Annotated in this window: 40 protein-coding genes, 1 tRNA gene, 1 pseudogene and 1 riboswitch; of the genes and pseudogenes, 16 read left to right on the plus strand and 26 right to left on the minus strand. The window is 48.1% G+C overall.

Annotated features, from left to right (window positions below; genetic code table 11):
* The 10 genes from F452_RS12865 to metK form a co-directional block, all read left to right on the plus strand.
* A partial coding sequence (locus F452_RS12865) for an RHS repeat-associated core domain-containing protein (protein ID WP_018965717.1) occupies positions 1-1067 on the plus strand: 1067 nt, incomplete at its 5' end.
* Positions 1068-1161: 94 nt separating this feature from the next.
* Positions 1162-1527 (plus strand): hypothetical protein, encoded by a 366-nt coding sequence (locus tag F452_RS0108135; protein ID WP_018965718.1) that lies wholly within the window; start codon positions 1162-1164, stop codon positions 1525-1527.
* Positions 1528-1731: 204 nt separating this feature from the next.
* Positions 1732-2211, plus strand: a complete 480-nt coding sequence (locus F452_RS0108140) for a hypothetical protein (protein ID WP_018965719.1) — start codon at positions 1732-1734, stop codon at positions 2209-2211.
* A 63-nt stretch (positions 2212-2274) separates the two neighbouring features.
* On the plus strand, positions 2275-3054 hold the full coding sequence (locus F452_RS0108145) for a hypothetical protein (protein ID WP_018965720.1): 780 nt from the start codon (positions 2275-2277) through the stop codon (positions 3052-3054).
* A gap of 140 nt (positions 3055-3194) precedes the next feature.
* A complete protein-coding gene (locus F452_RS0108150) occupies positions 3195-3644 on the plus strand; it encodes a hypothetical protein (protein WP_018965721.1) in 450 nt (149 codons plus the stop codon).
* A 231-nt stretch (positions 3645-3875) separates the two neighbouring features.
* Positions 3876-4247 (plus strand): hypothetical protein, encoded by a 372-nt coding sequence (locus F452_RS12115; RefSeq protein ID WP_152567034.1) that lies wholly within the window; start codon positions 3876-3878, stop codon positions 4245-4247.
* A 12-nt stretch (positions 4248-4259) separates the two neighbouring features.
* Positions 4260-4676, plus strand: coding sequence for a hypothetical protein (locus F452_RS0108155; protein ID WP_018965722.1), 417 nt, complete (start codon positions 4260-4262; stop codon positions 4674-4676).
* Positions 4677-4713: 37 nt separating this feature from the next.
* Complete coding sequence (locus F452_RS0108160; RefSeq protein WP_018965723.1) at positions 4714-5265, plus strand: hypothetical protein; 552 nt, start codon at positions 4714-4716, stop codon at positions 5263-5265.
* Between the two features lie 17 nt (positions 5266-5282).
* On the plus strand, positions 5283-5639 hold the full coding sequence (locus tag F452_RS0108165; protein WP_039443784.1) for a hypothetical protein: 357 nt from the start codon (positions 5283-5285) through the stop codon (positions 5637-5639).
* 332 nt (positions 5640-5971) lie between these two features.
* A complete protein-coding gene (metK, locus tag F452_RS0108170) occupies positions 5972-7261 on the plus strand; it encodes a methionine adenosyltransferase (RefSeq protein ID WP_018965725.1) in 1290 nt (429 codons plus the stop codon).
* 75 nt (positions 7262-7336) lie between these two features.
* On the opposite strand, the gene F452_RS0108175 is transcribed toward metK, so the two are convergent.
* The 8 genes from F452_RS0108175 to F452_RS12870 all read right to left on the minus strand — a co-directional run bounded on the left by F452_RS0108175 (position 7337) and on the right by F452_RS12870 (position 15927).
* Positions 7337-8014 (minus strand): thiamine diphosphokinase, encoded by a 678-nt coding sequence (locus tag F452_RS0108175; protein ID WP_018965726.1) that lies wholly within the window; start codon positions 8012-8014, stop codon positions 7337-7339.
* Complete coding sequence (gene pnuC / locus F452_RS0108180; RefSeq protein ID WP_018965727.1) at positions 8011-8619, minus strand: nicotinamide riboside transporter PnuC; 609 nt, start codon at positions 8617-8619, stop codon at positions 8011-8013. The genes F452_RS0108175 and pnuC overlap by 4 nt, the downstream gene beginning before the upstream one ends.
* A 4-nt stretch (positions 8620-8623) precedes the next feature.
* Positions 8624-10861 (minus strand): TonB-dependent receptor, encoded by a 2238-nt coding sequence (locus F452_RS0108185; RefSeq protein WP_080637714.1) that lies wholly within the window; start codon positions 10859-10861, stop codon positions 8624-8626.
* 76 nt (positions 10862-10937) lie between these two features.
* A riboswitch (TPP riboswitch) is annotated at positions 10938-11051 on the minus strand.
* A gap of 32 nt (positions 11052-11083) precedes the next feature.
* Positions 11084-12031 (minus strand): ribosome small subunit-dependent GTPase A, encoded by a 948-nt coding sequence (rsgA, locus tag F452_RS0108190; protein ID WP_018965729.1) that lies wholly within the window; start codon positions 12029-12031, stop codon positions 11084-11086.
* Positions 12032-12115: 84 nt separating this feature from the next.
* Entirely contained in the window at positions 12116-12676 is a 561-nt protein-coding gene (frr, locus tag F452_RS0108195; RefSeq protein ID WP_018965730.1) for a ribosome recycling factor, read from the minus strand.
* Between the two features lie 35 nt (positions 12677-12711).
* Positions 12712-13431: a UMP kinase gene (gene pyrH, locus F452_RS0108200; protein WP_018965731.1), complete on the minus strand. Its 720-nt coding sequence runs from the start codon at positions 13429-13431 to the stop codon at positions 12712-12714.
* Positions 13432-13514: 83 nt separating this feature from the next.
* The gene (locus tag F452_RS0108205) at positions 13515-15506 is read right to left on the minus strand and encodes a DUF4954 family protein (RefSeq protein ID WP_018965732.1); all 1992 of its coding nucleotides are present in this window, start codon (positions 15504-15506) and stop codon (positions 13515-13517) included.
* A 334-nt stretch (positions 15507-15840) separates the two neighbouring features.
* Positions 15841-15927 (minus strand): DUF1661 domain-containing protein, encoded by an 87-nt coding sequence (locus F452_RS12870; RefSeq protein WP_235317548.1) that lies wholly within the window; start codon positions 15925-15927, stop codon positions 15841-15843.
* Here F452_RS12870 and F452_RS12875 point away from each other — a divergent pair.
* Both F452_RS12875 and htpG read left to right on the plus strand, forming a co-directional pair.
* Positions 15896-16090, plus strand: a complete 195-nt coding sequence (locus F452_RS12875) for a DUF1661 domain-containing protein (protein WP_235317541.1) — start codon at positions 15896-15898, stop codon at positions 16088-16090. The genes F452_RS12870 and F452_RS12875 overlap by 32 nt on opposite strands.
* Positions 16091-16122: 32 nt before the next feature.
* A complete protein-coding gene (htpG, locus tag F452_RS0108210; RefSeq protein WP_018965733.1) occupies positions 16123-18177 on the plus strand; it encodes a molecular chaperone HtpG in 2055 nt (684 codons plus the stop codon).
* A 182-nt stretch (positions 18178-18359) separates the two neighbouring features.
* Here htpG and F452_RS0108215 read toward each other — a convergent pair whose 3' ends face one another.
* The 4 genes from F452_RS0108215 to F452_RS0108235 all read right to left on the minus strand — a co-directional run bounded on the left by F452_RS0108215 (position 18360) and on the right by F452_RS0108235 (position 22956).
* Positions 18360-19214 (minus strand): phosphatidate cytidylyltransferase, encoded by an 855-nt coding sequence (locus tag F452_RS0108215; protein ID WP_018965734.1) that lies wholly within the window; start codon positions 19212-19214, stop codon positions 18360-18362.
* A gap of 28 nt (positions 19215-19242) precedes the next feature.
* On the minus strand, positions 19243-21264 hold the full coding sequence (gene ftsH, locus F452_RS0108220) for an ATP-dependent zinc metalloprotease FtsH (protein ID WP_018965735.1): 2022 nt from the start codon (positions 21262-21264) through the stop codon (positions 19243-19245).
* A gap of 212 nt (positions 21265-21476) precedes the next feature.
* Entirely contained in the window at positions 21477-22580 is a 1104-nt protein-coding gene (gene ychF, locus F452_RS0108225; RefSeq protein WP_018965736.1) for a redox-regulated ATPase YchF, read from the minus strand.
* Between the two features lie 303 nt (positions 22581-22883).
* Positions 22884-22956 (minus strand) — tRNA-Lys (locus F452_RS0108235).
* 243 nt (positions 22957-23199) lie between these two features.
* Between F452_RS0108235 and F452_RS0108240 the strand changes: the two genes are divergently transcribed.
* A complete protein-coding gene (locus F452_RS0108240; RefSeq protein WP_026292315.1) occupies positions 23200-23811 on the plus strand; it encodes a porin family protein in 612 nt (203 codons plus the stop codon).
* 164 nt (positions 23812-23975) lie between these two features.
* Here F452_RS0108240 and eno read toward each other — a convergent pair whose 3' ends face one another.
* Both eno and F452_RS0108250 read right to left on the minus strand, forming a co-directional pair.
* The gene (gene eno / locus F452_RS0108245) at positions 23976-25253 is read right to left on the minus strand and encodes a phosphopyruvate hydratase (RefSeq protein ID WP_018965738.1); all 1278 of its coding nucleotides are present in this window, start codon (positions 25251-25253) and stop codon (positions 23976-23978) included.
* A 209-nt stretch (positions 25254-25462) separates the two neighbouring features.
* Complete coding sequence (locus tag F452_RS0108250) at positions 25463-25882, minus strand: YkvA family protein (RefSeq protein ID WP_018965739.1); 420 nt, start codon at positions 25880-25882, stop codon at positions 25463-25465.
* Positions 25883-26015: 133 nt separating this feature from the next.
* Between F452_RS0108250 and F452_RS0108255 the strand changes: the two genes are divergently transcribed.
* Positions 26016-26519 (plus strand): RNA polymerase sigma factor, encoded by a 504-nt coding sequence (locus tag F452_RS0108255; RefSeq protein ID WP_018965740.1) that lies wholly within the window; start codon positions 26016-26018, stop codon positions 26517-26519.
* Positions 26520-26743: 224 nt separating this feature from the next.
* Here the strand turns inward: F452_RS0108255 and F452_RS0108260 are convergent, their stop codons facing one another.
* From F452_RS0108260 to F452_RS12885, 10 genes are all read right to left on the minus strand, one after another.
* Positions 26744-26959: a PG1828 family lipoprotein gene (locus tag F452_RS0108260; protein ID WP_018965741.1), complete on the minus strand. Its 216-nt coding sequence runs from the start codon at positions 26957-26959 to the stop codon at positions 26744-26746.
* A 137-nt stretch (positions 26960-27096) separates the two neighbouring features.
* On the minus strand, positions 27097-28767 hold the full coding sequence (locus tag F452_RS0108265; protein ID WP_018965742.1) for an AMP-binding protein: 1671 nt from the start codon (positions 28765-28767) through the stop codon (positions 27097-27099).
* A 613-nt stretch (positions 28768-29380) separates the two neighbouring features.
* Positions 29381-29857 (minus strand): ATP synthase subunit C, encoded by a 477-nt coding sequence (locus tag F452_RS0108275; protein ID WP_004583476.1) that lies wholly within the window; start codon positions 29855-29857, stop codon positions 29381-29383.
* A gap of 53 nt (positions 29858-29910) precedes the next feature.
* Positions 29911-31725 (minus strand): V-type ATP synthase subunit I, encoded by a 1815-nt coding sequence (locus tag F452_RS0108280; RefSeq protein ID WP_026292317.1) that lies wholly within the window; start codon positions 31723-31725, stop codon positions 29911-29913.
* The gene (locus F452_RS0108285) at positions 31722-32336 is read right to left on the minus strand and encodes a V-type ATP synthase subunit D (RefSeq protein ID WP_018965746.1); all 615 of its coding nucleotides are present in this window, start codon (positions 32334-32336) and stop codon (positions 31722-31724) included. Before F452_RS0108285 ends, F452_RS0108280 begins: the two co-directional genes overlap by 4 nt.
* Positions 32337-32351: 15 nt before the next feature.
* A complete protein-coding gene (locus tag F452_RS0108290; RefSeq protein ID WP_018965747.1) occupies positions 32352-33671 on the minus strand; it encodes a V-type ATP synthase subunit B in 1320 nt (439 codons plus the stop codon).
* 11 nt (positions 33672-33682) lie between these two features.
* Complete coding sequence (locus tag F452_RS0108295) at positions 33683-35437, minus strand: V-type ATP synthase subunit A (RefSeq protein ID WP_018965748.1); 1755 nt, start codon at positions 35435-35437, stop codon at positions 33683-33685.
* A 9-nt stretch (positions 35438-35446) separates the two neighbouring features.
* The gene (locus tag F452_RS0108300) at positions 35447-36385 is read right to left on the minus strand and encodes a DUF2764 domain-containing protein (RefSeq protein ID WP_018965749.1); all 939 of its coding nucleotides are present in this window, start codon (positions 36383-36385) and stop codon (positions 35447-35449) included.
* Between the two features lie 3 nt (positions 36386-36388).
* Positions 36389-36979 (minus strand): hypothetical protein, encoded by a 591-nt coding sequence (locus F452_RS0108305; protein WP_018965750.1) that lies wholly within the window; start codon positions 36977-36979, stop codon positions 36389-36391.
* 352 nt (positions 36980-37331) lie between these two features.
* The gene (locus tag F452_RS12885; RefSeq protein ID WP_230587268.1) at positions 37332-37400 is read right to left on the minus strand and encodes a DUF1661 domain-containing protein; all 69 of its coding nucleotides are present in this window, start codon (positions 37398-37400) and stop codon (positions 37332-37334) included.
* On the opposite strand from F452_RS12885, the gene F452_RS12890 reads away from it, so the two are divergent.
* Both F452_RS12890 and F452_RS0108315 read left to right on the plus strand, forming a co-directional pair.
* Positions 37369-37461 (plus strand): DUF1661 domain-containing protein, encoded by a 93-nt coding sequence (locus F452_RS12890; protein WP_230587254.1) that lies wholly within the window; start codon positions 37369-37371, stop codon positions 37459-37461. The two genes, F452_RS12885 and F452_RS12890, sit on opposite strands and share 32 nt — an antisense overlap.
* 291 nt (positions 37462-37752) lie before the next feature.
* The gene (locus tag F452_RS0108315) at positions 37753-38946 is read left to right on the plus strand and encodes a T9SS type A sorting domain-containing protein (RefSeq protein WP_018965752.1); all 1194 of its coding nucleotides are present in this window, start codon (positions 37753-37755) and stop codon (positions 38944-38946) included.
* A gap of 81 nt (positions 38947-39027) precedes the next feature.
* Here the strand turns inward: F452_RS0108315 and F452_RS0108320 are convergent, their stop codons facing one another.
* Positions 39028-41910, minus strand: a complete 2883-nt coding sequence (locus tag F452_RS0108320) for a hybrid sensor histidine kinase/response regulator transcription factor (protein ID WP_026292318.1) — start codon at positions 41908-41910, stop codon at positions 39028-39030.
* A gap of 114 nt (positions 41911-42024) precedes the next feature.
* Positions 42025-42275, minus strand: a pseudogene (locus F452_RS11630) (ISAs1-like element ISPg6 family transposase); the annotation flags it as partial.

Below are 42275 nucleotides of genomic sequence, written 5' to 3' on the forward strand. Positions count from 1 at the left end.
CTTATACCCGAAGCGAAGAGTTGTCCACCGACTATGACCGACTGCTCCTGCTCGGACGGGGCTATACAGGGCACGAGTATCTTCCCTGGTTTGGATTGGTCAATATGAATGCCCGACTGTACGACCCTGCTATCGGACGCTTCCTCTCGCCGGATCCCTATGTACAGATGCCGGACTTCTCTCAAAACTTCAACCGCTACAGCTACTGCCTCAATAATCCCCTCAAGTTTACGGATCCTAGCGGAGAATTTGCTTGGGTTCTACTGGGGGTAGCGGCATTGGGAGGGGGGCTTAATTTCTTTTCTAATAAAGAAAATATTGAAGGTTTTTGGGATGGGATTTCATCTTTTATTGTTGGTTCTGCCGCTGCAGTTGCAACGACAGTTGTGGCGGCGGCAGGTGCCGGAATTTTAACAATAGCAAGCATTGCTGCCGGAATGGGGGCTTTAGTATCCACGAATAATGATATAGTTGCTCAAACCGGAAAAAATTTTAGTGGGATAGAGAACGTTGACTGGACGCAGGTTGGGAAAAATGCCTGCATTGGTGGTGTATCTGGATTTGCAGGAGGAAGTGCCGGTTATTGGGCACCCAATTCATCTCTGCTTGTAAACAACATCAATAGCCCTGTTCTTCGTTCGGCAGTAGTTTCGCCTTTAGCAGCTGGAGCGGGTCATATTGCAGGTGGTACTACGGCTGGTTTGCTTCAAGGGCAAAGTTTGGATGTCGCATTCCCTAATTCATTTAACGGTATAGGACAGAGCATGGCAATAGGAGGAGCCATCGGAGTAGCCTCAACCGTTGGCGTTTCTTATGCGAATGGAATAAGTCCGTGGACAGGAAAATCTTTAAATACCTCTATTTCGTCACAAGTTAAACCTAATGATTTAAATACTTATTCGGATGTATTTACAGTGACTTCTGACGGTATAGTTCTACCAAAAGGTGCTTATATTCCTGATAATTTGATAGAAAATCCATACGGAAGATTTGGAAGTTACGGAAAGATAGTGGATGGAAAATTTATTGAGATTGTACGAATAGATCCTCCAACTCTTCCGATATAAAGGTCCAAACACAAGTCATTTCCATCTAAATGGGAATAAAACACATATTTTCGACATTAACAGATGGCCTTGGTAGCATAAATAAAACAAAAAAATGGATTTTAATGATTTAAATTGGCATGATGCCGTAATCAAAAACATATCCATCGACAGAAGTAACCCTGGGAAAAGGGACATTATCCAATTAGATATAATCTGGACTAATGGGATAAAAAGTACAATAACTTTTAGCAATGTATATTTCGCCAGTTTTGAAATGAATTTTGGCATAGTTGCTTTAGATTCTATTTTCAAAGCGTATTCAGAAGATCGAAACAGTTATTTGGTAAAAGAGCTTTATAAAAAATGGGAAGGATTGATCGATGATGTTGACTTAAATTATTATGAGATTGAAACCAATTCCACAAAAAGCACAATCGTAATCATTGCTCAAGAATTCAAGATAGATGACAATTTATGATTTAAGAGAGTCTAACAACGACTTTCTTAATTAGAAAGTTCAAGGGTAAAGTTTGGATGTCGCATTCTCTAATTCATTTAACGGTATGGGACGGAACATGGCAATGGAGTAGCCTCAACCATTGGTGTTTCGTATGCGAATGGAATTAACCCGTGGTCGGGAAAGGATCTTGCAATGATAGATATGAGGTAGAAGAATAAGAGCATGGCAAAGCGAATAATCACAAGGATAGGGGACGTTTTTGAAGTCCAATTGGATAATTGCAAGAAATACTTTCAGTACATCGCAAATGACATGACACAGCTCAACAGCAGTGTAATACGTGCTTTTGTAGAAGAATATCCCTTAGACTATTCTCCGATCTTAGAAAATATTACCGCGGGCAAGGTTGATTTTTATGCACACACAGTCCTCCGATGGGGTATTCAGTCGGATTTGTGGTATAAAGTTGGTCGGATCGGTTTCGAAGAAGACGTGAATGTCCTTTTTAGGACCTACGATCAAGATGGTTATGTCCCTGTATCCAAACGTTGGTTGGTGTGGAAAATTAACCAACCAATGAAGTTTGTCGGTGAGCTCAGAGGAGAAAATCGGAATGCTGAAATAGGCCTTGTAATAAACCCTGATGAAATCTTTGAGAGGATAAAGAGTGGAGCATACAAAACTCGCTTTCCATGTTTTTAATAAGTAGTATAAATATCATCTATTTTACTCATAAAACGATAATTCATTGACGAAAAAAACAACATGAAAAGGTTATATTTCATTTTAGCGTTGTCCGTTTTATCTCTTGCGAGTTGTTACGGACAGCATACAACAGCAGATTTAAAAAAGACCGAAGTACAAAGAGAGTTGCTCAAAGAGTATTTCCTTTGTGTATGTATTACAGAAGGCTTTAAGGACAAACAAATTGCCGAAGATGATACATCGCAAAGCGTGTACTTCGATATACTCCGATACAGTCCGGAGGCTTTTCAAGAGGTTAAGAACTGCACAAAAAAGTTTGTTGAAACCATAGCTCCCTCTCCGATTGTAGATTTAGGCAATAAACGAGCAGTTATTTTAAGTTGTATAGAAAAATACAAGAGTAAGGAGTTAGGCAACTTTATTAAGTCTATGGATAAGCACCCATCGGCAGACGGTCAATCGCTTCAAACGACGATTATTGACGGCGATGTTTATATTTACGAATATGCCTTGAAGAAGCCTGATCAGGCACATATTGGATTTATCATTATAAACAATGATTTGATTGTTCAAGATATTTATTTTACCGTAAACTTTTCAAAAGAGCAGGTAAAAAATGTATGTAGAAGGGACAAGGCGATAACAAATACTGTTCAATATTCAAAAAGAGAAGATGGCAATATATTGATTGATAGAAATAAGTTTTTGTGCTATGATAGTGAAAATTTTATCAGCAGACAAAAACTAATATCGGATAATATTTATAAAATGATCTACCCTTCTTTTTTGAAAATGACGAATAAGGAACGGTTGAAAATATTAAATGACCTTTCAAAATAAAATCCCTATCTGGTGCAAGTTTGCAATTTGCACCTAAAACATTAGCCGTTTTTAACGGCAACAAATTAAAATCAACAACCATCCAATGGAGTAATGGTATCAGACCTTGGACATTTTCTTATTTCTTAAATCAATAAAGAATGAAACAATTGTTTTTAATATTATGTATATCTTTGATTTTTAATAATTTCTTAATAGGGCAAGAAAAGTTGAAGGAAAATATATCCAAAGACATTTTGGATTGTCTTACAGAAGTGGGAAAGGATGCTGTGTCTACACTGAATGTTTGCGAAAGTAAGTACTTGAATTATCGTTTTAAAAAAGACAAAAACGCATTTGATTTTTATGGTAAAAAAGTAGCATTTCTCAAAGGTAATGCAGGTACAATAAAGAGTGCAAAGAAAGATTTTTTTGATAAAGAAAAATATTTTATAGAAATAAAAGGTTTTCTTCCTACAGGTTCGGTTCAGTTGATAATTTTTAATGACGATGAAGTAAAGCAGGTTGGATATGATGCTGTTATTGTTTCTTCAAGTAAAAGATTACTCACTAAAGAAGAGGTTGTTAAAATATTGAGGAAAAAACATTAAACGTTGCAGTTTCAACGAGTATTAGTATTGCATTATTTAATTTTACTACCGGCTCCTTTGATTATCTCGGCAAAAAAGGTAATGAGTGGTATGAAAACTTGGGGTATGGATTAGGGGTTCTGGCAAATTTATCTGATGGCGTTTCGCTTTTCAGAGGTGGTGGACAAAATATTAAAGTCAATTCTGCAAAAACAAGCAAGGATGATTGGTGGGGTCACAGCTCCATAACTGATGAAAAAAGGAAAATCGTTAGTGTCTGTTGGTCCTCCATTGGATAGCCCTGTTGTAAAATCAAACAGCCTATTAGAAACTTGGCAAAACTCTATAAAAAAAGCAAATTTAGAGTGGGATACATATTTAGGAGCAAAAGGGACTTGGTCTATAGAATTGAACAATGTTAGCACCACAGCTATAAATAAATATGCATCAGGTATAACTCGTTGGGACTTACTTCTTAACAGTTGCATAGGACATACTTCAAGGGCTTTATGGGGTGCGGGAGTTCCGAACATATATTTATTCCACCCGCATTTTTTAAATGCTCAACTACTTCTTAGACAATTAGGGATTTACACAAGCCCGTATCTTTGTCAAATTCCATAAAAAACAAAAACAATGAAAACGTTATTTATAGTAGCATGCTTGGAAATTATAGCATTCGGTTGTTCTCCTATTATCAAAAGCAATTCTAATGATATGGAACAGAAAGCAATTAGTGATAATTTTCTGTTGAGTGAAACTGAGAGTGCATATCTCAATAGCATTTTTGAGGCTACTCGTAAAGATTTTGATTTTACCAATAAACAAGTAGGATTTATTAAAATTAGTGGAGAAAGAGGTAAAAATCATTACTTTGATATGCAAGAAAAACATTCTGCCGATCCAAACTACCCCTGCGATAATGGCACATTGTATATTTTCAATGCTGCCCAAAAAGCCGAGAGCGGTGGTTATGATGCTGCGATTGTGTATTGGTGTAAATTTTCACTCCGGACTGAAGACGTAGTCAAGAGGTTGAGAACGAAGCATTAAGTCAGTTTTTTGCTTAATAAATGACAGATACATATTTATGAATGATACGGAAACCGTGGTAGCAAAGATTATTTTTGGAGTAGATGAAGATGGTTTCGTCTATGGTTCGAAAGACCGGCCGGATGCCTGCCCTGTTTGTGGGAACAGGATCAAAGATGTCTACGATCTACACTATAGGCTGAACAGGAAGTCGACCTTTATGTATACGTATGACGGCTACAATATAGTATCGCAACCCTTCAAGGATTTTTGCGATGCAAATGGCTATCCGGGGCTGTCCTTTACCGAACTAACACATTATCCCGGCTATTACTTCTTTTCTGTAGAGAATGTATTCGAACTGGATCCCGATAAGATGGATTGCAGCGGCCATCATGATTGCTGTGACTCCGCTGATTCTCTTGCGCTACCATTGAAGAAAAAAAAGGAAGATTTTGAAATAGAATCCAATGATTTCATCTGCCGATCGGATGTCAGATTCGGGGATAAGGGCAAAAAGTTTTTTCTTATCATTGTCGGCCTCGAGACAGAAAAGAAGATGAAGCAGTTCGGATTGAAGAAAATACACTACGTCAAAGTAGTAAAATGATTTTATAAGAGAGAACAATGAAAAGCATATTGATTTCACTTTTTGTGATTTTTTCAAACACAAGTGCTGTGGCACAAATATACCATATGACAAACAAGTATAGTGATATTCCACAGGCAGTGCTGAATAATCTTGACAAAATAGGTATTGACGATTCTCCCTTATTGAGCCCACAAGAAGCTGAGTATATTCGTTCTCTTGTGAGAGAAGAAATAGATATGAGTGGGAAAAAGATTGCTTTTTTAACAGGTAACACGGGCAGTATAAGAGGCAATAAAAAAGATTTTTTTGACAACCTCAAAGGAGGGGATTATTCGAGGTTGCGCTATTTGGGGACTTTATATGTTTTTGCTCTGTCTCAAAAAAAGAATTAGGTGGTTATGATGCTGCAGTCGTATGCGGAAGCAAGAAGTTGAATACCATGCAGGAAGTAAAGAGAAAAATTAAAAGCCACACAAGAAACAGAATCGGGGACTAGGGCCGAGGGCACAGGGAATGGTTATTTTTCCGCTTATCGAGGATTTCCTGCGCCAAAAGCTATATCTTTGTGGTGAACCAAACAGCGTGGAAGGATTTGTAATGCTTGCAACCACGAGAAAAAATGCTAAAACATTTCTTCTTAGAAAGCTCATCGACAGCTATTCTCCAATGGAGTGTGCAAGCCCTTCTGTGCGAAGGAAGTTTTACAAATTAAAAACAAAAAGATATGAGCTATCTATTCACATCCGAATCGGTTTCAGAGGGTCATCCTGACAAAGTATCCGACCAAATATCCGACGCCATCCTCGACCAATTTCTGGCTGCAGACCCCGACTCCAAAGTGGCCTGCGAGACGCTTGTAACCACCGGACAGGTGGTCTTGGCCGGCGAAGTCAAAAGCCGTTCGTATGTAGACGTACAGGAGACCGCGCGTGGTGTCATCGAAAGAATCGGCTACACGAAAAGCGAATACGGCTTCGATGCTCGCAGCTGCGGGATCTTCTCCAGTATTCACGAGCAGAGTGCGGACATCAATCGCGGAGTCGATCGCTCGGATCGATCCGAGCAAGGAGCCGGAGACCAAGGTATGATGTTCGGTTATGCCACGAACGAGACGGAGAACTACATGCCCCTGACGCTGGATCTGGCGCACCACCTCCTCTATGAACTGGCAGCTATTCGCAAGGAGCCTTCTTCACCGATGCCTTATTTGCGCCCTGATGCCAAGAGTCAAGTGACGATCGAACATGACGATGAGGGCAGACCCATCCGGATAGACACGATCGTGATTTCCACCCAGCATGACGAATTCGTCCAAGCATCGGACAGCATCTCCGAAGCAAAAGCCGACCGGATGATGCAGGAGCGCATCCACCATGACATTGCTACCATCCTGATCCCCCGAGTGAAAATGCTATACAAACCGGAGATCGCCGCCCTATTCGATGAAAAGGTACGCCTCTTCGTCAATCCTACGGGTAAGTTTGTAATCGGAGGGCCGCATGGAGACACGGGGCTGACGGGACGCAAGATCATAGTAGATACTTACGGAGGCAGGGCCTCTCATGGCGGTGGAGCTTTTTCCGGCAAGGATCCATCCAAGGTAGACCGCTCCGCGGCTTATGCAGCCCGACACATAGCCAAAAATATGGTTGCAGCCGGCGTGGCCGACGAAATGCTTGTACAGGTGGCCTATGCCATCGGAGTGGCAGAGCCGGTAAGCATATACGTTAATACGAAAGGCCGCAATCATGTGGCGCTATCGGATGGACAAATAGCGGAGAAGATCAAGAAGCTCTTCGATATGCGTCCTTACGCCATCGAGCAACGTCTGAAGCTCCGCAATCCGATATACGAAGAGACCGCAGCATACGGCCACTTCGGACGCGAACCCTACGAAGCATACAAAACCTTCGTCGATGAGCAGGGAACGGAACAGATGCGAATCGTGGAGCTGTTCACCTGGGAAAAGTTGGATTACGTAGACAGGATCAAAGCCGAGTTTGGTCTGTCGTAATCTCAGTCTGCCCCTTTTTATCGCAAGATGAGCGGTTCGCCCCTCTCTTAAAGGGGGCAGAGGGGTAGTTTTATTCTACCGGTTTTTCACTTCATCAGCCACAAAGACGACCAACGGGGCAGCAGAGGATAGATAGATCGTATCGCTCACTGCCTCGTTGAGCGTTCCGCACCACAACTCCGGCAGAGTGGTATTGCTAAGTGGCCACTTCAGGCCTTCGGCCGTGACGGCTGATCCGCTGAAGCTGAATATAGAGATTTGTCTCCCTCGCTCCACTTCTATGCGAGCCTCCCCGTTAAAAGCCAAAAAACATCCGTAATCCGTAGGCATCACGATCTTTTCGAAAAAGCGGGTATATCCGGGCAGAAGTGCCAGATTGCCGACAAAATGATCTTCACGACGACCCGATGTCCCCAGCAGACAGACCTCGCGTGGAGAATAGGTCTTGGCCGAGAACATAACAGCCTTCGTCAGGTCATTGGTATCCTGCTCGTCTATGCGATGTAGTTTTTCTGCAGGCAAAATATGTCGTGAGCCTGTAAAAGAATCCAAGTCGCCCACTACTGCATCCGGCTCTGCACCATAGTCCAGCAAGTTCTGTATGGCACCATCACAACAGACAATAGTACCTTCAGGATGCTCCGATGCCCGCCGGAGGATAGCAAGGGGGAGGGTTTTACGAGGAAATTCACCCTTGGCCAGAATAACAAAAAGCGGAGCTGTCTCCGGAGTAAGCGAGGGGAAGAATATCATAGGTCGATACTGATTGCGGCCTGTCGTTGCATCTTGCGCCACCGGAAATATCCCAGAACGGACATAACGGTATTGACGGCAAAGACGACAGTGGTGATATGGTCGCCGGATTTATAGAAAAGGGATAAGCTGATGATATTGGCTACGAACCAGCACACCCAGTGCTGACGGATGCGACGTGCCAGCCAAATCATCCCGACAAAGCTGATTACAGTGGCAAGCGTATCGGCCCACGGCACAAGACTATCCGTATAGTGGGACAATACATAGAACATCGGGAGAAAAGCCACCGTAGCCGCAGCAAGGCTGATCCACAGCACACGCGGGGAGATGGATACGATGGCACCCTCTTCTGTCCCTTCGCGGTGGCGAAGCCACATCACCCAGCCGATAATACTGGTGATCAGGTAGTAGACATTGATGAGCACATTGCCATAGAACTGTGCCTCGACCGAGAGATAAATGTAGAAGAACGGCAGGATGATCCCCACAGGCCACAGCCAGACACTCGCCTTATATTCGAGATAGACCCAAATAAAATTGACGAGTGCTGCTGCCAGCTCGATGGGATGAGCCAGGATGAATTGGGTCACCGCTGTCATCATCGGATTAAAAATCGATCGTCAGACTACCCAGTGCATTGAATCCGGCCTGAGGATAATAGCGCAGGTCGGCATATGCACTTTGTCCTCCGGCCGACTGTACGTAACCGGCATCGTAGACGTAGGCGTTGGATGCATACATGAGGTTGAAGAGGTTGTTGAGCTGTACGCCCAATGCCACTCTCTTAACGAAGTGAACCGGCAGCACATAGCCGAGACGGAGGTCGTTCACCCAATAGGAGGGGAGCATGCGATCGCTGCGCTGCGTATTGTCCAGATATTGCTTGCTGACGAAGCGGCTCGTCCAAGCCATTTCGAAACCGGCATGAGAGAGGGTAAGCATGCTACCGGCAATGACATTGGGCGAGTAGGCTATATCCGTATTCTCGAGGGTCTCCTCCTTGAGTTCGAGCCAGTTGTAGTCGGCATCATATACGGATGTATATTGCACGTAGCGATCGATTTTGTTGCGGCTCACGGTGAAAGAAGCATCCCAACGCAGCAAACGCGGAAGAATCTGCCAACCGAGAGTCAGCTCCAGTCCCATACGGTAGCTGTCGGGGACGTTGCTTGTGAGCATCTGTCCCACATCGCTCAAACGGCCATCCAGCACGAGCTGATCCTTGTATTGCATATAATAGAGACCTACTCCGGCCGACAAGAGAGGCGAAGCATAGCGGTAGCCCAGCTCATAATCGATCAGTCGTTCAGGTGTAGGATACTGTCCTATTCCGGCCTCGGTGTAATTGGTTCTGTTAGGCTCGCGGTGTGCCACCGCTACAGAAGCATAGGCAGTATGAGCATCGTCGAAACTATAGGTAAGACCTGCTTTCGGATTGAGGAAGCGGAAGGTCTTGTCCAAATCGATATGCTGCATACTTCCCTGTACCTCATCGTATTCGTCCGTGATGCCGTTTATCGTGTAACCGATGGTACGATATTGGAGGTCGGCATACATATTCAGATCCGGAGTGATCTGCCAGTTGGCTTTGGCAAAGGCCGCCCCCTCTCTTTTGTCTGCCCTGTTCCGATAATATTCGAAGTCGGGAGCTAAGGGCTGGTTGTACTTTTTGATGTAAGTGATACGGCCGAAGTGGTCTCCTTTATAGATATTGCCCGAGGTCCCGAACTGCAAATCCCATGCACCGGTACGCCAGTTAAGCGAACCGATGAGTCCTCCGAAGTCATTGTCCAGATACTTCTGACGGATGAGATCCGTTTTCTTCACGGTCACGCCGTTTTCCACGTAGGGTTGCAGTGCATATTCCTTTAGTTTACGTCCGGTACGATATTCGTCCGTATAGCCATATCCGGCCGTATAGTGTGCCGTGAGGTTGAGGATAACAGCACGAGAGAAGCTGTGCGTCATGATGGCATGGTAGTGACGCTGCTCGTAATTGTCTGTATTGTGGTAGTAGTGCGGTACTCCTTGCGCATCCACGTACATAAGACCGGCACTGTTGTATCGGCGGCCATATTTGGCTTCATCCTCCTTGGAAAGACCGTTCCATGCGATACCCGTAACTTCTTTTCCTCCGAAAGTGATGAACTTGAGAGCCGTGTTGCCGCCGAAATAGCCCACTTGTGCAAAATAGGATTTCAGGTCCACGCTTCCTCTATCCACGTAGCCGTCCGATCCGATCTTGGACAGGCGAGCATCCACTGCCCAGTGGCGGCCGATGCGTCCGCTACCGAGTTTGACCGAGCGACGGAATGTGCCGAACGAACCTCCGCTCAAATCGACACGACCATAAGGAGCCAGTCCCAGATTCTCCGTACGCATATTGACGCTTGCCCCGAAAGCTCCGGCACCATTGGTGGAAGTACCCACACCTCGCTGCACCTGAAGGTCTTCGATCGAAGAGGCGAAGTCGGGCATATTCACCCAAAAGACGGACTGAGATTCGGAGTCGTTGAGAGGTACTCCGTTGGTCGTTATGTTGATGCGATTGGCATCGGTGCCACGCACGCGAAAGCCGGAATATCCGATCCCCGTACCGGCATCGCTGGTGGCTACCACGGAGGGAGTCAGCATCAGCAGATAGGGGATGTCACGACCATAATTGGATTTGGCAAGTTCGGCCTTGCGCACGTTAGTGTAAGCGACAGGTGTTTTCGCCGTGGCGCGAGTAGTTACGACCTGTACGGTCTGGAGCTGTATATTGCTAAGACTATCTATCTCGCTGTCGGAGACGGGTGCTTGTGCCGTCAGGCAGAAAGGCAAGACGGCTAAGGCGGCAATCATGTGAAGTTTTTTCATAAATCTCTTATCATTGAAGTTGGACAAAGAAGAGAGAGGGGGAATGATTGCTTCGCCGTGAAGATAGTCGGACGGAGAGTTTCCTACGCCGGTATTGTCCGGTTCAGGTGATGAGGGTTTGTTCTCAGCCATCCACGCATTCCGATTGCTACAGGAAGCACCCCTTCTCCCAATTTTATGGGACAAAGATAAGAAAACGTTCGTCCGTCAGTATTCGGGACGATACCGCTCGGCATTTTCGTCTTCGAGAATGCTCAAGTAGCTGATATAGCGACTCTCGGCTATCTCTCCCCTCCGAAGAGCTTCCAGAACGGCACAGCCCGGCTCGTGCGTATGCGTGCAGTTGCCGAACCGACAGCCCTCGCTCGCAGCGAATATCTCCGGGAAATAATGAGAGACTTCATACTCGCCCATTTCCAACGTACCGAAGCCTTTGATCCCGGGTGTATCGATAAGAGCCGACCCGGGAGAGAGATCGGGGAAGTCGATCATTTGTGAGAAGGTGGTCGTATGCATGCCGGTATGATGGGCTTGGGATATGGCCCCTGTACGCAAATCGGCATGAGGGATCAGGGCATTGATCAAGGTGCTTTTGCCTACGCCTGAATGGCCGGCCAGGAGTGTCAGCTTGCCATCGAGCAGGGTCTTGAGTGCCGGGAGACCTTCGCCCGTAGTCGCCGACACGTGGCAGCAGGGGTAGCCTATGGCGGTGTAGACAGCCGACAGCCGGCCCAATTGCAAGCGATCTTCTTGCGTGTAGCAGTCTATTTTGTTGAATACAAGAATAACCGGTACGCGATAGGCTTCTGCCGTAGCGAGGAAACGATCGATAAAGACGGTGGTAGTCACCGGATCGTTGATGGTACAGACCAGCATGGCAGCATCCAAGTTGGCTCCCAGTATATGGGACTCTTTCGAGAGATTGCTGGCTCGCCTGATGATATAATTGCGTCGGGGATGGATTCGTTTGATATAGGCCGGCTGCCCTTGCTGAGAGGTGGGGACGATCTCCACGCGATCGCCTACGGCTACGGGATTGGTGGAGCGGATGCCTTTGAGCCGCAGGTTGCCTTTGGCCATGCAGTATAGCTCCGTGCCATCCGTGCAACGCACCAGATACTGACTACCCGTATTCTTAACTACGACTCCATCCATAAACGGCTTTGCGGTGTAATAAAACAGCGATGAGGCAGAATCAAGAAACTCTGCTTCATCGCTGAGGGGATAGATTTTTCACGCTTACACGGTCATGATTTCCTTTTCCTTTTCGGCAAAGAGTTCGTCGATCTTCTTGATATAACGATCGTGAACCTTCTGCATCTCTGCCTCTGCATCTTTGGCTACATCCTCAGGAGTACCATCGGTCTTGACGCTTTTCTTGATCGCATCGATGGCATCGCGGCGGGCATTGCGTACACTCACCTTGGCGTCCTCGGCATCTCCTTTGGTCTGCTTCACCAACTGGCGGCGGCGTTCCTCTGTCAGAGGAGGAAGGCCCAGACGAATCAGCTCACCGTTGTTCTCGGGAGTAATCCCAAGCGGAGAGTCCATGATAGCCTTCTCGATGTCCTTGATCAGGGAACGCTCCCACGGGGTGACTACGATGGTCTTCGCATCGGGCGTATTGACGGATGCCACCTGTGTCAGAGGAGTGGCACTGCCGTAGTACATGACCATGATACCATCGAGGAGTTTGGGGCTGGCCTTTCCCGCACGCACATGAGACAGCTGCTCGTCCAGATACTCCACTGCCTTCTCCATATTAGCCGTTGCTTTGGCTATCAGTTCTTTTATTTCCATATCTCTATATGTATTTGTTTTGTCTTGCTATTCCTTCAGGCACTCGTATTTGAAACGTATGTGCCGATCTTCTCTCCTCTCAACACCTTGAGGAGGTTCCCCGGCGTATCCATATCGAAGACGACGATGGGCAGGTTATTCTCCATACACATGGCCGTGGCAGTCAGATCCATTACTTTCAGACCTCGGGCATAAATCTCATCGTAGGTGATCCTGTCGAACTTCGTAGCCGAAGGATCCTTCTCCGGATCTGCCGTGTAGATACCATCCACGCGCGTTCCCTTGAGCATGGCATCGGCTTCTATCTCGATGCCGCGAAGCGATGAGCCGGTATCCGTGGTGAAGAAAGGATTGCCTGTGCCGCAAGAGAAAATAGTCACATAACCCTGTTCGAGCAATTCTATGGCATGCCATTTGTTGTAGAACTCCCCTATCGGCTCCATGCGTACGGCCGTAAGCACCTTGGTCTTCACCCCTATCCCCTCAAGAGCAGAGCTGAGAGCCAAGCTGTTGATTACCGTGGCCAGCATGCCCATCTGATCTCCTTTGACACGGTCGAACCCCTTGGCGGCACCGCTCACTCCACGGAAGATATTACCTCCTCCGATGACGATACCGATCTGTACGCCCATGGCACAAGCTTCCTTGATGTCCGAGGCATAATCGGCCAACCGATTCGGGTCGATGCCGTATTGCTGAGCACCCATGAGCGACTCGCCGCTCAGTTTGAGCAGCACTCGTTTATATGCAGTCATTATTCTTTTCTATCAGTTTATTACAAAGAAAAGCATATTTTCCATACCCCCATTCGTCGAAAGACGCGGCCGAATGGCTGTTTTCACTCCAGACGAGAGAGCATCTCTTCGCCGAGAGCACGCTTTTTCCGGATGTGCTCCACCACCTCGACGATGAAGGGATTGCTTTCGAAATCGCCCCGTACCTCATCGAAATCGCGGTGCTTCATCTCCCCCACCAAGTCTATCCCGAAGCCTACCTGACTGTGCATTTGGAATTCCTTCTTGGCATCCTCATAGAGCATCTCGTCCAGGCGGATCACCGAACGCATCCATGTATGCACCAGTTCGGCTACTTTGGATCGGGTGAGATCCTCGGGGTTCAGCTCGTACCATTCGAGCAGAGCATTGTATGCCCAGCACCATTCATAGTCGTAGTATCGGCCATGAATATCCTTCATCCGCTCATTCACCTCCGCAAGGCTCTTGATCCGGCCTTCTTTGATCAAGGAAGTAAGGCGGTGGATCTGTTGTTGCGGAGCGATCATACCACAGATGTCCACCCAGCTGCCATCTCCCTCATTGTGGGTGGGTTTGAGAGCGGCCAATACCTCCTCATCCGTACGGCAAGGACAATCCTCAAGGCGTTTGATGATGGAGTTGCCGAAAAACTTGTTCAGCCCCATCTCATAGAACATCAACCCCTTGTCCAAAGCAGAGGAACGTATGCGCATATCGTGATAGACATAGGTCTGTCCCTCGCTGCCCAGTATCTTGCGTAGCTTCTTCAGCTTCCGACTGCCTCGCATCATCTTACCGGCAGTGAAAGGACTCAAGAGGTTGAAGTTGATATTGTCCAGCAAATCCGGATCTTTACGCTTATCTCTCGCCGGCCACTTCTTGGCGTCACGAATGGTCCCGACACTGCGCAGATTGATACCCGGCACCAAATAGGATTCGTTTCGGTCCTCTATGATATAAGAGAAGGGGAAGGCCGAGCTGTCGATATGGTGTACGTGTCGTCCCATCACCAATGTGAAAGGCCCTATCCTGGAAGGCCAGAGGATGTAAGAGTCGCTCGTGGTCTTCGATCCGCGCTCCACGATGCCCTGATGGATGGGGCCGAGCTTGTAGAGGTGATTGCTCTGGTTGGAGCCGCTACCGGCATTGAGGAAAGAGTATAGACCGGCAATGAGCAGGCTCGACTTGTGCATCGACACCGTGTAAGGCCCGGCAAAGACGGCACAGGCTTCGCCGTTTTCGCCCTGGCAGTTGGCAAAGAAGAGCGAATCATGTGCAGAGAAAAGGTGCCCCAAATGGGTACCCTGCCCCACAAAACAGTGCGAAACGGTGACTCCATCCGTGACGCTGCTGCCCGAACAGAGGATGAAATCGCGGCAGACGACATTATAGCCCACCGACACGGGAGCTTCTTTCTTGCTGTTGATACTGCCGTTGCAGAGGTGCGAGGCACCGGTGATCTCGGTATAATCTCCGATACAAACATTCTCTATCGTATTGCATCCGTGGATAACCACATGAGAGCCTATTGCTCCCATATCCGACCGGCGCGACTCGGCATAAGCTTTGGCCATGGCAGCGAGCGATTCGGTCAGCACCTTGTCATGCCTGTACATGGCCATCAGATAGGCCGTCTGGGCAGTCAGGTTGTCAGTGATCGTAACCTCGCGTCCGCCGGTTTCGTTCAGCACGGTTACCTCCACGCCGTTGCCGAAGGTGGTGGATTCCGTTACGGCTATGGTATCAATGTTTTCGATTCGGGTATAATCGCCTATCCTGTAATTAGCCAAATAGCTATTGACATGGAAGATGACGACTTCATCTCCGATGATGCAGTTGTGCAGGCGTGCGATATTGATACCCGTAGGCACGTGGAGGCCTCCCGGCAACAGGTGACTTCCTCGCGTGGATCCGATCCGGATCTGTCCGCTGAACATGACGTGCAGACAACGATTCGCATCGAAGCCTTCTGCCACCTCCACCATCGTCCAATCGGCGCACTGGCAGTAGTTGCCTTCCAGCACGGATATTTCTTCTTCGGTCAAATGCCTGTATATTTTCCCATTTTCTTTCATAAATCCACTTTTTGCAGTCAGGTCTCTAATCTCCCTCTATCGGATACAGAAAGGTGTAGATCGGACAACTCTCCTTTCCGCGCCTTGTGTTTTCTATAGTCGAGGGGGGGGTATTCTTTTTTGTTGGTCTCAAAAATAAAAAAATCCTATCGTTTCCTCGCATAGAAGGCTGTATTGCAGAGGGAAAAGAGGTGGATTCCACATGAGACACAATCACTTGGATTTGGAAGTAAGGTACGGGAGAGGCCGAATGTGTTTTTGCCAAGATTACTTCCACTACAATGCGAGGGGAAGGATGCCTGCAAGCATACTCCTCACGAATTTGGTTCGAGAATTAGCCGGACTGTGGTTCGTGTTTTCTGAAATTTAGGAGCGACTTTTTTTCCGTTGTGGCGCGAGAATTTTTTACTTCCCGAACCAAAACGAAAAAATTCTCACGCCACGTTTTTCCAAACGTGGAACCGCCATTTTTACGAACCGGAATCATCCGGAAGCGAAAAAAGGCAGTCCGGGCGAAAGAATGCGCCAGATTGTCAGTTCCGAACTCTGTGGCACCGGATTTGTCGTTCCTTTCGTCGGAATAGAAACAAACAAAACATTAACATAATAACACACTATGAGTAAGAAAGGAACTATCGGGGTAACGAGTGACAATATATTCCCCGTCATCAAAAAATTCCTGTACAGCGACCATGAGATATTCCTGCGTGAGATCGTATCCAATGCCGTGGACGCTACGCAGAAGCTGAAAACGCTTGCATCCGTCGGCGAATTCAAAGGCGAGACGGGTGACCTCCGCGTAACGGTCAGCGTGGACGAAGTGGCACGCACGATCACGGTCAGCGACCGCGGCGTGGGGATGACCGAAGAGGAGGTGGAGAAGTACATCAATCAGATTGCTTTCTCCAGCGCAGAAGAGTTTCTCGAAAAGTACAAAGATGACAAGGCTGCCATTATCGGCCACTTCGGACTCGGATTTTACTCGGCTTTCATGGTGTCCGAGCGAGTGGATGTGATCACGCGTTCTTTCCGGGAAGATGCTGCGGCGGTGAAGTGGAGCTGCGACGGATCGCCCGAATACACGCTCGAACCGGCGGACAAAGCTGACCGCGGTACCGACATCGTGATGCACATCGATGAGGAGAATAGCGAGTTCCTCAAAAAAGAAAAGATAGAGGGACTCCTCGGCAAATACTGTAAGTTCCTTACCGTGCCGATCATTTTCGGCAAGAAGCAGGAATGGAAAGACGGCAAGATGCAAGACACGGACGAGGATAATCAGATCAACGACACGCATCCGGCCTGGACCAAAAAGCCTGCCGACCTCAAGGACGAAGACTATAAGGAATTTTACCGTTCGCTCTATCCCACATCCGAGGAGCCTCTCTTCTGGATCCACCTCAACGTGGATTATCCGTTCAATCTGACGGGTATCCTCTATTTCCCGAAGATCAAGAACAACTTGGATCTGCAGCGCAACAAGATTCAGCTCTACTGCAATCAGGTTTACGTCACCGATGAGGTACAGGGTATCGTGCCGGACTTCCTCACCCTCCTGCATGGGGTCATCGATTCGCCGGATATTCCCCTCAACGTATCGCGCTCCTATCTGCAGAGCGATGCCAATGTGAAGAAGATCTCGTCTCATATCACCAAGAAGGTGGCAGACCGTCTGGAGGAAATTTTCAAAAACGACCGCCCCACATTCGAAGAGAAATGGGATAGTCTGAAGCTCTTCGTCGAATACGGTATGCTGACGGACGAGAAGTTCTATGAGCGTGCAGCCAAGTTCTTCCTCTTCACCGATATGGACGGACACAAGTACACGTTCGACGAATACCGTACGCTCGTCGAGGGTGTACAGACGGACAAGGACGGACAGGTGGTGTATCTCTACGCTACGGACAAGCACGGACAGTACAGCCACGTGAAGCGTGCAGCCGACAAGGGCTACAGCGTGATGCTGTTGGACGGTCAGTTGGATCCGCATATCGTGAGCCTGCTGGAGCAAAAGTTGGAGAAGACACACTTTGTCCGCGTCGATAGCGACACGATCAACAATCTGATCCGCAAAGAAGAAAAGGCAGAAGTGAAGCTGTCCGACACGGAGCGCGCCACCCTCGTGAAGCTGTTCGAAGCACGCCTGCCACGGGACGAGAAGAAGCACTTCAACGTAGCTTTCGAATCGCTCGGAGCAGAAGGCGAAGCCATCCTCATCACGCAAGCCGAATTCATGCGGCGTATGCGCGATATGGCACAGCTGCAGCCGGGTATGAGCTTCTACGGCGAACTCCCCGATTCGTACAATCTGGTACTCAATACCGACCATCCGCTCATCGACAGAGTGCTCTCCGGTGAGAAGGAATCGGTAGAGCCTTCGCTCACAGAGCTTAGAGCAAAAATCGCCGAACTGAAAGCGGAAGAGGCCAAACTGCTCGAAGAGGAAAAAGGGAAGAAACCGGAGGAAATCCCTGCTGCCACGAAGGAAGCCAAGGAGAACAATGCCATCGAACAGGCCAAAACCGAAGGCAGCATCAACGAACAACTGACCCAATATGCTCAGGACAACGAGCTGATAGGTCAGCTCATCGACTTGGCTCTGCTCGGAAGCGGTCTGCTGACTGGAGAGGCTTTGGCCGAATTCATTCGCCGCAGCCAGCGTCTGCTCTGAGAAGTGAATAGGGAGTTGTGCTGAGATCCCGATTTTTCCACTCTCCTTGCCATGTCATCGGCAGGGAGAGTGAGGATATAAAACAAGCACCCCCCGAAAGCCGTGGCTTTTGGGGGGGTGCTTGTTTTTAGAGCTTCCTCCGGTCTCTTTTCCTCATCGGAACGGATGGCCGGAAAAGATGCTTACAATCCGAAGATCAGAATGAAAAGATAGACGGCCGGGAATACGAAGAAAGCACTGTCCAGCCGGTCCAGTATGCCTCCATGTCCGGGAATGATATGACCGGAATCCTTCACTCCTGCATTGCGTTTGAGGTTGGACTCATACAGATCCCCCCAAGTGGCCATGGCCGTTACCAGCAGGGCAAAGAGAGCCAGCTCAGCCGGATGCTTGGCTGAACCGGAATAGTGACCGGCCAATAATGCTCCGGCTATGGTGAATAGCAATCCTCCGATGAAGCCCTCCCAGGTCTTCTTGGGTGATATGACCTTGAAGAGTGTATGCTTGCCGAAAAGCGAACCGGCGATGAATGCTCCCGTATCGTTCAGCCATATCAGGACAAAAACGAAGAGGAAGTAGAGAGGAGTGATGTCGGCTGATTGTCCGACAGCCAGCTCCCTCCCGATACTTTCGGGAACGAGCAGGAGACTCCCCAAACCAAGCGTAGCCGCTATATACAGATGTCCCATGAAAGTGCGGCTATTATCCGATCCGGCCTTATGGCGATCCGAATATAGACTACGTACCATGGTGTAGAGGACATAGAAGATATACGGGATAAATATCGTGACATCCATTCGGTCACTGCCATATAGGAAGATGGCCGCAAAGAGGAAGGCACCGAAGAGTCCGTCCATGAATGCCCGAAGGGGACGTGTGCGATTCAGATTGACCAGCGAGGCGAACTCCCGCAGTCCCAACACGATGAAAACGGCAAAAACCGCTATGAACAAAGCCGGTTCCCTTAGTACAACGGGAAGGATGATCAGGGCCATATAGACCAGACCGCTGAGGCTGCGAATCAAAACTGCTTTCATAATGTAAGCTCGATAGTCTCTTTATATTTTATTCGGAATGCTCTTCCGTCTTCTCTTCTCCCTCGACGGGAATGGACGTTTCGGCATCCACTGTTGTCTCTTCTGTGGCGGTAGCCGGTGCATTCAGCCCAAGCAACTCTTCTGTACGCGAAGCCCATGGGCGTTTGCCAAATATCCGCTCTACGTCATCGGCCAGAATCACTTCGCGCTTGAGTAGCAGATCTGCCAGTTCGTGGTGTCCGGCTTCATGCTCGCGAAGAATACTCTTGGCGCGTTCGTATTGTTCGGATATTATTCTGTTTACTTCGGCATCGATAACCTCGGCCGTAGTATCGCTGTACGGCTTTGTCAGATTCCAGCCGTCATTCTGCATTTCGTAGTAGTTGATGTTGGGCAGCTTGTCGCTCATGCCATAATAGGTAACCATAGCATAAGCCAACTTCGTAACGCGCTCCAAGTCATTGGCAGCACCGGTGGATACACGTCCGAGGAAGAGATCTTCGGCAGCACGTCCACCCAAAAGGGCACAAAGCTGATCCTGCAGGGCCTCCGTTGTTGTGATCTGACGTTCCTCCGGCAGGTACCAGGCCGCACCGAGTGCCTTGCCACGCGGTACGATGGTGACCTTGACGAGAGGATTGGCATAGCGTAGCATCCAACTGATGGTAGCGTGTCCCGCTTCGTGAATGGCGATACTGCGACGCTCCTCCTCCGTGGTGATTTTGTTCTTTTTCTCCAATCCGCCTACGATCCGATCCACGGCATTCATGAAGTCTTCCTTGTCGACGAAGTTTTTGTTGCTTCGAGCAGCGATCAATGCCGCTTCGTTACAAACGTTGGCGATGTCTGCTCCGGAGAAGCCGGGCGTTTGGCGCGACAGGAATTCCACGTCCACGCTTTTGTCGGTCTTCAACGGCTTGAGGTGTACAAGGAAGATCTCTTTGCGGTCATTCAGGTCAGGAAGATCCACATAGATCTGGCGGTCGAAGCGTCCGGCACGCAGCAGAGCGCTATCCAGCACATCGGCACGGTTGGTAGCTGCCAGAATGATCACACCGCTATTGGATCCGAAGCCATCCATTTCGGTAAGCAACTGGTTGAGTGTATTCTCACGCTCATCATTGCCGGAGAAGTTGTTGCCCTTGCCACGAGCACGTCCTACGGCGTCGATCTCGTCGATGAAGATGATACACGGGGCTTTTTCCTTGGCTTGTCTGAAGAGGTCGCGAACACGGGAGGCTCCTACACCGACAAACATCTCTACGAAGTCCGAACCGGACAAAGAGAAGAAAGGAACGTGTGCCTCTCCGGCCACAGCCTTGGCCAATAGGGTCTTACCCGTTCCCGGAGGGCCTACGAGCAAAGCTCCTTTAGGGATCTTTCCTCCCAGTTCGGTGTATTTGGACGGATTCTTGAGGAAGTGAACGATCTCTTCCACCTCCTGCTTGGCTTCATGCAGACCTGCTACATCGCTGAATGTGACGTGGATATTGGTCTTATCATAGAGCTTGGCTTTGGATTTGCCTACGTTGAAGACACCGCCTCCACCGCCACTTCCTCCACCGCCACCACTCATTCGGCGCATCATCCAAAACCAGAAAACGAGTAAAAGGATGAGTGGGCCCCATGCAATGAGGATAGAGGTGAAGCTGAACTTGCTGTCTTCATACTTCACCTTGGCCGTAATTTGGTTTTGGTCGTAGAAGTCGGAGAATTTGTCTACCGATGGTATCTGTGTGTTGATATAGTAGTCCGAGATATTTCCTCTGTCCTGAAAGGACGGGATGTCGCCTTTCTTGAATACCGAATCGACCTTGGCTGGATCCACCCTCGCCTTGAGGGTATTCTCTTTCCTATTGACTACGATGTCCGTAAAGGCTTGCTTTTTGGCGATACTCTGAAACTCATTCCAGCTGAGTTCTTTCTGAGATGTAATATCCCGATCGACAAAGAAGAGGGTGGCCAATATCAGAAACACAGGGGCATAGAGCCATATCGGGTTAAAACGCATCGGTTTGCCGGGTTTCTTGTTATTCCCATTGTTCGCCATATTGTTTGCGCAGTTTTATTTTCTACTTAGTAAGGATGCAGGAGCATTTGTTCGATACTCGTTGAAATCCTGAACCATAACTTTGCAAAAGAACAGCCGACCCGCTCTTTTGGTTTATGTTTCTTCCGCCGGATATAAGGTTATTCCGAATACCGCACTGTGTTTTTGTTATAGGGAAAGATAAGGAATGAGCTTGATTCGAAAGAATGGGTTCAGACATTGAAGCGGAAATGCATGATGTCGCCATCCTGCACAACGTATTCTTTCCCTTCGACGCTCATCTTGCCGGCTTCCTTCACAGCTTGCTCGCTGCCAAGGCTGACAAAGTCATTGTACTTGATAACCTCGGCACGGATAAATCCTTTTTCAAAATCGGTGTGGATGATACCGGCACACTGAGGAGCTTTGCTCCCGCGGAGGAATGTCCAAGCCCTGACCTCGTCGCTCCCGGCCGTAAAGTAGGTTTGGAGATTCAGCAAGTGATAAGCGGCTTTGATCAGACGGCTCACGCCGGATTCTTTCAGACCGATCTCTTCAAGGAACATTTGCCGCTCTTCGTATGTCTCCAGCTCGGCGATCTCACTCTCTATCTTGGCAGCTACGACGAGGATTTCTGCATCTTCGTCCTTGACTGCTTCGCGAACGGCTTCCACGTATTTGTTGCCACTAAGAGCAGATGCTTCGTCCACATTGCAAACGTACATGACCGGTTTGGCTGTCAGGAGAAAGAGTTCGCGTGCTATTTGCTGTTCGTCTTTGGTTTCGAAACTGACGCTGCGAGCATTCCTGCCTTCGTCAAGAGCTTCTTTGAATTTCGAAAGCACCTGATAAGCCAACTTGGCTTGTTTGTCGCCTCCGGTCTGTGCCTGTTTCTGTACTTTCTGTATGCGGCTCTCTATCGTTTCAAGGTCTTTCAGTTGTAGCTCGGTGTCGATGATTTCCTTGTCGCGTACAGGATCTACGGATCCGTCCACGTGTGTGATATTGTCATCATCGAAGCAACGAAGTACGTGGAGTATCGCATCCGTTTCTCGGATATTGGCCAGGAATTTATTCCCCAACCCTTCGCCCTTGCTGGCACCTTTGACAAGTCCGGCAATATCCACAATCTCTACCGTGGTCGGGATCAGCCGTTGGGGTTTGCACAGATCGGCCAGGACATTCAGTCGCTCATCAGGCACTGTGATCACGCCGACATTCGGATCAATGGTACAGAAGGGGAAATTGGCAGACTGCGCCTTCGCATTGGACAAGCAATTAAAAAGAGTCGATTTCCCCACATTGGGCAGGCCGACGATACCGCATTGCAAACTCATATTGTCGTTTTTCGTTTTTGATTCAAGGGGAAGTCACGAGAAAAGACTATTCGACCGAGAAATCCCATTATTCTTGTCCGCAAAGATAGCGAATCTTGTCCACCTGAGGCTTGGACAAAAGGACGTGCAATTTCCTCCAAACCTGCACTCACCTACTATCGCCAGCCTGTCCGCGTAAGTTCTATAATATACAATGCTGCCCCCCTTCACCACTTCTGCTCTGAGGCTATCGCTAATAGTCTGTCAAACAAAAAAGAAAAGAGACCGTACCATAATGGCTATGGTGCAGTCTCTTCTCTTTCGTGAATCGCCTGGGGTTCGAACCCAGGACCCCATCCTTAAAAGGGATGTGCTCTACCTGCTGAGCTAGCGATTCAGCCTTAGAAGCATTTCTTCGTTCGAAATGCGGTGCAAATGTATGTAATTATTTTATATCATCCAATATTTTGTCCGTTTTTCTCGTTTTGCAGATTCCACCTAATAAGAGCAAATCTTCCATTTGAATCATAGAAACGTTTCATTGTGTATCTTTGGTGCGTTGGAAGGTATGTATAAAAACATACTTTTGAACGAGAGAGTGTGTTACATTGTAGAACAAAACTCAAAAAAGAACGAAAAAATGAAGAAAATGATTTTGGCAGCTACTGTGCTGCTCGCGACAATCGGTTTTGCAAGTGCTCAGAGTCGTCCTGCACTCAGACTGGATGCTAACTTTGTCGGTAGTAACTTAATGCAAAAAGCCGCAAACACGAGCGTAGACAACAAGATGATGGTAGGCTTACGTGTTGGTGCCGCTGCTGAGTTTGCTCTTAGCAATGATGGATTCTACCTCGCCCCCGGATTGGTCTATACGATGAGAGGTGCTAAGGCGGAACTAAGTGAAACGACAACCCGCTTGCATTATCTGCAAATACCGGTGAATGCCGGTATGAGATTTAGCTTTGCTGACAACATGGCTATTTCATTGGAAGCAGGCCCCTATTTCGCATATGGTGTCGCCGGAAAAGTCAAGGCTAAAGTTGTAGACGTTACAGTTTCTGTAGATGCCTTTGGCGATAATGGGTATAACCGTTTTGACTTGGGCTTGGGGCTGTCTGCAGCCTTGAGCTACGACCGTTATTACGTACAAATTGGATATGAGCATGGATTGCTCAATATGCTGAAGGATGCTCCGGATAAGACCTCGTTGCGTAATCATGACTTCTTTGTAGGTCTTGGTGTCCGCTTCTAAATAAGTCGGCAATATAAATGCCCCCAAAGTTGTGAAGTGCACCCCAAAAGTTTTATGTCTAACTTTTGGGGTGCACTTCACAACTTTGGGGGCATTCTTTTTGGCAGAGGCACAGTCTTTCCTCTATTCGGCCGAAAGATGTGCCCTGCTGTGTACTTTGTCGCTTACACTTTCATGTAGCCGTAAACAGCGCAAGGACCTAACTCCTCTTCGATGCGGAGCAGTTGGTTGTACTTAGCCATACGGTCGGTACGGCTGAGCGAACCGGTCTTGATCTGTCCCGAGTTGGTTGCTACAGCAATGTCTGCGATAGTGGTGTCTTCCGTTTCTCCGGAACGATGCGAGGTAACGCTGGTAAAGCCGTGACGGTGTGCCATCTCGATAGCATTCAACGTCTCAGTGAGCGTACCGATCTGGTTTACCTTGATAAGGATGGAGTTGCCACACTTCTCTGCAATACCACGGCGTAGGAACTCCACATTGGTAACGAAGAGGTCGTCGCCGACGAGCTGAGTCTTATCACCCAAAGCTGCAGTCAGCTTCTTCCAGCCTTCCCAGTCATTTTCGCTCATACCATCTTCGATAGAATCGATGGGATACTTGCCGACCAGTTCGGTCAGATAAGCCACCTGCTCATCGATAGAGCGTTTCTTGCCCTTTTCGCCCTCGAACTTCGTGTAGTCGTAAATGCCATCCTTGAAGAACTCGGAAGAGGCACAGTCCATAGCGATAGTAATATCCTTACCAGGCACGTATCCGGCAGCTTCCACAGCCTTGAGGATCGATTCGATGGCATCTTCCGTACCGTTCAGGGCAGGAGCAAAACCGCCTTCGTCTCCAACAGCAGTACTAAGGCCGCGATCGTGCAATACCTTCTTCAGTGCATGGAAAACTTCGGCGCCCATACGCAAACCCTCACGGAAAGATGATGCACCCACGGGGCGGATCATGAACTCCTGAAATGCGATAGGAGCATCAGAGTGAGAACCTCCGTTGATAATATTCATCATAGGCACAGGCAGCACATAGGTATTCGAACCACCGATATATCGGTAGAGAGGGATATCCAAATAAGCTGCAGCAGCTTTGGCTACGGCCAACGACACCCCCAGCATAGCATTTGCGCCAAGGTTGCTTTTCGTTTTCGTACCATCCAGCTCGATGAGCTTGCGGTCAATAGCTGTTTGCTCCAATACTGACATTCCGCAGAGAGCGGGATCTATCACTTCATTTACGTTCTTAACAGCCTTGAGAACACCTTTGCCACAGTAGCGACCTTTGTCCTGGTCGCGAAGCTCGATAGCTTCGTTTTCACCGGTGGAGGCTCCGCTGGGTACTGCAGCGCGTCCTATTATGCCACAGGCCAGGTGCACATCTACCTCGACTGTCGGATTACCTCTGGAATCGAGGATCTCCCTGCCAATAATCTTTACAATTTCCATTTCTTCTCGTTATTACTAAGGATTAATTATACGTCTTTTTTTTAGCCGTACAAAAATACACCTTTTTCCCACTAAAAGCCTAATAATCTTTTCGTTTGCTGCGATACCGCAAAGAGAACTTTGCAACCGAACAAAAAGGAAAAGAATAAAAAAAGAAAAGCCTGCCAATAATCAGTGGCAGGCCTTAATTCGGGAGAGTTCCTTTTCTATCAATCCTCAAAGATAGCGGCAGCACGCAAGCGAGCCTTTTCGCGAATGGCCGGAGTGATATGGCGACTCAAAATCCTCAGCACAATGGACGTGACAGCAAGGTCGTCCGTAAAACCGATAAATGGCATGGCAAAATCAGGAATGAGGTCGATCGGTAAGAGAAAGTAGCCCAGAGCTCCTGCAAGAAGCAACTTCTCTTTCATTGTCATCTCCCCGGCCTGCAACATATAATAAAGCGTCAGCACTTGTGTGGTGCCAAACCGGCCGATAAGTCGGCAACACTTCAGCACCTTACTCACCAGTGCATTTTCCTGATAGTAAGAGGCGTAGTAAGATATATCGGACAAGGTCGTCGGGAGCTTTTCCACAAAGCCTTTGCGAAAACCTTTCCGCTCTTTCCGTGGATCGTTTCTTTTCATATCATTGATACCATCTATTGTACTTAATACGCTGTTTATTAATGAATCTCACCTATTCGATTATCTTTGTCTCAGTGGCAGGAGGGAACGAATCTTCCAACCATTGGCTTCAACAACAAAGAAACAGCTTATTATGAATAGTGTGCAATTTCGCGAAAAACTTCTGAGTCTGCAAGACAACATGCGCAATTTTGCCTTGACTCTGACTGCCAATCTGGATGACGCAGAAGATTTGCTCCAAGATACAACACTCCGAGTCCTCAACAATGAAGACAAATTCGTTGACAACGTCAACTTCAAAGGGTGGGTGCTCACTGTCATGCGAAATATCTTCATCAACAACTACCACAAGCTGGTTCGTTCGCAAACAGTCATCGATCCGAATAGCGATCCGTACAATGTCCCCATACTCAATGAAGGAGGAGAGGATACGCCTGACGGCACCATGGCCATCAAGGAAATAACCGCTGCTATCGCATCGCTGAACGAAACGCTCAAGCAACCGTTCTCCATGTACGTGAGCGGATATAAATACAATGAAATATCCGAGACGCTTGGAATCCCTCTGGGTACGGTGAAGAGCCGTATATTCCTTGCCAGACAGGAACTACAGCAGCAACTCAAGGACATGAGATAACAGCCTGCCCCGGGAGGGGTACACAGCCTCCATCGACAGACAGTATCAAAAAAGGGTATTCGTTAAAGCCTCTGAAAGGCCGATAACGAATACCCTTTTTTGTTGCAACAGCTCGCTAAGGCGAGAAGTTCATAACTGAAAAAGAGACATAAGTCCGACTCTCTTGAAGTCAGACTTATATCTTACCCCACAAATGATTCGGGGGATGCTAAATAGCCGTTGGATTATTGAGCGGCTTGTTCAGTAGCAGCTTCTTCAGCCTTCATTGCAGCAGAATCGATCTGCATAGCAGCAGTATCAACTACAGGAGCTGCCTCTTCTACCAAAGTGGCAGAATCCATAGCCGTAGAGTCAGCAGCTTCTTCAGTCTTAGCCTGAGAGTTGCAAGAAGCGAATGATACAGCTGCGATTACAGCTGCAAAAGCAACAAATTTCTTCATTTCCTTTTGGGGTTAAAAGTGTAATTAATGTTCTATAACGGCGCAAATATACAGTTTCTTTCGGTACCAGCAAAAAAACGGACAAATGCTGTTTATTTCGTGTTGATTCCTACCTGATGACAGACGGCGCCACGGGATCAGGTATAAAGGAATCGTTTGATACTCCGCTTGGGCGTCTTTTCGAACTCTTCGTCATGACGAATAAAAGCCGTTATCTTCTCATATGCGGCTACTTGGGCATTCAATTCCACCCGGCTCTTTTCGATTTGCGTCCAAGCCTGCTCGAGAGAGAGACCTTTATGTTCTATCGCCTGTCTATCGGGAACGACAAGCGCGACCAGGCGTCCGTCTCGCTCTGTGACGATGCTTTCAAGGACATAGGACAAATTGTTGATCTTCGATTCTATTTCCTCCGGATAGATGTTCTGTCCGTTTGATCCGAGGAGCATGGTCTTGGACCGGCCTTTGATAAAGATATTTCCCAAGCTATCTATGGTACCGAGATCTCCTGTACGCATCCACCCATCGGGAGTAAAAAGCTCGGCTGTCAGTTCGGTATTCTTATAGTAACCGAGACAAACATTCTCTCCGCGTACTTGGATCTCTCCCACATCACTATTGCCACTACCTTCTTGTTGCAAATGACTGATGCGCACCTCCATGATCGAGAGCGATTTGCCACAGCTACCGGGTAGCCACAGGCTGTGATCTTCGTAGCTGATCAGAGGCCCGCATTCCGTCATACCATAGCCCACTGTAAGCGGAAACCCGATCCGATGGAGGAAATGAGCCACTTCATCATTGAGAGCGGCTCCTCCCACAATGACTTGTCGGAAGTTGCCACCGAATGATTCGATCAGTTTGTTCCGAATTGATTTGTGGATCATCTGTTTCAAGAAAGGCAATGTCAGCAAAAACTTGATCAGCGGTTTCTTGATTTTCGGAGCTATCGCCTTGTGATACAGTTTCTCTATAATGAGCGGCACCACGATTATAAATGAAGGGCGCACATCAGCAAAAGCCTTGATAAGAGTAGCAGGCGAAGGAATTTTGCCCAAAATGTACACATGTACTCCGATAGTCAATGGTGTCAGGAAGTTGAACGCGCAGCTATACGTATGCGCCAAGGGAAGAAAACAAAGGATCGTCTCCCCTCGAAACATAATATCGCGATCCATCACATAGGTCACATTGCCGGCCAAATTATTGGCACGCAGCATGACACCTTTACTGAATCCCGTCGTTCCGGAAGTATAATTCAGCAGGATAAGCTCGTCATTCGAGATCTCTGCGTAGCGAATATCCCCTGCCACGAACCCCGAAGGATAGCGTTCGGAAAAGGAGCGATCCAATCCCTCCACCTCTTGAGAGAGGATGCCCCCTTCGGTACGATCCAAAAAGACGGTATAATCACGAATGGATACAACTCCGCTCAATAGGGGAAGCTGAGCCGGATCCATCGTCTCCCATATTTTGTCCGAGACAAAAAGATACTTGGCGTCGGAATGAGTTACAATACTTGCGGCATCAATAGCATTGAAATCCGGCAAGATGGGAACGATGATCGCTCCATACGTGATGACAGACATAAAAACTATGCACCACTCGGCTGAGTCTTTGCCAAGGAGTGCCACCTTGTCCCCCTGCTTGATTCCAATACGCTCAAAGAGCAGATGTCTGCGAGCAATATCGGCAGCCATCTCGCCATATGTATAACTTTCCCCTGTATCGTAGTTGGTTAGTGCCGGAAGTGACCAATGCTCCCGAAAACTACTCTGATAAAGTCTGATGAAATTCTGTTCGACCATATATGCACAAAAACACATATCCTGTGCAAAAATACACAAAAAGCCATAAAACGAGCAAATGACACCCTGACGATAACGGGACGACCGAATCAAAAGGCGAGCTGCGTCTTCAAATAGCTTCTTCGGAAAACGGCCTTATGCGACGATCAGGTTCGGATCCGAATCTCTATTCGATGTATAAGCTAACGACATGAACCATACACCAGTCTTTCATAATGCAGGCTGGATCTAAGTGCAGAGAGGGTCTATGAGGGATTTCAAGATCCTTCCCGGCACCAAAATTTTCCTGTTTGCTACTCCCAGAAATGTGGCGCGTAAACTTTTCGATTGTGGCGCGAGAAGCAAAAAATTTACGCGCCGGAACGAAAAAATTCCGGCTCCACCTTCTTCAGAAGACACAGACCGCAATTACAGAATTTTTGGGACGTATTGCCAAGGTTACGATGGATCGAATTCACCTCTCCATAAAGAAAAAGGGTGTGCAGAAACATTACGTTCCGGCACACCCCTTGGTGTTTGTTCCTTAGGCCAAGGCCTATGAGAAACGATTCTTGCTGTTTTAGGCCTTACTTGCCAACAGGACTGTTCGTATGGACTGAGACCCTCCTTCGGATTAAGCTCCGACCATGCCGGGAACGCTACCGAAGATCAGGATAGACACGAGAAGTGCCAAGATAGCATAAAGCTCCGGGAACACAGCCATCACCATGGTAGCACCGAATACGTTGTGACCACCGCCGATAGCTTGGATACCATTAGCGCATACCTGTGCTTGACGAATAGCAGACATCAGACCTACTACACCCAATGCCAAACCGGCGAAGAAAATAGCCCAACCTGCAAGCAGCGTAAGAGCATTGGCTGCAACCAATTTGGTGATCAATCCGGAAGCCATAAAGAAGCCCACGAAGCCGTAGAGACCCTGTGAACTGGGAAGTGCGCTAAGACCGATGTAGAGACCCAATGAATCGGGGTTCTTCTTCATTGCGCCAACAGTAGTGTTACCGCAGATCGTTACGCCGATGGCACTTCCGATACCGGTCAATGCAACCATCAATGCAATACCGAGATAAGCTAACATTTGTTCCATAATACTTTTGTGTTGTTTAGTTGTTATGATTTTTTGAATTGTTCTTTTATGATTTAGGAGCGTTTGAACGGTGTGTATTGGTTGCCTCCTCCCTCAAATTCGCTGTTCTTATAGAACTCTACGAATGTCAAACGAATGGGGTGAACAAGGGAACTGATCATCGTAAGACCGAAGTTCAGGCCATGACCGATCAGCAAAATGATCAGCATCACGATGATCCGAGGTACAATACTCATCGAAGCAGTCATATCTGTAGCCAACGTATTGAATACGCCACCGAGGATAGAGCCCGTGAGTCCGATCGCAAACAGTCGGATGTATGAGAGCGTATCGCCCAAAAGTCCTGATGCTGTGTTATAAGCCGTCCACAAGCCGCTACCGAAATTGACAAACGGATTCTTGCCCGGTGAGTTGTAGAAGAACGCGACCAAACCTCCGGCAACAGCAATGCCGAACATGACGTTGATCACCGCTTCCGGCACCTTCGGTGCTATCATAGGCAAAGTGAATGCCAATATCACCGCCGTGATAATGACTGCCCACGCGAACGTAGCCAAGCTATACTTCACTCCGCGTTGAATTTTGATCTTGATACCGGCCAAAACCTTGGCATAAATGATTTGTATCAGACCGATGACAACGGACAAAGTCATCAGATTGTCCTGATTCAGGAAGTACTTCTTGATGCTTGCCAACTGCGGTACTTCGGCTAATGCTATACCGAAGAACGAACCGGTGAGCAGACCGATTATCGTCGTAGCCCCTCCCAACCATTGGAAAAGAGTGAGTATCGGCTTCAAATCCTTGCCGGCCTTCCCCTTGAAGAGGGTAGAAGCGAGCAGAATAAGCAAGCCATAGCCTCCGTCGCCGAAGCAAAGCCCGAAGAAGAGCATAAAGAACGGCGCAAGGAATGGTGTGGGATCCAGCTCTCCGTAGTTAGGCAGAGAATACATCTTCGTGATAGGTTCGAAGAGCCGCGCGAAGAAATTGTTCTTCAGCTTGATGGGCACCTTGTCTCCTTCTTCTATCTGCATCTGCTCTACATAGTAGCCTTCTCCGGCCAATGCCTGCTCCATGGTCGAAGCGTCCGACACAGGCACCCAGCCTTCGAGCAGCATCAGCTTGTCGTCTGCTTGCCCTTCGGCTTGTACCATGGCACTGGTAAAGGCGAACTTATCCGACAAAAGTTTGTCATACGCAGTCAGTTCGGCCATTCGATTGTCTGCAAACGCGGTCTTGTCCTTCGCATTCGCCTCCAATTGGGCCTCCAGCTCCTCCTGCTGCTGACGGAGTGTGGCCAGATCATGATCAGGCAGTTTGATTCGCTCGGCATCGGGCTTGGCATCCTGTTTGTGACCAATGGTGATAAAATGAACAGTGGAGCGTACGGTATTGATAGGCACAGCCCCGAACTTTTCCTCCCATTCCGTTTTGTATCCCGAAGAGGAAGAAGAGTAAAAGTTCACCTCGTAGCCCGCCTTCCGTAGTCTTTCGATGGAGGCGAAGTCAAACTGTCCCCAAACCTCCATATGCTCCACTTCCCGCTTCTTAGAGTGGATAGCACTTTTCAGACGTGTCTCTTCTGCGAAAAGAGCTTGAGCGTCCTGCATAGCCGCCTCACCGTCAGCTTGAGATCCAAGGGTCAGGGTTTGTTCGACGGGAGCATTTTCGCTCTTGTACGAAGCGAGCATGCGCTTGGTCTGGGCAATCTCTTTACGTAGATTGAGGAGTTCCTGCAATTCCGCCACATCTTTTGTAGCCTTGGTTTCCCGAATGTGTACCACTCCGATCGTACGCAACTTCTCGAGGAAGGTTTCGTACTCACGGTGATAAATCAGGAAAAGGTATTTGTTCATTGCGGTAATCATGCCATCACCTCCTCTTCTTTATTACGTTTCTCCATATTGGCACGCATAATCTTCTGAGAGGATTTGGACAAACTCTCTTCATCCTCCAGATAGCGTTTGATCTTGCGTATGGCGTCTTTGTAGCCGGGGATCTGCACTTTCTCAAAAAGATTCACCTTCTGTGTAGTCTTCTTGCGTGCATATTCGAGGAACTCCAACTTCAGACCGAGGAACTCAGCCTCGATTCCGGTGTGGGCCAAGTTCTTCAGCAGGTCAATGCCTTCGGCAAACCATGACGGGGCATTGAACAAACTGAATGGCTTGATGGTGTAAGAAATATCGTCCAGTACGGGAACGACCACACCTGCCACCTTCTTCGCCGAGAGCTTGACACCCTCCACGCTGATCAGATCAGGCTTGAATTCGTTCCACAGGCTTACCATGCTTTGGTAGCCTACGATCTCTTCTTCCAGTTGGCGTTCCAATCGCTCCACCTCATCCTTCGTCCGCTTCACCTCCAGACGCAGTGCGCTCTCCTTGCTTTTGATCGTAGGCAAGGTACGCTCTCGCATCTTAAGCTGCTTTTCCTGCTGCTGGAGAGAGGTTTTGTTGTATTGAAACTTAATAGCCATTGTAGCGCAAGGTTATTATTTCTTCCAGTAAGTGTCCACAAGCTGCTGCTTGATATTCACTTCGGCCGGTTTGAAGTGCTTCGAGAATAGCTCCCATGCCGTGTCGAGCATCTCTGTCGTATTCACGTTTACGTCTATAGCCAAGAGCTGACGAGAGTAGTCATTGGCGAATTCGAGCGCACGGTTGTCGTAGTCCGTAAGGTCGAAACCATTCTCCATCTTGGTCTGAGCGTTGGCTGCATCGGAGAATAGACGAACGGCCGCGTTCATCACCTGAGGGTGGTCTTCGCGCGTCTTCTTGCCGATAACGAGCTGCTTCAAACGGGAGAGGCTTCGGAAGGGGTCTACGATGACCTTACCCACGTTGCTGTCGCGACGGAGATAGAGCTGACCCTCCGTGATATAACCGGTGTTGTCCGGCACAGCGTGCGTAATGTCTCCTCCGGAAAGAGTGGTCACGGCGATAATCGTGATAGAACCGCCATCGGGGAACTGTACTGCCTTTTCGTAGATTTTGGCCAAATCCGAATAGAGCGATCCGGGCATAGAGTCCTTAGAGGGGATCTGGTCCATACGGTTCGATACGATGGCCAAAGCATCCGCATAGTTGGTCATGTCCGTCAGCAGCACGAGCACTTTCTCATGCTTCTCAACGGCAAAGTATTCGGCAGCAGCCAAAGCCATGTCCGGCACGAGGATACGCTCCACAGAGGGGTCTTCCGTCGTATTGATAAAGCTCACGATACGATCGAGTGCTCCGGCATTGCTAAATGTATTCTTAAAGAACAAGTAGTCGTCGTTGGTCATACCCATTCCACCGAGGATAATCTTATCACTCTCGGCTCGGAGGGCTACCATGGCCATTACCTGATTGAACGGCTGGTCGGGGTCGGCGAAGAAAGGAATCTTCTGTCCCGTCACCAAAGTATTGTTCAGGTCGATACCGGCGATACCGGTAGCGATCAGCTCTGAAGGCTGCTTACGACGAACGGGATTAACGGACGGGCCACCGATCTCCACTTCTTTTCCTTCCGGTTGGGGGCCTCCGTCGATAGGTTCGCCATAAGCGTTGAAGAAACGGCCGGCCAGCTGATCTCCCACTTTGAGCGTAGGAGCTTTGCCCATGAATATTACTTCGGCATCGGTGGGGATCCCCTCCGTACCGGCAAATACCTGCAGGGTTACATCTTCGCCCTGAATACGCACCACCTGAGCCAATCGGCCATCGATAGTGGCCAACTCTTCATTACCCACACCGGTGGCACGCAAAGAGCAGGTTGCCTTGGTGATATTGGTAATCTTCGTATATATTTTCTGAAAAGCTTGTTTTGACATAACTATCTAATTTATTTGATGCGTTCGGCCAGAATAGCGTCCAACTCTTTATTGTATTTGTCGAATTCGGCACTTTTGAACTGAGAGTAGTTCACCTGCTTGAAGGTATTGATCATTCGCTTGAAATAGTCCGAAACCTCGAGGAAGTCTTCGAAATCGAATTCCGTACGACAGATGTCCGTTATTCTGCTGAGCATCAGCTCCTGACGCTCGAGCGAGCTGTTGCAATCGACATCGTCGAAAGCGTCTTGCTGAAGGATCACAAAGTCGATCAACTCTGCTTTCCAGAAGACTACGTGATAGCTAACGGGTACACCATCATCACCGAGGATATTGATCTGCTCGGCAATTTCTTTACCCTGATGCAAGCGCATCTTCAGCTCATTCACCTTAGTAGTCCAGTCTGCACTGATGTGGTTCGATATATAGCTCTCGAATTCGGGATATTCGATGTACTTCGAGTAACTGTCGATGGGATTTACAGCCGGATAACGTTTGCGGTCGGCACGATTCTGCTCCAAAGCATAGAAGCAGCGAGCCACTTTCTTGGTGTTTTCCGTCACAGGCTCTTTGAGGTTACCACCGGCGGGAGATACCGTACCGATGAACGTTACCGAACCGGCCGAACCGTTGTTCAGGTAAACGTATCCTGCACGAGCATAGAAGTTGGCCACGATAGCCGACAAGTCCATAGGGAAAGCATCCGGTCCGGGGAGCTCTTCCAGACGGTTGGACATCTCACGCAGAGCCTGTGCCCAACGCGAAGTGGAGTCTGCCATCATCAGCACGCGAAGTCCCATGGAGCGATAGTACTCGGCTATCGTCATGGCCGTATATACGGATGCCTCACGCGAAGCCACAGGCATATTCGACGTATTGGCAATAATAATGGTACGCTCCATCAATTTGCGTCCCGTGTGAGGGTCGTTCAGGTGGGGGAATTCCGCAAAGATCTCCACGACCTCGTTTGCACGCTCACCACAGGCTGCAATGATCACGATATCGGCTTCCGCCTGCTTCGAGATAGCGTGCTGGAGCACCGTCTTACCCGTACCGAAAGGACCGGGGATAAATCCCGTACCACCCTCTACGATGGGGTTGAAAGTGTCGATGATACGGATACCCGTTTCGAGCAGCTTGAAAGGACGCGGCTTCTCGCGATAGCAAGTGATGGCACGCTTCACCGGCCACTTCTGTACCATGGTTACATTGTGGTCTTTCCCGTCCTGATCCGTTACCACAGCGATCACGTCGTTCACTTTGTACGAACCGGCTTTGGCCAGACTCTTCACCTTGTAATTGCCTTCGAAAACGAAAGGCACCATGATCTTGTGCGGTTGGAAATTCTCCGTCACCTCTCCGAGCCATGAGCCTGCGATCACATTGTCACCTACATTGGACAGAGGCTTGAATTCCCACAGCTTGTCGTCATCGAGAGCGGGAGTATAGTCGCCTCGTTTGAGGAAGATCCCGTCCATCTTGTCCAAGTCGTGTTGCAAACCGTCGTAGTTCTTCGAGAGCATACCGGGGCCGAGCGTTACCTCAAGCATACTGCCGGTAAACTCTGCCTCATCTCCTACGTGCATACCGCGGGTACTTTCGAAAACCTGCACATAAGCATTCTTGCCGATCACCTTGATCACCTCGCTCATCAGCTTGGTGCCATTGACATCGATGTAGCAAATTTCATTTTGGGAAACCGGCCCATCGACCTCCACGGTCACGAGGTTGGACACAATCCCCTTAACAACTCCTTTTGTAGCCATTATCTTGATTTATTTCTTTTGATTTCTTCTGAACTCGTCCAATGACTCTGCGCTCTCGTGTTTGAGTGTCTTGACGATGCGGCGGAAAGTCTCCTCTCCCGTCTTTTCGTCCAACTTCACCCAACGCTCGATGATCGCCAGCTCCAAATAATAGCAGAGCAAACGCTCTATGGTGAATACACGGTTGAATACCGACTCTTCGAGCCACTCCCAACGAATCACATCGAGCAGACGTTCACGTTTGGTAATGTCCGTCTCCTCACCGACAGAAAAGAGTGTGGACAGATAGGGCAGTTCTTCGCCCAAGTCGAAGTCACGAGCCCGTGACGTACGCAATTTGTCTTCTATTTCGCCGGTACCGACAATATAATTGATCGGATTCCAGCCCAGCTTCCGACACGTGATCGCAGCCAAGATGTTCTTGATATGCAGATTCAGGGCAAACCATTCTTCGAGGAAGTCGTTGCCGCATTTCATGGCATATTCATAATAGTACATGGCCAGACGATCTTCGTCGGAGATTGGCAGGCGCGCCTTTCCCTCTTCGGCTTCAGCATCCGACAAGGACATTTGACCATCGTCTCCCTCTTCTTCCTCGCGGAACATCTCAGTCAGCTTTTCCGACAAAAAAGTGCGGAAATGCTCCGGCAGCGAATCCATACGGGGCACGACACGTTTCTCCCGATAGGCAGCTATGATGCCATCCAGCGTATCATAAGAGAAGAGAGTCGGTCGGGATTCCTCGGCCTTGGCCTTTTCGCTGTCCTCCAGATAGCGAAGAAGGAACCGATTCTCCTGCTCCCAAAGCAGGAGATCGAAGAGCTTGCTATCCGTTCGGCTCAGGACAAGCCTAATCTCCTGCAGAAACTGCAAGGAAGTAAACGGCAATTTCCGATCTTCCACAGTGATGTTGGGCAGACCGGCTACAGTGGCGTAATATTTGGCCATGACTTAGAAAAGCATTTCTACCAGCCTGGGGCGCAAGAAACTCTTGAAGAGATTGATGAACTCTTCCTCGCCGAATTGGATCTTGTAAGAGCCATCCTGAGGTTGGATGGTGTAGGCCACCGGTTGATTGTTCACCTCTTTGACCGTCACCTTATTGTTGAGCAATTCTTTGGCGTTGCTCTCGAAATAGGATTGAAGGGCAGCGGCGTTTTGCGTGGAAATAATGATGTTTTCGCCCGATGCCCAATTCTTGGCCATATCGAGCATCATCTGCTGCATAAATTCGGGGTTGGTCGATGCCGCTTTCACATTGGCCGACACGATCTCGCCGGTAATCTGATCCACAATGGTACTCTTGAGCGACTCCAGCATCTGACCGGCATAAAGCTTCAGCTCGGATTCCGTATTCTGCTGAAATTCAGTTGCCTTCTTCTTTGCATCGCTTACAATGCGCTCGGCCTCAGCCTTGGCATTATTGATCGTCTCTGCGCTTTTGGCCTCAGCCTCAGCGATAATTTTCGCGGCCTGTTCGTTGCCTTTTTCGACACCTTCGCGATAAATTTTGTCAGTTAGTTCCTGGATTTTAGAGTCCATTGTTCTTGATTCTTTATTATGGTAGTATTTGATTCCGAATTAAGCGTCTGCAAAGATAGTACAAATCCGTAAATCACAATCAGTTTCACGCTTTTGCGCTTCTGTGGCATGAGCCTTTTGCAAGGCCTCCCGATATAGCCAAGCAGCAAGGTGCAAGCATCGGTCAAAAGGAGAGGCAATTTGTCGTTTAGCAATTATAAATCCGTATTCGATATAGTACCGAGTTTCGGCCTTTCGGACAGGGGCTATCCTCCGATATGAAGCCATAGAGTTTCGATGTCGGTCCACCGGATCAATATCCGCAAAGCTGTTGCTTTGTGTTTACGAGCCAGAAACGCTCCGATTGTGGTGCCTAAATCCTGAAAAAACGGCGTGAGAATTTTTTCGTTTTGGCGCGAGATTTTTTTACCCCCCGAACCAAAAGCAAAAAATTCTCGCGCCACGTTTTCAGGAGTAACAAACGCAAAAATTTTGGCACGTAAACAGGCCCAACAGAGATGATGTATTCCGGACTTTTTTAATGGCTATTTGTAATAGAGTATTGTATTCCCCATAATCATAGTTCCTGAGTCATTGCCACAAAGAGGGACACTTAAAATCCGGTCGTAAGCTCCATATTCACTCATTATTTGTACGTAAACGTCTTTTTCCAAACTTTAATATTTATATTTATCCCGAAAAATTACCCAATAGAGATCGGGGCGATTGTCGATCCATCTTAAGTCATACAATCCAATAATCATTATTGAAATGAAAAAACGACTATTATTTCTTTGATTGCCTTCGGAGCTTTCTATGCAGCCACGGGCCAAACCAAGGACAATTCTTCTTACAAGCCTTTTTCGAAAGAAGATATTGCCGGAGGTGTTCGCACTCTCCCGACCCCAAAACGTGTACAGAAAGACAACGCCGAGTGGCTTCTTACAGCGACCGTCTCCACAGATCAGTCTGCGGATACCCACTTTATCTTCGATGAGAACAACCGCTATATCGCTCGTGACATAAAAGCCAAAGGGGTAAGAAAATCCACGGACTCCATTTACTACGATGCCAACGGCCGAATATCGCATGTGGATCTTTATATCTCGTTTGGTGGTGGAGAGCCTGCACTCGACACCCGATTCAAGTATACCTATGACGCCGAGGGAAAGATGAGCGTAAGGGAAGTATTCATGCTGGTAATGGATCCGAATACACCTATCTCACGCTTGGAATATCATTATGATGCACAGGGCAGACTGACCCACTGGATTTCTTTTGCTTTCGGGGCAGAGTCCCAAAAGAATACGTATCACTATAATGAAAAAGGTCTGTTGGTCAGCGAAGTGCTGAGCAATGCAATGGGGACAGCCTATTCAGATGCCGGCAAAACGGAATACAGCTATGACGATGCAGATAATATGGTAAAGGCCGAGTACTTCGTCGTCCAACAAGGAAAGGCTTGGCAGGTACTCAAAAGAGAGGAATACACCTATGAGGACAATATCTGCATACAATATTTGGCTATTAACGGTACCGACACGAAGGTGTACAAGCGAGACATCGAGAGCGACAAGTCCATCTCCGCAAATGTCATTGCCATTCCGTCAATGCCGGAACAGACCTGGCCTAATATGTACGGATTCAATGCAATGCGGCTGAAAGAGACTTATTCCTCTTACGAAGGGGATGTGGCCACTCCTGTGTTCGACTATATCTATACGTACAAGGCTCTCACCTCGATGGCAACACCTTCGACAGAAGCTCAGGTGGCAGTCTATCCCAATCCGACAACGGACCGGTTAGTGATCCTGGCCAATGGCATCACGCATCTGAGCATGTACGACTTGCAGGGTAAGCTTGTCCGTGAGTGTGCCGTGAGTGGCGACAAGGTGGAAATGAGTGTCGCATCTTTGACCCAAGGGACATACCTGCTTAAAGTGAATACGGATCAGGGAGCCTTTGTGAGGAAAGTCGTGATTCGATGATGTAGCACCTAATCGAAATTCGCTCAAAGGAGCTGTATGACAAGGATCACCCTTGCGTACAGCTCCTTTTGCTATAAGGGGTCAAGTCGTCTCGGTATTGCTCTTCGGCATGGCCATAAGCTTTTGCCGGTATTGGGAGGGAGAGCAGTTCATGTAGCGTTTGAAAGTGCGAGAGAAGTAAGCCGGATCCGAAAAGCCTGCCTCAATGCTGATGTCGGAGATGTTTTTGCTCTCATCGGCAAGAAGCTTGCAGGCCAATTTTATCTTGATCTGCTGGATATAGCCGATGGCGGAGCAACCTACGACACTCGTGAGCTTTCTGTTGAGCTGGGATGGACTCATGCACATTTTTTCGGCCAAGTCCTGAGCGGAAAAGTCTGGATTCTGTTTGACCCCACCGGACACTGCATCCTTGGCAGCAAGGAGGAACTGCATGCTGCTGTCGTCTATCGGTTGAGGTTCCTCCTCCGGCTTCCGATCCAGCATGAGTTTTTGCATATAGAACTTCTTGAGCGACTCACGGTCTTTCAGAAGCTGCTCGATCTGCACCAGAAGTTCCTCCGGAGAGAATGGCTTGCACAGATAAGAGGCTACACCGCTTTTGATTCCCTCCAATCTGTCCTGCTCGGTACTCTTGGCCGTCAAAGCGACAATGGGAATATGGCAGAGAAGAGGCGATTGTTTCATCCGGATCGTCATTTCTATCCCATCCATTATCGGCATCATAATGTCCGTAATGATGATGTCGGGAATATGCTCGGTAGCGAGGGCTATACCCTCTTTTCCGTTTGCGGCAGATAGCACATTGAAGCGATCGCAAAGGAGGAGTTTGACGAGCAGGTTGATATCCTTATTGTCCTCGACGAGCAGTATGGTCGGACGTTCGTCCTCGAAGCGATGATTCGGAGCCGCTGCCACCTGAGATGTCGCCGAGTCATCGGACTCGACGTGGACAGGCATGACAATGTCATCGGAGGAGTGTAGCCAAGGAAGAATCACTGCCGAAGAGGACTGGTTCTGTGTAGGGATACTGATGGTGAAGGCACTTCCTTTCCCGGGCTGGCTTTCTACTTTGATCGTACCACGAAGGTTTTCGACCAGTATATTGGTAAACGAGAGTCCGACACCCGATCCATGCTTTTCGGTAGCAGACTGTCCTCGATAGAAGATGTCGAAGATATGAGCCTGATCGGTTTTATCTATTCCTATACCGTTGTCTGCAACGCGTATGATCAGATTTTTTTCATTCTTGGTTTTTGCCAGAGATATGACCACTCTCCCTCCGGCAAAAGAATACTTGATGGCATTGGACAAAAGATTGGATATGATCTTTTGCAAGTAGGAGGGGATGAAGTCCACGACAATAGGTTTGCTCTCAGCTTGCAGTTCCAAAGTTATGTCCTGAGCTTGTGCGTATGGAGTAAATGAATCGATGAGAATCTGTACGAAGGAGACGATGTCGCCATTGCGCCATTCGGGTGTGGATATTCCGCTTCTGATCTTGCAAATATCCAACAGCTGATTCACCAAATTCAGCATATGGCTACTTTGTCTGTCTATTATCTTGTGCAGTTCGGCTCTGTCCGATGCTTGGAGATCAGGACTCGACCTCATTTTCTCATTCAAGCCTTGTATGACGGTGATCGGCGTACGAAATTCGTGTGTAATGCCGGTGAAAAAGCTGGAGCGAAGCTTATCCGTCTCTTTGATCAGTTTGTTGTGCTTCTTACCCTGACGGTATGCATATGTCAGAACAGAAATCAAAAGAATCGAGATGAAAAGGGCAAAAAGAGTACTCAAGAGGATAAACTTAGATTTCTCTTGTTTCGCCTTGCTTACCTGTTGTATTTCTTCAAGCTCTTTTTGGGACTTGTTGCGTTCGTAGTTGAATCGCGTCTCTTGTATGCTGCTGACCTTGTGCGCAATGGACATACTGTCGCTCAACGTCTTGCTAAGACGGAATGACTCGAGGGCTTGTTTGTATTCCTTTTTACGCTTAAGGTTCTCGTATTGGAGATTGTATATTTCTATCAGATGCGAAGTCGAATTAATTTCTTTCGCAGTCTCTTCGGCCAAAGAAATGAAATGCTGGTAGAGCCTTTCGTTCCCCTGTTTAAGATTGATACGTGCCATCGGGATACAGGAGTTCAACCAATGCCATCGATCGGACAACTGCTCCATCAGTTTGTACGCCGTAGCATACTCTTGTAAAGCCTTTTGATAATCCCCTTTTTCTTCGTCTACTTCTCCGAGATTGATACTACAGAGTCCGATACCCATCAGATTCTCCGCCATATTGTTCTGCTCCAGAGACAGAAGGAAGTAGGTACGTGCTTTGTCGTATTCTTTGCGTTGTCGATAGATACGTCCGAGGTTCGCATAGTTGATAGCTTGCCCGAGAGGACTCTCGAGTTCTTTCTCTCCTCGCAGTGCTTCCAGGAAATTCTTTTCGGCTTCATCATGGTATCCTAACTCAAGATTGATATTGCCAATGCCGTTCAGGGCTGCCGATCTGGCTTTGATAGCAGTCTTATTCTGGTTCCCGCTAAAAGATTCTATCAGGGAGAGAGCCTTGTAATGATAGTCCGAAGCTTCAGCGAAAGCACCGATACGACGACTATCTGTTCCAAGGTGGTTCCATGCCTGTACAGCTACGATGGTATCCCTTAGAGCCAATGCAGCGTTCAACCCTTTTTGGTGATATAGCATTGCTTCTGTGTATTGGGATATATTGCGCATCCGTTTGCCGACCTCGATCGCGAATAGCATTTGTCCCACGAGATTCTTGTCCTGTACGCTGTTCTCATAAAGCTCTTTGACAGAGTCAGCGGAGAGTTCTTTTTCGTACAGCAATGCTGCGATACGCTTTTTCTCTCGGGCGATTTCAGTTACAGAGTGTTTTTCTTTTTTACCACATCCGACAAAAATCGACAATATGAGTAATAATGGGAAAAGTTTCTTCATCTGGCTCTCTATGTGCAAGTCAATTCCGGTAATTCCGGTGTAAAACTAATCAAACACGGATAATCTAACACATAAATATGGTTCATAAAACAATATTGTGACAGGGCAACCGCATCAAATGTTTAGTAGCTTTTTGAGATAGTCTATATTGAGGGCGGCTTTGAACAACCTCTTCCGTAAGGATAGTTTGTCTTTGTGCCCGGATACAATGGCTAAAGCAAACTTTCTCAACGTGTTTGGATTGGTGGCTGAATAATCCTTACGAGCTCGACAAGCGTCTTCCCTGAAGGTTACATCCAAATGCCAATGAAGCCGATTCTCAATCCCCCAATGTCCTCGAATATATTGTCCGATTAACTGACAAT

This window comes from Porphyromonas gulae DSM 15663 (genome assembly GCF_000378065.1).
Lineage (GTDB): Bacteria > Bacteroidota > Bacteroidia > Bacteroidales > Porphyromonadaceae > Porphyromonas > Porphyromonas gulae.

What these genes read in the sequence shown, in the direction of transcription:
- F452_RS0108135 (WP_018965718.1), top strand. Translation starts at nt 1,162, where the DNA reads ATGGATTTTAATGATTTAAATTGGCATGATGCCGTAATCAAAAACATA.
- F452_RS0108140 (WP_018965719.1), top strand. Translation starts at nt 1,732, where the DNA reads ATGGCAAAGCGAATAATCACAAGGATAGGGGACGTTTTTGAAGTCCAA.
- F452_RS0108145 (WP_018965720.1), top strand. Translation starts at nt 2,275, where the DNA reads ATGAAAAGGTTATATTTCATTTTAGCGTTGTCCGTTTTATCTCTTGCG.
- F452_RS0108150 (WP_018965721.1), top strand. Translation starts at nt 3,195, where the DNA reads ATGAAACAATTGTTTTTAATATTATGTATATCTTTGATTTTTAATAAT.
- F452_RS12115 (WP_152567034.1), top strand. Translation starts at nt 3,876, where the DNA reads ATGAAAAAAGGAAAATCGTTAGTGTCTGTTGGTCCTCCATTGGATAGC.
- F452_RS0108155 (WP_018965722.1), top strand. Translation starts at nt 4,260, where the DNA reads ATGAAAACGTTATTTATAGTAGCATGCTTGGAAATTATAGCATTCGGT.
- F452_RS0108160 (WP_018965723.1), top strand. Translation starts at nt 4,714, where the DNA reads ATGAATGATACGGAAACCGTGGTAGCAAAGATTATTTTTGGAGTAGAT.
- F452_RS0108165 (WP_039443784.1), top strand. Translation starts at nt 5,283, where the DNA reads ATGAAAAGCATATTGATTTCACTTTTTGTGATTTTTTCAAACACAAGT.
- metK (WP_018965725.1), top strand. Translation starts at nt 5,972, where the DNA reads ATGAGCTATCTATTCACATCCGAATCGGTTTCAGAGGGTCATCCTGAC.
- F452_RS0108175 (WP_018965726.1), bottom strand. Translation starts at nt 8,014, where the DNA reads ATGATATTCTTCCCCTCGCTTACTCCGGAGACAGCTCCGCTTTTTGTT.
- pnuC (WP_018965727.1), bottom strand. Translation starts at nt 8,619, where the DNA reads ATGATGACAGCGGTGACCCAATTCATCCTGGCTCATCCCATCGAGCTG.
- F452_RS0108185 (WP_080637714.1), bottom strand. Translation starts at nt 10,861, where the DNA reads ATGATTGCCGCCTTAGCCGTCTTGCCTTTCTGCCTGACGGCACAAGCA.
- rsgA (WP_018965729.1), bottom strand. Translation starts at nt 12,031, where the DNA reads ATGGATGGAGTCGTAGTTAAGAATACGGGTAGTCAGTATCTGGTGCGT.
- frr (WP_018965730.1), bottom strand. Translation starts at nt 12,676, where the DNA reads ATGGAAATAAAAGAACTGATAGCCAAAGCAACGGCTAATATGGAGAAG.
- pyrH (WP_018965731.1), bottom strand. Translation starts at nt 13,431, where the DNA reads ATGACTGCATATAAACGAGTGCTGCTCAAACTGAGCGGCGAGTCGCTC.
- F452_RS0108205 (WP_018965732.1), bottom strand. Translation starts at nt 15,506, where the DNA reads ATGAAAGAAAATGGGAAAATATACAGGCATTTGACCGAAGAAGAAATA.
- htpG (WP_018965733.1), top strand. Translation starts at nt 16,123, where the DNA reads ATGAGTAAGAAAGGAACTATCGGGGTAACGAGTGACAATATATTCCCC.
- F452_RS0108215 (WP_018965734.1), bottom strand. Translation starts at nt 19,214, where the DNA reads ATGAAAGCAGTTTTGATTCGCAGCCTCAGCGGTCTGGTCTATATGGCC.
- ftsH (WP_018965735.1), bottom strand. Translation starts at nt 21,264, where the DNA reads ATGGCGAACAATGGGAATAACAAGAAACCCGGCAAACCGATGCGTTTT.
- ychF (WP_018965736.1), bottom strand. Translation starts at nt 22,580, where the DNA reads ATGAGTTTGCAATGCGGTATCGTCGGCCTGCCCAATGTGGGGAAATCG.
- F452_RS0108240 (WP_026292315.1), top strand. Translation starts at nt 23,200, where the DNA reads ATGAAGAAAATGATTTTGGCAGCTACTGTGCTGCTCGCGACAATCGGT.
- eno (WP_018965738.1), bottom strand. Translation starts at nt 25,253, where the DNA reads ATGGAAATTGTAAAGATTATTGGCAGGGAGATCCTCGATTCCAGAGGT.
- F452_RS0108250 (WP_018965739.1), bottom strand. Translation starts at nt 25,882, where the DNA reads ATGAAAAGAAACGATCCACGGAAAGAGCGGAAAGGTTTTCGCAAAGGC.
- F452_RS0108255 (WP_018965740.1), top strand. Translation starts at nt 26,016, where the DNA reads ATGAATAGTGTGCAATTTCGCGAAAAACTTCTGAGTCTGCAAGACAAC.
- F452_RS0108260 (WP_018965741.1), bottom strand. Translation starts at nt 26,959, where the DNA reads ATGAAGAAATTTGTTGCTTTTGCAGCTGTAATCGCAGCTGTATCATTC.
- F452_RS0108265 (WP_018965742.1), bottom strand. Translation starts at nt 28,767, where the DNA reads ATGGTCGAACAGAATTTCATCAGACTTTATCAGAGTAGTTTTCGGGAG.
- F452_RS0108275 (WP_004583476.1), bottom strand. Translation starts at nt 29,857, where the DNA reads ATGGAACAAATGTTAGCTTATCTCGGTATTGCATTGATGGTTGCATTG.
- F452_RS0108280 (WP_026292317.1), bottom strand. Translation starts at nt 31,725, where the DNA reads ATGATTACCGCAATGAACAAATACCTTTTCCTGATTTATCACCGTGAG.
- F452_RS0108285 (WP_018965746.1), bottom strand. Translation starts at nt 32,336, where the DNA reads ATGGCTATTAAGTTTCAATACAACAAAACCTCTCTCCAGCAGCAGGAA.
- F452_RS0108290 (WP_018965747.1), bottom strand. Translation starts at nt 33,671, where the DNA reads ATGTCAAAACAAGCTTTTCAGAAAATATATACGAAGATTACCAATATC.
- F452_RS0108295 (WP_018965748.1), bottom strand. Translation starts at nt 35,437, where the DNA reads ATGGCTACAAAAGGAGTTGTTAAGGGGATTGTGTCCAACCTCGTGACC.
- F452_RS0108300 (WP_018965749.1), bottom strand. Translation starts at nt 36,385, where the DNA reads ATGGCCAAATATTACGCCACTGTAGCCGGTCTGCCCAACATCACTGTG.
- F452_RS0108305 (WP_018965750.1), bottom strand. Translation starts at nt 36,979, where the DNA reads ATGGACTCTAAAATCCAGGAACTAACTGACAAAATTTATCGCGAAGGT.
- F452_RS0108320 (WP_026292318.1), bottom strand. Translation starts at nt 41,910, where the DNA reads ATGAAGAAACTTTTCCCATTATTACTCATATTGTCGATTTTTGTCGGA.